Source organism: Paenibacillus sp. J31R122 (assembly GCF_056269185.1).
Genome location: NZ_JBWDNM010000002.1, coordinates 57,672 through 115,342, shown reverse-complemented (window position 1 = coordinate 115,342; position 57,671 = coordinate 57,672). Strand labels below are relative to the sequence as shown.

56 protein-coding genes (2 of these 56 cut by a window edge) are annotated in these 57,671 nt (G+C 43.3%); all 56 read right to left on the bottom strand.

Annotated features, from left to right (window positions below):
- Window positions 1-2,464, bottom strand: partial view of a DNA translocase FtsK gene (locus AC0YN7_RS03625; protein WP_475808595.1) — the 5' portion only. 197 nt of this gene lie to the left of the window's left edge; the window shows 2,464 of its 2,661 coding nt (coding positions 1-2,464); it begins with the start codon at window positions 2,462-2,464; its stop codon lies beyond the left edge, outside the window.
- An 80-nt stretch (window positions 2,465-2,544) separates the two neighbouring features.
- A complete protein-coding gene (locus AC0YN7_RS03620) occupies window positions 2,545-2,757 on the bottom strand; it encodes a YlzJ-like family protein (protein ID WP_475808594.1) in 213 nt (70 codons plus the stop codon).
- Window positions 2,754-3,503, bottom strand: coding sequence for a ClpP family protease (locus tag AC0YN7_RS03615; RefSeq protein ID WP_475808593.1), 750 nt, complete (start codon window positions 3,501-3,503; stop codon window positions 2,754-2,756). The genes AC0YN7_RS03620 and AC0YN7_RS03615 overlap by 4 nt, the downstream gene beginning before the upstream one ends.
- Window positions 3,504-3,705: 202 nt before the next feature.
- On the bottom strand, window positions 3,706-5,385 hold the full coding sequence (locus tag AC0YN7_RS03610; RefSeq protein ID WP_475808592.1) for a ribonuclease J: 1,680 nt from the start codon (window positions 5,383-5,385) through the stop codon (window positions 3,706-3,708).
- Between the two features lie 330 nt (window positions 5,386-5,715).
- Window positions 5,716-6,591 (bottom strand): 4-hydroxy-tetrahydrodipicolinate synthase, encoded by an 876-nt coding sequence (dapA, locus tag AC0YN7_RS03605; RefSeq protein WP_475808591.1) that lies wholly within the window; start codon window positions 6,589-6,591, stop codon window positions 5,716-5,718.
- Between the two features lie 63 nt (window positions 6,592-6,654).
- Window positions 6,655-7,869 carry an aspartate kinase gene (dapG, locus tag AC0YN7_RS03600; RefSeq protein WP_475808590.1) on the bottom strand — a complete coding sequence of 405 codons (1,215 nt, stop codon included), beginning with the start codon at window positions 7,867-7,869 and terminating at the stop codon, window positions 6,655-6,657.
- 61 nt (window positions 7,870-7,930) lie between these two features.
- Window positions 7,931-8,965 (bottom strand): aspartate-semialdehyde dehydrogenase, encoded by a 1,035-nt coding sequence (locus AC0YN7_RS03595; protein WP_475808589.1) that lies wholly within the window; start codon window positions 8,963-8,965, stop codon window positions 7,931-7,933.
- Window positions 8,966-8,993: 28 nt separating this feature from the next.
- Entirely contained in the window at window positions 8,994-9,584 is a 591-nt protein-coding gene (locus AC0YN7_RS03590) for a dipicolinate synthase subunit B (protein ID WP_475808588.1), read from the bottom strand.
- Window positions 9,581-10,480: a dipicolinate synthase subunit DpsA gene (gene dpsA / locus AC0YN7_RS03585; RefSeq protein ID WP_475808587.1), complete on the bottom strand. Its 900-nt coding sequence runs from the start codon at window positions 10,478-10,480 to the stop codon at window positions 9,581-9,583. Before dpsA ends, AC0YN7_RS03590 begins: the two co-directional genes overlap by 4 nt.
- Window positions 10,481-10,611: 131 nt before the next feature.
- Window positions 10,612-11,043, bottom strand: a complete 432-nt coding sequence (dut, locus tag AC0YN7_RS03580; protein WP_475809098.1) for a dUTP diphosphatase — start codon at window positions 11,041-11,043, stop codon at window positions 10,612-10,614.
- The gene (locus AC0YN7_RS03575; protein ID WP_475808586.1) at window positions 11,036-12,304 is read right to left on the bottom strand and encodes a M16 family metallopeptidase; all 1,269 of its coding nucleotides are present in this window, start codon (window positions 12,302-12,304) and stop codon (window positions 11,036-11,038) included. The genes dut and AC0YN7_RS03575 overlap by 8 nt, the downstream gene beginning before the upstream one ends.
- Before the next feature lie 36 nt (window positions 12,305-12,340).
- The gene (locus tag AC0YN7_RS03570; RefSeq protein WP_475808585.1) at window positions 12,341-13,342 is read right to left on the bottom strand and encodes a polysaccharide deacetylase family protein; all 1,002 of its coding nucleotides are present in this window, start codon (window positions 13,340-13,342) and stop codon (window positions 12,341-12,343) included.
- A gap of 179 nt (window positions 13,343-13,521) precedes the next feature.
- Complete coding sequence (pnp, locus tag AC0YN7_RS03565) at window positions 13,522-15,621, bottom strand: polyribonucleotide nucleotidyltransferase (RefSeq protein WP_475808584.1); 2,100 nt, start codon at window positions 15,619-15,621, stop codon at window positions 13,522-13,524.
- A 161-nt stretch (window positions 15,622-15,782) separates the two neighbouring features.
- Window positions 15,783-16,052, bottom strand: coding sequence for a 30S ribosomal protein S15 (rpsO, locus tag AC0YN7_RS03560; protein ID WP_475809097.1), 270 nt, complete (start codon window positions 16,050-16,052; stop codon window positions 15,783-15,785).
- Window positions 16,053-16,266: 214 nt separating this feature from the next.
- Entirely contained in the window at window positions 16,267-17,223 is a 957-nt protein-coding gene (locus AC0YN7_RS03555; protein ID WP_475808583.1) for a bifunctional riboflavin kinase/FAD synthetase, read from the bottom strand.
- 37 nt (window positions 17,224-17,260) lie between these two features.
- Window positions 17,261-18,175, bottom strand: coding sequence for a tRNA pseudouridine(55) synthase TruB (gene truB, locus AC0YN7_RS03550; RefSeq protein ID WP_475808582.1), 915 nt, complete (start codon window positions 18,173-18,175; stop codon window positions 17,261-17,263).
- 3 nt (window positions 18,176-18,178) lie between these two features.
- Window positions 18,179-19,168 (bottom strand): DHH family phosphoesterase, encoded by a 990-nt coding sequence (locus AC0YN7_RS03545; RefSeq protein WP_475808581.1) that lies wholly within the window; start codon window positions 19,166-19,168, stop codon window positions 18,179-18,181.
- Entirely contained in the window at window positions 19,165-19,521 is a 357-nt protein-coding gene (gene rbfA, locus AC0YN7_RS03540; protein ID WP_475808580.1) for a 30S ribosome-binding factor RbfA, read from the bottom strand. Before rbfA ends, AC0YN7_RS03545 begins: the two co-directional genes overlap by 4 nt.
- A 7-nt stretch (window positions 19,522-19,528) precedes the next feature.
- Window positions 19,529-22,162, bottom strand: a complete 2,634-nt coding sequence (infB, locus tag AC0YN7_RS03535) for a translation initiation factor IF-2 (protein ID WP_475808579.1) — start codon at window positions 22,160-22,162, stop codon at window positions 19,529-19,531.
- The gene (locus AC0YN7_RS03530; protein ID WP_475808578.1) at window positions 22,152-22,484 is read right to left on the bottom strand and encodes a L7Ae/L30e/S12e/Gadd45 family ribosomal protein; all 333 of its coding nucleotides are present in this window, start codon (window positions 22,482-22,484) and stop codon (window positions 22,152-22,154) included. The genes infB and AC0YN7_RS03530 overlap by 11 nt, the downstream gene beginning before the upstream one ends.
- Window positions 22,471-22,785: an RNase P modulator RnpM gene (gene rnpM, locus AC0YN7_RS03525; protein WP_475808577.1), complete on the bottom strand. Its 315-nt coding sequence runs from the start codon at window positions 22,783-22,785 to the stop codon at window positions 22,471-22,473. The genes AC0YN7_RS03530 and rnpM overlap by 14 nt, the downstream gene beginning before the upstream one ends.
- Window positions 22,786-22,829: 44 nt before the next feature.
- Window positions 22,830-23,927: a transcription termination factor NusA gene (nusA, locus tag AC0YN7_RS03520; RefSeq protein WP_475808576.1), complete on the bottom strand. Its 1,098-nt coding sequence runs from the start codon at window positions 23,925-23,927 to the stop codon at window positions 22,830-22,832.
- 39 nt (window positions 23,928-23,966) lie between these two features.
- Window positions 23,967-24,428 carry a ribosome maturation factor RimP gene (rimP, locus tag AC0YN7_RS03515; protein WP_475808575.1) on the bottom strand — a complete coding sequence of 154 codons (462 nt, stop codon included), beginning with the start codon at window positions 24,426-24,428 and terminating at the stop codon, window positions 23,967-23,969.
- A gap of 169 nt (window positions 24,429-24,597) precedes the next feature.
- A complete protein-coding gene (locus AC0YN7_RS03510; protein WP_475808574.1) occupies window positions 24,598-28,905 on the bottom strand; it encodes a PolC-type DNA polymerase III in 4,308 nt (1,435 codons plus the stop codon).
- 43 nt (window positions 28,906-28,948) lie between these two features.
- Window positions 28,949-30,397 (bottom strand): proline--tRNA ligase, encoded by a 1,449-nt coding sequence (gene proS, locus AC0YN7_RS03505; RefSeq protein ID WP_475808573.1) that lies wholly within the window; start codon window positions 30,395-30,397, stop codon window positions 28,949-28,951.
- Window positions 30,398-30,407: 10 nt separating this feature from the next.
- Entirely contained in the window at window positions 30,408-31,682 is a 1,275-nt protein-coding gene (gene rseP, locus AC0YN7_RS03500; RefSeq protein ID WP_475808572.1) for an RIP metalloprotease RseP, read from the bottom strand.
- Between the two features lie 87 nt (window positions 31,683-31,769).
- Complete coding sequence (locus AC0YN7_RS03495; RefSeq protein WP_475808571.1) at window positions 31,770-32,909, bottom strand: 1-deoxy-D-xylulose-5-phosphate reductoisomerase; 1,140 nt, start codon at window positions 32,907-32,909, stop codon at window positions 31,770-31,772.
- Between the two features lie 17 nt (window positions 32,910-32,926).
- Window positions 32,927-33,721 (bottom strand): phosphatidate cytidylyltransferase, encoded by a 795-nt coding sequence (locus tag AC0YN7_RS03490; RefSeq protein WP_475808570.1) that lies wholly within the window; start codon window positions 33,719-33,721, stop codon window positions 32,927-32,929.
- A gap of 25 nt (window positions 33,722-33,746) precedes the next feature.
- A complete protein-coding gene (locus tag AC0YN7_RS03485) occupies window positions 33,747-34,511 on the bottom strand; it encodes an isoprenyl transferase (protein ID WP_475808569.1) in 765 nt (254 codons plus the stop codon).
- Window positions 34,512-34,573: 62 nt separating this feature from the next.
- A complete protein-coding gene (gene frr / locus AC0YN7_RS03480) occupies window positions 34,574-35,128 on the bottom strand; it encodes a ribosome recycling factor (protein ID WP_475808568.1) in 555 nt (184 codons plus the stop codon).
- Entirely contained in the window at window positions 35,128-35,856 is a 729-nt protein-coding gene (gene pyrH / locus AC0YN7_RS03475; protein ID WP_475808567.1) for a UMP kinase, read from the bottom strand. Before pyrH ends, frr begins: the two co-directional genes overlap by 1 nt.
- A 104-nt stretch (window positions 35,857-35,960) precedes the next feature.
- A complete protein-coding gene (gene tsf / locus AC0YN7_RS03470) occupies window positions 35,961-36,611 on the bottom strand; it encodes a translation elongation factor Ts (protein WP_475808566.1) in 651 nt (216 codons plus the stop codon).
- Between the two features lie 120 nt (window positions 36,612-36,731).
- A complete protein-coding gene (rpsB, locus tag AC0YN7_RS03465) occupies window positions 36,732-37,433 on the bottom strand; it encodes a 30S ribosomal protein S2 (protein ID WP_475808565.1) in 702 nt (233 codons plus the stop codon).
- Window positions 37,434-37,637: 204 nt separating this feature from the next.
- Window positions 37,638-38,237, bottom strand: a complete 600-nt coding sequence (locus AC0YN7_RS03460) for a hypothetical protein (protein WP_475808564.1) — start codon at window positions 38,235-38,237, stop codon at window positions 37,638-37,640.
- Window positions 38,230-38,796, bottom strand: coding sequence for a hypothetical protein (locus AC0YN7_RS03455; RefSeq protein ID WP_475808563.1), 567 nt, complete (start codon window positions 38,794-38,796; stop codon window positions 38,230-38,232). The genes AC0YN7_RS03460 and AC0YN7_RS03455 overlap by 8 nt, the downstream gene beginning before the upstream one ends.
- 37 nt (window positions 38,797-38,833) lie before the next feature.
- Window positions 38,834-39,160, bottom strand: coding sequence for a hypothetical protein (locus AC0YN7_RS03450; protein ID WP_475808562.1), 327 nt, complete (start codon window positions 39,158-39,160; stop codon window positions 38,834-38,836).
- 37 nt (window positions 39,161-39,197) lie between these two features.
- Window positions 39,198-40,604, bottom strand: a complete 1,407-nt coding sequence (locus AC0YN7_RS03445; protein ID WP_475808561.1) for a DUF342 domain-containing protein — start codon at window positions 40,602-40,604, stop codon at window positions 39,198-39,200.
- A 15-nt stretch (window positions 40,605-40,619) separates the two neighbouring features.
- The gene (locus AC0YN7_RS03440; protein ID WP_475808560.1) at window positions 40,620-41,405 is read right to left on the bottom strand and encodes a FliA/WhiG family RNA polymerase sigma factor; all 786 of its coding nucleotides are present in this window, start codon (window positions 41,403-41,405) and stop codon (window positions 40,620-40,622) included.
- Window positions 41,406-41,409: 4 nt separating this feature from the next.
- A complete protein-coding gene (locus AC0YN7_RS03435; RefSeq protein ID WP_475808559.1) occupies window positions 41,410-41,856 on the bottom strand; it encodes a hypothetical protein in 447 nt (148 codons plus the stop codon).
- A 1-nt stretch (window position 41,857) separates the two neighbouring features.
- Window positions 41,858-42,352: a chemotaxis protein CheD gene (locus tag AC0YN7_RS03430; protein ID WP_475808558.1), complete on the bottom strand. Its 495-nt coding sequence runs from the start codon at window positions 42,350-42,352 to the stop codon at window positions 41,858-41,860.
- Window positions 42,349-42,942, bottom strand: a complete 594-nt coding sequence (locus AC0YN7_RS03425) for a chemotaxis protein CheC (RefSeq protein ID WP_475809096.1) — start codon at window positions 42,940-42,942, stop codon at window positions 42,349-42,351. Before AC0YN7_RS03425 ends, AC0YN7_RS03430 begins: the two co-directional genes overlap by 4 nt.
- Window positions 42,943-42,972: 30 nt before the next feature.
- On the bottom strand, window positions 42,973-43,434 hold the full coding sequence (locus AC0YN7_RS03420; protein WP_475808557.1) for a chemotaxis protein CheW: 462 nt from the start codon (window positions 43,432-43,434) through the stop codon (window positions 42,973-42,975).
- A 13-nt stretch (window positions 43,435-43,447) separates the two neighbouring features.
- Entirely contained in the window at window positions 43,448-45,514 is a 2,067-nt protein-coding gene (locus AC0YN7_RS03415) for a chemotaxis protein CheW (protein ID WP_475808556.1), read from the bottom strand.
- Between the two features lie 43 nt (window positions 45,515-45,557).
- Window positions 45,558-46,907, bottom strand: coding sequence for a protein-glutamate methylesterase/protein-glutamine glutaminase (locus AC0YN7_RS03410; protein ID WP_475808555.1), 1,350 nt, complete (start codon window positions 46,905-46,907; stop codon window positions 45,558-45,560).
- A 26-nt stretch (window positions 46,908-46,933) separates the two neighbouring features.
- Window positions 46,934-47,803 (bottom strand): MinD/ParA family protein, encoded by an 870-nt coding sequence (locus tag AC0YN7_RS03405; RefSeq protein WP_475808554.1) that lies wholly within the window; start codon window positions 47,801-47,803, stop codon window positions 46,934-46,936.
- Window positions 47,796-49,001, bottom strand: a complete 1,206-nt coding sequence (gene flhF, locus AC0YN7_RS03400; RefSeq protein WP_475808553.1) for a flagellar biosynthesis protein FlhF — start codon at window positions 48,999-49,001, stop codon at window positions 47,796-47,798. The genes AC0YN7_RS03405 and flhF overlap by 8 nt, the downstream gene beginning before the upstream one ends.
- Entirely contained in the window at window positions 48,998-51,028 is a 2,031-nt protein-coding gene (gene flhA, locus AC0YN7_RS03395) for a flagellar biosynthesis protein FlhA (protein WP_475808552.1), read from the bottom strand. The genes flhF and flhA overlap by 4 nt, the downstream gene beginning before the upstream one ends.
- Before the next feature lie 22 nt (window positions 51,029-51,050).
- A complete protein-coding gene (gene flhB, locus AC0YN7_RS03390) occupies window positions 51,051-52,148 on the bottom strand; it encodes a flagellar biosynthesis protein FlhB (protein WP_475808551.1) in 1,098 nt (365 codons plus the stop codon).
- 11 nt (window positions 52,149-52,159) lie between these two features.
- On the bottom strand, window positions 52,160-52,954 hold the full coding sequence (gene fliR, locus AC0YN7_RS03385; RefSeq protein ID WP_475808550.1) for a flagellar biosynthetic protein FliR: 795 nt from the start codon (window positions 52,952-52,954) through the stop codon (window positions 52,160-52,162).
- A gap of 11 nt (window positions 52,955-52,965) precedes the next feature.
- Window positions 52,966-53,235 (bottom strand): flagellar biosynthesis protein FliQ, encoded by a 270-nt coding sequence (gene fliQ, locus AC0YN7_RS03380; protein ID WP_475808549.1) that lies wholly within the window; start codon window positions 53,233-53,235, stop codon window positions 52,966-52,968.
- Between the two features lie 22 nt (window positions 53,236-53,257).
- Window positions 53,258-54,013, bottom strand: a complete 756-nt coding sequence (gene fliP / locus AC0YN7_RS03375) for a flagellar type III secretion system pore protein FliP (protein WP_475809095.1) — start codon at window positions 54,011-54,013, stop codon at window positions 53,258-53,260.
- Window positions 54,003-54,644, bottom strand: a complete 642-nt coding sequence (locus AC0YN7_RS03370) for a flagellar biosynthetic protein FliO (protein ID WP_475808548.1) — start codon at window positions 54,642-54,644, stop codon at window positions 54,003-54,005. Before AC0YN7_RS03370 ends, fliP begins: the two co-directional genes overlap by 11 nt.
- An 11-nt stretch (window positions 54,645-54,655) precedes the next feature.
- Window positions 54,656-55,018 (bottom strand): response regulator, encoded by a 363-nt coding sequence (locus AC0YN7_RS03365; protein WP_475808547.1) that lies wholly within the window; start codon window positions 55,016-55,018, stop codon window positions 54,656-54,658.
- Window positions 55,019-55,041: 23 nt separating this feature from the next.
- The gene (gene fliY, locus AC0YN7_RS03360; protein ID WP_475808546.1) at window positions 55,042-56,268 is read right to left on the bottom strand and encodes a flagellar motor switch phosphatase FliY; all 1,227 of its coding nucleotides are present in this window, start codon (window positions 56,266-56,268) and stop codon (window positions 55,042-55,044) included.
- Window positions 56,258-57,259 (bottom strand): flagellar motor switch protein FliM, encoded by a 1,002-nt coding sequence (gene fliM, locus AC0YN7_RS03355; RefSeq protein ID WP_475808545.1) that lies wholly within the window; start codon window positions 57,257-57,259, stop codon window positions 56,258-56,260. Before fliM ends, fliY begins: the two co-directional genes overlap by 11 nt.
- 37 nt (window positions 57,260-57,296) lie before the next feature.
- Window positions 57,297-57,671, bottom strand: the 3' portion of a protein-coding gene (locus AC0YN7_RS03350) for a flagellar basal body-associated FliL family protein (RefSeq protein ID WP_475808544.1). Its footprint extends 93 nt past the window's final position; 375 of the gene's 468 nt are visible here — the last part of the coding sequence; its start codon lies beyond the right edge, outside the window — the gene reads right to left on this strand; its stop codon occupies window positions 57,297-57,299.

The following is a 57,671-nucleotide window of genomic DNA, read 5'->3' as shown; positions in this document are numbered from 1 at the left end:
CTTGATCATATAATTCATCAAGCATGACTTCTCCATCAGCCGATTCTTCCTCTATTTCAGGAACAAGATCCTCCTTGTACTCCGCCTCCGCTTGATCGCGAGCATACGCCACAAGTGATTCAACCTCTTGATCCGATAGAAAAGCTCCCTGCACCCTGATCGGCTTAGACATACCGACAGGCAGAAATAACATATCTCCTCGACCCAGCAGCTTCTCGGCTCCAACCATATCCAATATAGTTCTTGAATCGACTTGAGACGAAACGCCAAATGCAATACGTGATGGTATATTGGCTTTAATGACCCCTGTAATGACATCGACAGATGGCCGCTGTGTTGCAATGATGAGATGTATTCCGGCTGCCCGAGCCATTTGCGCCAGTCTTGCGATCGAATCCTCTACATCGTTAGCCGCGACCATCATTAAATCTGCAAGCTCATCGACGATTACCACGATATAAGGCAGCACCGCAGCGGGATTGTCTGCCATCAACGTATTGTAACCTTCGATGTTGCGAGTCGCCGATTTGGAGAACATCTCGTACCGTTTCTCCATCTCAACCACAATTTTCTTAAGTGCCAGCGATGCGCGACGCGGATCTGTTACGACGGGAGCGAGTAAATGCGGGATACCATTGTATACATTTAGCTCAACCATCTTCGGGTCAATCATCAGAAATTTCACTTCGTCCGGTGCTGCTTTGTACAAAATGCTCGTAATGATGCCGTTAATACAAACCGATTTCCCTGAGCCTGTTGCTCCTGCTACGAGCAAATGGGGCATTCTCGCTAAATTTCCGATAATAGGCTGTCCTGAAATATCTCTTCCGAAAGCAATTGAAACCTTTGATGCGGCATTTTGGAAAGCCGCTGTTTCCATAACCTCACGCATTGTAACAACTGATACTTCACTATTTGGAACCTCAATACCGATTGCCGACTTACCTGGAATTGGCGCTTCCATCCTAATATCCTTTGCTGCAAGCGCCAGAGCGATATCATCGGTCAAGCTTACGATACGACTCACCTTCACACCTGAAGCAGGCTGTACCTCATAGCGAGTAACCGCTGGTCCGCGTACGACATCAAGAACTGTTGCTTTGACACCGAAGCTTTCAAGCGTTGCCTCGAGCTTTCTCCGAGAATCATACATATCTGTAGCATCTGCGCCTCTTCCTAGAAGACTCGGCTTCGTCAATAAAGAAAATGGCGGAAGTAAATAGGGCTTCTCGGTTGTGGCCAGCTCTTCAGTAATCGGTCTTCTTGGCACAGCAATTGATTCGCTAATCAAAGCCTCTGAAGAAATCACGGAAACCTCATGGTCGTCATTCAATTCAGAGTCGCTTTCTTCATCAACGGTTTCCAAGTCTTGCACTTCATTACTTTCAACGGATTGTTCAGTGATTGGCCAATCGCCCGCCCTGTCCTCCGCTTCTTCACCTAGTGGAAGCTCAGAATCAGTATGTATAAGCGATTCTGCTCCTTCCCAAGGAGCATGAGGAGCTTGTGCATCTAATTCTGCAACAGGCTGAAGCTCTTCGCCTGACTTTTCCCACGGCTGGTCGAAATCAGCCTGCCAAGCTGGCGTAGCTCCCGTCATACTATCATTATCCTGCTGTTCAAATACCCATTCATCGTGGGCATCATCCTGAGCGTTTTGATGTTCAATCGTATTGTCTTGACGCCATGAGAAAAATAGCGATTTTCGCTTTCTTGGCGGCGAGACGACATAGTCTTCGTGTTCATCATCAATCGTATCATCGTCATCATCTATATCTGTCTGTATCGTTCTACTATTTGCAGCGGAGGAGGCTGCTGTCTGAACAGCCGCGCGCTTCGCCCATTTGGCACTAATCAATTTGAACATCCTAGTCGCTCTTGTACTAATTATTCTAATCAATTCAACATAAGACTTTCCGGTTAATAACATAATGGAGATAGCATACATGACCAGCATAATAAGAAATGCTCCATAGTAGCCAAACAACGAATAGAACAACGAATATTGAATAGCTCCGATATATCCACCGCTTATATCTTTATCCTGTATTCGATCACTTTGTCCATCCCATGAGGTTAGAAGGCTTCCTCTTAAATCACTGCTTAGCTGATCAAAAATGATACCACCTGATAATTCCGCTACAGGTCTGAGCTTCTGGTTGATTTCTGTAACAGATAACATTAAGGTCAATGCCAGCACCAGGACAAGCAAACCAGTCCGCCTGCTTGTCCAGCCGCGCGGCCATGCTCGCTTGACCATAACGCTTAGTCCTATAAAAACACCGATTAACGCCAGCACAAAATAAAATTTTCCAAGCACAAGTCCGAACAACTTAGCTAAAGAACGTCCGACTGTCGCTTCACCTGAGAGTGCTATAATGGAAATCGTAATTATCAATATACCATAAACTTCATATTTCAGGCTTTTTCCAATCGATTTTTTCCTTCTCTTTTTCTTCGCCAAATCAGTCACCTCTAGTATAACATTATACCATAGGTGGGCAAATGTTCCTATGAGACGATAGTATGGTCGTCTGATTTTATTTAACTATATTTAACAATTGTTCCAGGCGTAAGACTCGGATTCAAATAGTCATCCAGGCTGCACTCCAACAACCGAACAATTTTCCCTATACCCGGTGCAATAGGCATCACCTGCATCTTAACACCTTGAAATGAAATTTCTTGAAGCGGCTCCGTTTTATCATTCATTCCTTCCAAAACAACTTCTAACGGCATATTCGTATATAAAGTCATTGGATTATCACCTCATTTGTATCTCCTTTCTTCTCTTCAATTCTGCGGTTTAACTCACGCAGAGCGTGACCCAAGCCGCCGATTGCGTCGATCAAACCATGCTTGACAGCATCAGTACCGATAACCGACGTTCCAATATCGCGTGTCAGCTCCCCCATCTTGAACATTAGTTCCTTAAAAGTATTTTCAGATACATTGGAATGTGTCGTTACAAAACGTACGACACGCTCCTGCATTTTTTCCAAGTATTCGAATGTTTGTGGTACACCAATTACTAGCCCATTCATTCGTATCGGATGAATGGTCATCGTTGCTGTTTCCGTTATAAACGACATATCTCCCGCAACTGCAATCGGTACTCCAATAGAATGTCCTCCTCCTAAAACAAGCGTTACGGTCGGTTTTGACAAGGAAGCAATCATTTCAGCAATCGCGAGACCCGCCTCAACATCTCCGCCAACTGTATTTAATACAATGAGTATGCCTTCAATTTTACTATTTTGTTCTGCTGCCACTAGCTGTGGAATAAGATGCTCATATTTCGTCGTTTTATTTTGCGGAGGCAGTACGAGATGCCCCTCCACCTGACCAATAATCGTCATACAGAAGATATTAGACTCTGTAGGAGCCGGAGTTGATACTTGTCCAAGCTGTTGGATAGTTTCAACGACAGGGTTCCCTTTTCTTTTTTCATCTTGGCTCGGATCAGGCTGCTCTGATTTTATGTCCATGCTCGATTGCATCATGATGCACATCCCCCTCATATTGAATATTGCTTGTCATAGTATGGGGTGTAATAAGGAATTTATACCAAGCTTATCGACATTTGGAACCAAAAAAAGAGGAACGCTTGCGTCCGCCGCGGCAATGCGGTACGGACAAGCGTTCCTCTAAAGCGTTAACGAATGCTGCCGTCCATGCGGCAACATCCGTTTCGAGTGCTAAACCTTATACTTCCATAATAATCGGCAAAATCATTGGGCGACGGCGCGTTTGCTCGTATAGAAACCGACCAAGTGCATCCTTAACATTCGTTTTGAGTGAAGCCCACTCATTTACTTTATCGTTCATTAAACGATTCAACGTCGATGTTACGATACGGTTAGCCTCATCAAGCAGGCCTTCTGATTCACGTACATAAACGAAACCTCTAGAAATGATATCCGGTCCTGACAAGATAGCACCGTCTTGCTTACTTAAAGTTACAACAACGACCAAGATGCCGTCTTGTGACAATAGCTTGCGATCACGCAGTACGATATTACCAACATCACCTACACCTAGACCGTCAATCAGTACATTACCTGCTTGTACTTTTGAACCCTTACGGCCTTTGCCGTTTTGGAACTCAACCGTATCTCCGTTATCGATAACGAAAATATTTTCACGTTCGATGCCAATAGCTTCACCTAGTTTCGCATGTTGACGAAGCATACGGTATTCACCGTGGATAGGAATAAAATATTTAGGCTTGATCAAATTGAGCATAAGCTTCAATTCTTCTTGACTACCGTGACCAGAAACGTGAACGCCCGATACAGAGCCATTACCATAAATAACGTTTGCACCTAAACGGAACAACTCATCTACAGTACGTCCAACGTAACGCTCGTTACCAGGGATAGGCGTTGCGGCAATAATTACCGTATCTCCAGGTAAAATATCAACTTTACGATGTGTGGAGCGTGCCATGCGTGTAAGCGCCGACATCGGTTCCCCTTGACTGCCTGTACATAAAATAACGACACGATCAGCCGCTAATTTATTTACTTCTTCAGGTTCAATGATCATCCCTTCTGGAATGTTCAAGTAACCAAGATCTGAAGCGATACCTACAACGTTAACCATACTGCGGCCAACTACAGCAATCTTGCGGCGTGTTGCAATTGCTGCGTTAATAATTTGTTGAATTCTGTGCACGTTCGAAGCAAACGTTGCTACTACTACACGTTGTGCGGATTTACGGAAAATATCTTCTAGATTATCCCCAACGTTGGCTTCTGAAGGCGTATAGCCTGGACGTTCTGCGTTCGTGCTGTCAGACAGCAGTGCCAAAACTCCGTTTTTCCCGATTTCAGCGATACGCTGCAGATCAGCAAACTGTTCATTAACAGGAGTGTGATCGAATTTAAAGTCACCTGTATGAACAACAGTTCCTTCTGGCGTATCAAGAGACACACCAACGGAATCCGGTATACTATGGTTCGTTTTGAAAAACGAAGCACGAATGGTTCCCAATTGAATTTCGGAATCCGCGTTGATAAGGATACGTTTCGTTTCCCCTAGCAAGCTGGCTTCTTTTAATTTACCTTCAATAAGGCCAAGTGTTAGCTTTGTAGCGTAAAGTGGCACATTTAGACTTTTCAATACATATGGAAGTCCGCCAATGTGATCCTCATGTCCATGGGTAATAATAATTCCTCGTACTTTATCACGATTTTCCGTTAAATACGAAATATCTGGAATAACGATATCAATACCGAGCATGTCTTCTTCTGGAAACTTTAATCCTGAGTCTACAACAACAATGTCGTTATTATACTGTATAACATACATGTTTTTTCCGATCTCGCCTACTCCGCCTAGAGCAAATATGAGCAGTTTATCCTGGTTGTTCTTCTTAGACAAGTGTATCTATACCTCCTAAAATTTTTGCGAAGCAACAATCTGCTCCGTAATCATTATCTTTTTTTGTCGACGCAAATTTTGCATCATAAACGAATTCCGATTTAAGTACAACGCTGTCATATTCATAATTATGTGCTTTTATCGTCAGATGCCGCTCTGACGTTTTATTCATTTCCAAATATTTGCCGCACTTAGTCACTTGAGATCATTATACATGATGAAAAAGTAGGAATACAAGTGAAACTGATTAAAGCTTATTATCAAATATCATTTCCAAAAAAATAAAACCGATGCTGGATGCACCGGCTGCAAGCAACGAATAACATTTATTTACAGAATTAGTTTTTGCAAAAATTCACTTTCCGCCTCAGTTACTGTAACTAGAGGGAGTCTGACTCCACCGACAGGAAAGCCTTTTAAACCCATTGCATATTTAACAGCAACAGGATTCGGCACAGGATGCGGACAACCGAACAATCCTTTGAAAATAGGATGACATTCCCCATTCAATCGTGCCGCTTCTTGCACGTTGCCTTCGACGAATGCTGTAATCATCTGCTTCATCTCTGCTCCAATGATATGACTGGACACACTAACAATCCCATATGCACCTACTGATAGCGCTGGTAGTGTCGCGCTGTCATCTCCGCTGTAAACTTTAAACCCCGCTGGAGCAGCACTAATAATTTGAGTTAATTGATCAGTGGATGCGCAGTCCTTAGTAGCAACGATATTAGAAATCTCCGCTAAGCGAAGTGTTGTCTCCACAGCAAGATTTACTCCCGTACGACCTTCCACATTATAAAGGAAGACTGGCAAGGCAGTAGCTTCTGCGATCGCCTTGAAGTGCTGATATAGCCCTTCTTGGCTTGGGCGATTATAGTAAGGAACAACGAGCAATATACCGTCTACACCAGCTGCTTCAGCATCTTTTGTCAAATGGATGGAATGGGCCGTATTATTGCTGCCCGTACCAGCAATAATCTTGCAACGACCATCCGCATGCTTCACAGCATAGCGAAACAGCTCGACCTTCTCTTCATCCGACAGCGTAGGTGACTCGCCTGTTGTGCCGGAAACGACGATACTGTCACTTTTCTGCTCCTCAATTAAATAATCAATCAAACGGCCTGTTGTTGGCCAATCGATATGACCATCCGCATCGAATGGGGTTACCATTGCGGTAATCAATCTTCCAAATTCCATTTAGACTCCTCCTAAAAGTTTTGCAAGACACAAATTACATGATTGCATTATTATATTGCTAATTTATCGATGAAGCTCGAATTTCGCGTGCAGAGCGCGCAACGCTTCTGCCATTACCGTTTCACTCACGAGCACCCAAATTGTAGTATTTGAATCCGCGGACTGCATAATCGAGATTCCTTGCTCGGTCAACGCTTCCACAATACGCGCCATTACACCTGGCTCACCATTCATGCCTCCGCCGATGACCGATACCTTCGCGCATCCATTTATCGCTACGTGTGAATATCCACCCTCACTCAATACTTGTACTGCTCGATCTGCATCTCGATCAAATACGGTATAAACTGCACCACTCGGTGTCACATTTATAAAGTCAACGCTAATACGATGCTTCGCCATAGCTTGAAAAACCTGCAATTGAACGTCATTTCGTCCTTCGATTGCTTTAACCGATATTTGAGTTAATCCAGACACATGCGCAATGCCTGTTACATGACGATCCTTAACAGAAAGATCAGCCCTTAATTCATGCGAATCCGTCACTAGCGTACCTGTGTCCGTTGTAAAGGTTGAACGTACCCGCAGCGGTATACGTGCTTGCTGAGCAATTTCAACTGCGCGAGGATGAATGACCTTTGCTCCCTGCCTAGCCAAATTGCATATTTCAGCATAACTGACAACAAGCAATGGCTTCGCTTCTTCAACAATTCGAGGATCTGCTGTTAATATTCCATTTACATCCGTGTATATATCGACCATTTCCGCGCGAAGCGCCGCACCTAAAGCTGTAGCGGAAGTATCGCTTCCACCACGGCCAAGTGTAGTGGTATCACCGTGCCCCGTACTACCTTGAAAGCCCGTTACGATGACCACATCGCCAGAATGCAATCGATTCATAATTTTGTCAGGGCGTATCTCTTTAATGCGTGCATGCCCGTATTGTTCATCCGTAAGCATACCCGCCTGTCCTCCAGTTAACACTGTAGCAGGGATACCGTTTGCATGAAGTAAACTGCATAAAGCGGCTGCAGAAATAATTTCTCCGCAGCCTAGCAGCATATCTTGCTCACGAGCCGGCAGCCGATTTCCATTGTCACGGATCAACTGCAGCAGCGTATCTGTTGCATACGGATCTCCTTTGCGTCCCATAGCGGAAACAACTACAACGACTGCAAAACCGTTGTTGCGTTCTCTGCTTATATGCTGGATTACATGTTCTTTCGCATAGTCGGTTGATAGTGAGGTGCCCCCGAATTTTTGGATCAGGATGCGCATATAGTTATCCTCCGTAATCGACCATAGGAAGACGCTGCTTATTCCCCTTCACTTAATACGTTTAACCTTTTGCGATGTATTCTGCGATTTGAACGGCATTCCATGCTGCGCCTTTGAGCAGGTTATCAGAGACGATCCACATATTAAGTCCGCGCTCGTGTCCTAAATCGCGTCTCAAGCGACCAACAAAAACATCCGGCTTACCGGCTGCTTCAGTCGCTAGCGGGTACTGCTGATTAACAGGATCATCAACGAGTGTAATACCCGGAGCATCTGCTAACAGCTGCTTAACATCTTCCAAATCGTAGTTGTTTTTAAGTTCAACGTACACAGATTCTGAATGTCCATAAACAACAGGAATACGCACACAAGTTGCCGTAACCTGAATGGACTCATCATCCATAATTTTCTTTGTTTCGAGAACCATTTTCATTTCTTCTAGTGTGTAGCCATTATCTTGAAACTTATCGATTTGAGGAATCGCGTTAAAAGCAATTTGATGCTTAACAGGCAAACCGCCCACCGGTAAAATATCAGGATTAAGTGGTTCACCATCTAAAGCTGCTTTTGTCTGTCGCAGCATTTCATCAATAGCACGGCTGCCTGCACCGGATACCGCTTGATAAGTAGAAACAATAATACGTGATATGCCATACTTATCCTTCAAAGGCTTGAGCGCCGCAACCATTTGTATAGTCGAACAGTTAGGATTCGCAATAAGACCTTTATGTTCCTTAACCTTCTCGATGTTCACCTCTGGTACAACAAGCGGTGTATTCACATCCATCCGGTATGCATTCGTATTATCGATACACACGGTTCCATGTTTGATCGCATGTGGAGCAAGTGCTTTAGTAACATCTCCACCTGCGCTAAATAAAGCGATTTCCACACCAATAAAGCTGTCTGGAGTAGCTTCCTCAACCGTTAGTTCTTGCCCTTTAAAAATAATCTTTGTGCCTGCTGAACGTGCAGATGATAACAGCTTAAGATTTTGAATCGGGAAGTTTCTTGAATCGAGTAATTTTAGTATTTGTTCTCCTACTGCTCCTGTTGCTCCAACAACTGCAACATTGAACAATTTCTGATTCGACATTTGCTGTCGTCTCCCCCTCTATTGCATGTCAGTTATGACGTTCGACAAGCAGAGGCTGTAGCTGTTGCCCTCTTAGAGCTGCTTCGCATGCTTCCAAGACCAAATCCATTCTGGCAACAAGTGAATTAGGCTTCTGCACAGGGTTATCTTGGCCGAACGGTACGAAATAAATATGTTTAGCTACTAGAAGCTTCGCTATATTAGCAGCATTTAAACCAAGTCCATCATTTGTTGATATGGCAAGCACCAAAGGACGACCGTTGCGCATTTGCGCCTTGGCAGCCATCAGTACGGCGCTATCGGTTATTGCATTCGCTAGTCTGCTTGTTGTATTTCCAGTGCATGGAGCGATTACTAGAACATCAAGCAGCTTAGATGGCCCTAGCGGTTCCGCCTGCACGATCGTTGAAATAAGCTCATTTCCCGTAATAGCCTTTAACTGTGTCTGCCAATCCTCGGATTTTCCAAACCTGGTATCCGTAGTCATAAGCGTATTCGAAACGATCGGCACTACGTTCGCACCCGCATCGACGAACCGCTTAATTTCAGGCATGACTTCCGCAAACGTACAATGAGAGCCAGACAAAGCGTAACCTACTGTAATTCCAGACCAATTCATATCCCATTCCCCCGCTTAATCGTATCGTCCAAAATCAACTGTGATAAGCAATCCGCTATGATACGTCCAGCTGTTTTCGGTGCAACGATACCGGGTAGTCCGGGTGCAAGCATCGCTTTAATTCCCCGCTTCTCTGCAAAGCGGAAATCTGTTCCGCCAGGCTTAGATGCGAGGTCGATTATTACGGCCCGCGAAGGTAAATTTGCGATAATTTGTGCTGTGACTATCATAGTCGGAATTGTATTAAAAAGCAAGTCAATATTGCTTACATGCTGCAACAAACCGCTGATGTAGAAAGGCTCGAACCCCATTTCAGTAGCACGCGCAAAGTGCTCTGAACGTCGTACGCCAACCTTCACCTTTGACCCTAATCCTTGAAGCGTTCGTGCCATCGTAAACCCAGTTCGACCTAATCCGAGCACCATCGAGGACGATCCGTGAATCGTAATATCCGTATTTTGTATGGCCATCATAAGCGCACCTTCCGCTGTTGGAATGGAGTTGTATATGGCCACATCATCGCGCTCAAACAGCTCGACTAACGACAATCCATTTTGTTCGCAAAGCTGTTTCAAATAAGGCTTCGCCATACCGGTATAAACTGTGCAGTGCTTTGGCAGCTTTGCAAAATGTACATCAGTCACTTGCATTTGACGATCGCTAAAAACAGCATGAATAATCCCCTGATCATCTGTTCCTACAACAGGCAACAGCAGCGCATCCACGTTTTCAAACAGCTGCTCTTCAAATTCCGCTTGTACAGCGCCGTCCAACGACGAATGTAAGCCGTCAAAACCAGATACCGTGACCGAAGCGTCCAGTTCTGTCAGCTTTCGTATGACCTCCAATTGTCTTGCGTCCCCACCCAGCAATAGCACTTGAACACCTGTAAGCATCAGGCTTCACTCCTTTCTTGCTACTAGCTCTAGATCATCTTATGCTTGCGCCCAGAGCGGGGTGAAAAAATAAAAAAAAGATCGAGGAAAATCCCCGATCTTTACATTAATAACGAATATATTCAGTTCACTTAAACACCTGTATGGCCAAATCCACCCGCACCGCGTACCGTTTCCGGCAATTCATCCGCTTCCACAATGGATACCGCGGGAATCTGCTGGAATACCATCTGTGCAATTCTTTCACCGCGTGTAATCGTAAAAGGCTCCTGTCCTAAATTAACGAGCAGCACTTTTACCTCGCCGCGGTAATCAGCATCAATCGTACCCGGTGTATTCAGGCAAGTAATTCCATGCTTGTAGGCAAGACCGCTGCGCGGTCTTATTTGCGCCTCCAGTTGCCCTGGCATCGCCATAGCAAAGCCAGTCGGAATGAGCATACGCTCACCTGGTTGAAGCACTACCGGCTCGTTAACTGCTGCTTGCAAATCAAAGCCTGCAGCCCATTCAGACATTTTACGCGGAATAGCGATATCTTCATTTCCTTCTAAACGTTTAAACATTACTTGATACAAGTTGGTTCCTCCTTAATTGCGCTGCTGCTTTGTCGTTCGAGCCTACCATCGCAACCGCGAAAGGAACAGAAAGCATCCGCCCAGTCACTTCATGCACATCCGACATTTTTACGGAATCAATACGCTTGAGCAGCTCATCTAATGTCTGATGCTTCCCAAGCATCAGCTCGTTTTTACCAAGACGATTCATTCTGCTGCTTGTGCTTTCAAGACTCAAAATCAAACTGCCCTTCAATTGCTCCTTGCCGCGGTGCAGCTCATCTTCACCAAGTCCTTTGACAGACAGCTCATGCAGCATCTCCATCGTCAAATCGAGAACATCTTTTGTTTGTTTCGGAGCCGTGCCTGCATAGATCGTGAATAAGCCTGAGTCCGCGTAAGACGTATGGTAAGAATACACGGAATAAGCTAAGCCGCGTTTTTCTCTAATTTCTTGGAACAGCCTCGAACTCATTCCTCCGCCAAGCGCGTTGTTTAACAATATCATGGCATACAGCTTAGAATCTGTTATAGAGCAGCCTGGGAACGAAATACACAAATGGTTTTGTTCCGTTTTCTTTTTGAAAAATAAGTAGTCACTGTGGAACGAAGGAACCTCTCCTACCGCGATCTCTGGTTTATTATTTGAAAATCCACCGAGGTGCTTCTCTAGCAGTGCGATCAAGCTGGTTTCCTCCACATTGCCGGCTACACTAATAACGGTATTCTCAATCGTATAACAATCATCCATATATTGACGAAGTGTATCCGAGCCCATTCCTGTCAAAATATCTTCAAGACCTAAAATCGAATATGCCAGCGGATGGTCACCATAAGCAGCTCGTGAAGCCTCATCATGAACCTTGTCATCAGGCGTATCTTCATACATCGATATTTCTTCTAAAATAACATTTTTCTCTTTAGCGAGCTCTTCGCTATCGAGCTGAGAATTGAAAAACATATCTGACAGCGCATCAACCGCAATTGGCAAATGCTCATCCAGCACCTTTGCGAAATAACAAGTATATTCCTTAGAGGTAAAAGCGTTCACGTTACCCCCGATTCCATCAAATAAATCTGCAATATCCTTTGCAGTACGTTTCTCCGTACCTTTAAACAGCATATGTTCAATGAAATGTGAAATTCCGTTATTTTGCGGCGTTTCATAACGCGAGCCTGTTTTGACCCAAATGCCGAATGAAACGGACCTTACTGTCGGAATATATTCAACGACGACGCGTAAACCATTGCTAAGTGTGTATTTGTTCACTAAGTATCCTCCTACGACATGAATGCTTTCACTATATCAGAATAAGTTCGCTCCCTCAACAGCGACTGGTACTCGCGCTGATGAAAGAGTATCGCTTACCGTTCCTATCACATAACCCTTTGCTTTCGCTGACTTAATCATACCTGCAAGCGCATCCCGTGAGGAAGCGGTTGGATGCATTAGAATTAATGCTCCAGGCTCCAGCCTGGATGATATTTTTCTTACGATGGAATCTGCTGAAGGCTTCATCCAGTCAACCGTATCTATCGTCCATAATACTGTTTTTAACCCTTGCTCCGCTGCTATGTGAACAGTAGCTTGATTATATGATCCCGAAGGTGGGGCAAACCATTTATTATCCACGTTCAAAATTGATTTCAATAACGCTTCGGTTTTAGCTATTTGCTCATATGCGGCTTGTCGGCCTAGCTGTTTCATATCCGGATGAGAATAAGCATGATTGGACATTTCATGACCTGCAGCTTGTATTTGCTTAGCAACATCAGGGTATTTCTTGAGCCAGCTTCCATCCAAGAAAAAGGTTGCCTTCACATGCTCACTCTCAAGCGTCTTTAAAATTGGTTCTATGTATTCATTTCCCCATGCTACATTTATCATGAACGAAATCATCTTCTTATTCGGATTACCGCGAAAAATCTCATGAGGTCCTACGTCATCCAGAGTGATTTTAGGTTCAACTTCTTTATAGACATAATGTATATCCCTTGTTGGTGATCTTAAAGTAGCTGCAAGTGTTTTTTCTACATCGACTTCTAAGCCGTTATAGCCAGGAACCGCTTTCCAAATACGGTCTAGACTAGCGTTAATAGGTTCAATTCTTCGTTTCTCAGCTTCCTCGGAAATCAAGATCAACATCTTTTTCTTCTCGGGCTCTGAATAGTTAATTGCAGCAGAAGCTTGCTGAGTTACATTGAATTTTAGAGCTGTAATAAAACCTAACACATCTTCATTCATGCGTACGAAAACGAGCAACATTAGCATGGTCACTGCAATCGTCGCAGCTTTTCGCATGTTCATAATCTCCACTCCCACTGAGGCCGTTCGCATTCCCTTATTCAGGGATCGCGTTTATCCATACATATGAGAAATGGGACGAGATTATGCAAGCGGAAACTATATTGAAAAACAAAAAGAGACAGATCAGATCTGACTCTTTCTACATGGCTTGCTATTGTTGCCTGTCAAATCCCCGCCTATTACTGCGGAGATGCTTCAGGGGTCATAAGAACTTTAGCAGATAAATTTATTCTGCCCTGCTGATCGATCTCGGTTACTTTAACCTTGATTTGGTCACCGATATTAACTACGTCCTCTGTCTTAGCAACACGTTCGTTTGAAAGCTGCGAAATATGAACAAGACCATCCTTGTTTGGTAATATTTCAACAAAAGCACCAAACTTCTCTACACGTTTAACCGTACCGAGATAGATTTCGCCAATAACTACTTCCTTCACGATGCCTTCGATAATTGACTTAGCCTTTTGGTTCATCTCTTCGTTTGAAGAAGCAATGAATACCATGCCATCTTGCTCAATATCGATCTTAACGCCAGTTTCTTCGATAATTTTGTTGATGATTTTGCCGCCCGCGCCAATAACGTCACGGATCTTATCCGGATTAATCCGAAGTGTCAAAATCTTCGGTGCATATTTAGAAAGGTTTGTCCGTGATACCGGCAAGCTTTCAAGCATTTTTCCTAAAATGTGGATTCGGCCTTGGCGAGCTTGTTCAAGCGCTTGTTTCAAAATATCACGGTTAATTCCGGCAATTTTGATATCCATTTGAATAGCTGTAACACCTTCAGCAGTACCCGCTACCTTGAAATCCATATCCCCAAGATGATCTTCCATCCCTTGGATATCAGACAAGATCGCAAAATGGTCACCATCTTTAATTAGACCCATTGCAATGCCTGCAACCGGTGCTTTAATCGGAACTCCAGCATCCATCATTGCAAGTGTACTCGCACAAATACTAGCTTGTGAAGAAGAACCATTTGATTCTAACACTTCAGACACAAGACGAATCGTATAAGGGAATTCTGCTTCAGAAGGAATTACTTTAGATAATGCGCGTTCACCTAGAGCACCATGACCAATTTCGCGGCGGCCTGGAGGACGAAGCGGACGAGCTTCACCAACGCTGAAAGGCGGGAAGTTGTAATGATGCATGAAACGCTTCGTTTCTTCTAATGAAATACCGTCCAAAATTTGAACGTCACCCATAGCGCCAAGCGTACAAATACTTAGTGTTTGAGTTTGACCGCGTGTGAATAAGCCAGATCCGTGTGTGCGCGGTAGAAGCGCGACATCACAATCAATTGGACGGATTTCTTCCAATGAACGACCATCAGGACGGATTTTATCATGTGAAATAAGTCGACGGACTTCTTCTTTGACTATATCATATAGTGCATCTTTCACATCGGAAAGCAATTCAGGCGTATCCGCGTATTGCAATTCGAAGTGAGCTGCAGCTTCACTGTTTACCGCGTCAATTGCATCTTGACGGGCATGCTTTTCTTCGACTTTAATAGCTTGGACTAGTTTCTCTGAAGCAAATGCGCGAACGTCCGCATTTACTTGCTCGTTTATCATTTGAAGCTTAACTTCCATTTTCGGTTTACCCGCAATGGCTTGCAGCTCTTCAATCTTAACGATAATCTTTTTAATTTCTTCATGTCCGAACATGATCGCTTCAAGCATAACCTCTTCAGACACTTCATTTGCTTCCGCTTCTACCATCATAATGGCATCTTTAGTTCCGGCAACCACGACGAATATATCCGTTTGCTGCTCTTGATCAACTGTTGGGTTAATAATAAATTGACCGTCAACACGACCGACGCTAACACCGCCAATTGGTCCATCAAAAGGAACATCTGAAATCGTGAGCGCAGCTGATGTACCGATCATAGCCGCAATTTCAGGAGGACAGTCTTGATCAACACTCATTACAATGTTCATAACTTGTACATCGTTCCGGAAGCCTTCCGGGAACAACGGACGAATAGGCCTGTCCGTAAGTCGGCTAGACAAAATCGCCTTTTCACTTGGACGGCCTTCACGTTTAATAAATCCTCCCGGGATTTTACCAACGGCGTATAAACGTTCCTCATAGTTTACTGTCAACGGGAAAAAGTCCAAATCCTTCGGTCCCGCAGATGCTGTAACTGTACACAATACAACTGTATCGCCGTACTGAACCTTTACCGCAGCGTTGGCTTGCTTCGCAAGACGACCTGTTTCAATCGACAGCGGTCTTCCGCCTACTGTCATCTCAATTCGTTGCACCATTATATCCCTCCTATATGTAGCTTCAATATCTCCAAAATATATCGCACTGCAGATTTAGCAGTTTTTTCTGAGTCTTTTCATATTACAAAAAGCAACCCGAATCCGCGTATCCGTTATTCCCGGACGGCAGGACAGCCAGGTTGCTTTTCATTTCGCAAGTTCTATCGGCGAAGGCCGAGTCTTTCGATCAATGCGCTGTAACGTCTAATATCGTTGTTTTTCAGGTATGCAAGCAGCTTACGACGCTGACCTACCATCTTGAGCAAACCACGACGGGAATGGTGATCTTTCTTGTGCTCCCGCAAATGCTGTGTCAAGTTAACGATGTTTTCAGTCAGGATAGCGACTTGAACTTCCGGAGAACCTGTATCAGTTGCATGAGTCTTATGCGTCTCAATCAGTTCTTGTTTACGTTCTTGTGTAATTGCCATCCTCATTCACCTCCTTCTAAATAATCGCCATTAGCCTCGCCGCCGCCGGTGAGATCGGACAACCAAGCTAAGGTTCAGTATGCGGCTAGTACACACAATATGTATGTCTAATCACAACGTTGTAAAGTATAACACATAGGCTAGGTGGTTGTCGAGTCTAACCGTATATTAGATATTCTCGTTCACCTATATCATACAACTAGTTCAGAACAACTCACACACGTTCGGATACCTGTCTGGCCTGTATGGAATCTAATTCTATTTGTTTGACAAGCTCATCTATAGAGTTGAACTTCTTCTCCGTACGAATAAATGAACGGAATTGAATGAGCAGCTCTTCTCCGTAGATATCACTGTTAAAGTCAAATAAGTGAGCTTCCATAACTGGCTTGACATCAAGCTTGTTGAAAGTAGGCTTCATGCCATGATTCAATACCCCTGCGTATGCCTTGTCTCCCAGCCAAGCTGTAATCGCGTAAACGCCAAGTTTAGGAGCTACATAGGGATGTTTAAATTCAAGATTAGCGGTAGGGAAACCGATGGTTCTACCCCTACCGTCTCCGTGAATTACAGTACCTATTACTTCATAGGGTCTGCCCAGCAAGCGCTCAGCCATTTCTAAGTCTCCTTGCACGAGTGACTCCCGTATATAGGTACTGCTCACCTTCTTATTATTTTCATACAAAGGCTCAATAACATGAACTTTAATATCCGGAGCACCGAGCTCCGTAAGTTGCACAGTGTTTCCTAAGCCACGGTATCCGAAGGTGAAATCAAAGCCTACAACAACCTGCTCTGCATGAAGAGTACGCAGCACATCGTTTACAAAGCCTTCCGGCGAAACAGCGGATATAGAAGAATCAAAGCGCATAACGAATACGAGATCTACGCCAAGCTCTTCGAAAAGTTTGACCTTCACGTCCAAAGGGGTCAAGCAGCAATAATATTGATCGCCTTGACCAAGTACTTCCTTCGGATGAGGATCAAACGTCATAACCGCTGCCAGCATATTAGTCTCTCTCGCCGCTTCAACAGCGCGACGAATGACGTTTTGATGTCCGCGATGAACACCGTCAAAATGACCAATAGCTATAGAAAGCGGCTTGTCTAGCGTTAAGGTAGACAAACCGTTTAATGGGTAACTTAAAGGTATAATTTCCACCGCTGACACACCTGCATTTCCTCTTTAACTACATTGCTAAGCTCGCTTAATCTGTAAAAACCTTTATTGGCTTGAAAACAGACAATCTTGTGTCAATTTGATAGATACCAAGAAAAGTATTATCGTCATTATAAAACCGAACAAGTTGTCCATCCGCGCTTTTCGGAAAATTCTGAACCGCATGTGACAAACTAACTCTTTGACCCTGCAGTGCCAGCTTTCCGATAGCCATAGGCACAACAGCTTTATCAAAATGCGCTATCGCATCGTCAGCTGCGATAAGATGCTCATGTAATTGTCCGGATTGCTGTAGTTGCTCGATTTGCTCGAGTGTCAAGCAGCTTTCCTTCGTAATTCCGGCTGACATCGTACGCGTTAACGTAGCCATTGCAGCTGGTACACCGAGCGCCTTCCCTATATCTACACATAGTGTGCGAATATAAGTTCCTTTCGAGCAAACAACCGAAAATGAGATTGTAGGCTGTTCAAGATCTAGCTGTGTTTCGATTAAATTTAATTCATAAATCGTAACCGTTCTAGACTTGCGTTCAACCGTTATTCCTTCTCTAGCAAGATCATATAGACGCTTGCCATCGATTTTGATTGCAGAATACATTGGAGGAACTTGGTCGATTTGACCTATAAAACGTTGTAGGACTTCTTGAATCTCTGCTTCTGTAACTTTTACAGCAGCTTGACTCTCGATTACTTTCCCAGTCAAATCTTCTGTATCTGTTGCAATACCAAGCTGTAATACCGCTTCGTATGCTTTCGGGCGTTCTTGCAAGTATTCTACCACTCTTGTGGCGCGTCCAAGACATAACGGTAATACGCCCGTTACCATTGGATCAAGCGTACCGGTATGTCCAATTCGCTTCATCTTCAGCAGTCGTCGAGCTTTCGCAACCACATCGTGGGAAGTCCAGCCTTCCGGCTTCCAAACTGCCAAAATGCCGTCCATCGTCTAAACCAACGCCTTTCTTACTGCTTCCACTAATTGTTGAATAGCATCCTCTAATGGCCCTTCTAAACGGCATCCTGCTGCTCTAACATGACCACCACCGCCAAAAGATTGTGCGATAGCCGCTACATCCGCTTTGCCCGCAGATCGTAAGCTTGCCTTCACAGCGCCATCGTCGGCTTCTTTGAATAAAATGCCGACCTCAACACCATCAACATTCAAAGCGTAATTGACTATGCCCTCCAGATCTTCAGACACGGCTCCAGTGTCACGCAAGTCATCCTTTCCAATAAACACCCAGCCTATCTCTAGGTTGGATGAAAAAGTAAGGCGATTTAAAGCGGTTTGAAGCAGCTTGAGCTTTGCCATTGTCATTTTCTCAAGCAAGTGGTCAGCCAATTCATTACCCGAAACGCCTATTGCAAGCAATCGAGAAGCTATCTCCATTACTCGCGGACTTGTATTCGAATAACGGAAGCCGCCTGTATCGGTTAGAAGCCCTGTATATATAGCTGTCCCGCAATTCAAGTCAAGTGGAAGGCCTGCTCTCTCGATCAAATCAAAAAGGATTTCAACCGTTGCGGCTGCTTCCGATCGAATAACATTTACAGTGCCAAACCCATTGTTTGTCGGGTGGTGATCGATATTAAGCAGCTTTGCTCCAGGAGCAAAGCTGCTTGATACTTCTCCAATCCGACGAAAATCTGCGCAATCTACTGCGATAATTGCATCATATTTCCGATCTGAAGACGTTTGTTTATAGTTAACAATCGTATCGAACTGATGAATATAGCTCAGTCTAGAAGGCAAATCACCCTCGTTGATAAGCACAGCTGATTTCCCAAGCTGCTGAAGCAGCCAACCTACAGCTACAGTAGAGCTGATTGCATCGCCGTCCGGTTGTACATGAGATACGACAAGAAAATTATCCGTGCTTTTCACAAAGGCTAACGCATCATCTAACTGCTTCAAATAGCTGAAGTCAGCGATCATCGAGCTTCATTCCCGTTGTTAATTCGTTCAAGCAACGCTTCTATTCTGCTGCCATACTCGATGCTGCTATCAAATTTAAATAACAACACTGGCGTGTGACGAAGTCGCATTCTTTTGCCAAGCTCAGTACGGATAAAACCAGTACCGCTAGCTAGTGCTTTAAGTGTCGCTTCCTTCTGCTCTTCACTTCCGAGCACGCTCAAATATACTTTTGCTTGAGACAGATCACTTGTTGTTTCAACACCAGTGACGGTAATGAAACCAATTCGCGGATCTTTTAATTCGGTTTGAATAATTTGGCTCAGCTCTTTTTTAATTTGTTCGCCGACCCGTCCTACTCGAATTTTTGCCATACTACATTCACCTCTCTACCGTTTCCATGACAAACGCTTCGATTATGTCGCCTTCTTTCAAATCGTTGAAGCGGTCAAGCGTAATACCGCACTCATAGCCTTGCGCGACTTCTTTGGCGTCATCTTTGAAGCGTTTGAGGGATTCAATCTTACCAGTGAATACTACAACACCGCCACGAATTAGACGAGCTTCAGCTGAGCGCGTAATTTTACCGGAAGTTACCATTGAACCGGCGATTGCGCCAACCTTAGTTACTTTAAATACGTTACGTACTTCAGCTTGACCAATAACAACCTCTTTGTAAATCGGATCAAGCATACCCTTCATTGCTTGCTCAATTTCATCGATGACGTTGTAAATGATGCGGTGCATCCGTACGTCAACTTTCTCTTGAGCGATCGTTGCTTCAGCTTGTGGATCAGGACGAACGTTAAAGCCGATTACGATAGCATTTGAAGCGGAAGCAAGAATAATATCCGATTCTGTAATCGCGCCTGCGCCGCTGTGAATAATTTTAACTCTGACACCTTCAATGTCAATTTTAGCAAGTGAGCCTTTAAGTGCTTCTGCTGAACCTTGAACGTCTGATTTAATAATTACGTTCAAGTCTTTAATTTCACCATCTTTGATGTGGCTATACAAATCTTCAAGTGTTACTCGAGTATTGGCACCCATTTCCGATTCGCGGTGTTTAATGGCACGACGGTCAGCAATTGCACGCGCTTTACGCTCATCCTCGAATACCATGAACGGATCGCCTGCTTGAGGAACTTCTGTTAAACCAGTAATTTCTACAGGAGTAGAAGGACCTGCTTCTTTTAAACGACGTCCCTTATCGTTAACCATTGCTCTAATACGACCGAAGCAATTACCAGCAACGAAAGCATCGCCAATTTTGAGAGTACCGTGTTGGACAAGGATACGAGCAACTGGGCCTTTTCCTTTATCTAGTTCTGCTTCAATAACTGTTGCGCGCGCCCGTTTGTTCGGGTTAGCTTTGTAGTCATTCATTTCAGCAACTAGCAAGATCATTTCCAACAAGCCTTCTAGTCCAATCCGCTGCTTCGCAGATACTTCTACGAATATCGTATCGCCGCCCCATTCTTCTGGAACCAGCTCATATTCGGTCATTTCTTGCTTAATTTTATCTACATTTGCTTCCGGTTTATCGATTTTGTTAACTGCTACGATAATCGGAACGCCTGCAGCTTTAGCATGGCTAATCGCTTCAACTGTTTGCGGCATGATGCCGTCATCAGCAGCTACGACTATAATTGTAATATCAGTAACCTGAGCTCCCCGAGCACGCATTAGAGTAAACGCTTCGTGACCAGGAGTATCTAAGAAAGTGATTTTTTTATGGTTAATTTCTACTTGATACGCACCAATATGCTGCGTGATGCCTCCAGCTTCGCCACCTGTAACATTCGTTTGACGAATTGCATCAAGCAAAGTCGTCTTACCGTGATCGACGTGACCCATAATAGTTACAACTGGTGGACGAGTTAGCAAGTCTGCATCTTCATCTGATTCTTCAACCGTTTCGAATGAATCCTCTTCGACTGGAATCTTCACTTCAACCTCAACGCCATAGTCTGACGCGATCAAATGGATAGCATCCATATCGATTTCTTGGTTGATTGTAGCCATTACACCTAAGAAGATCAGTTTTTTGATAACTTCTGATGCATCCTTATGCAATAATTTAGCCATTTCACCGACTGTCATTGTTCCGCGAACGATGATTTTCTTCGGCGTATTATCAATTTTCTCACGAGCAGGCTGCTGTTGGAATCTTCCGCCGCGGCCTTTAGGACCACGATTGTTGTTGCCTTTGTAGCCGCCGCCCTTACCATCTTCAAACCGTTTTTGGTTCGATCTTGGTTTATTCGCATCGTCTGTTCTACGCGCTTGGCCGCCTTGAGCCGGCTTAGAATCAAATGAACGGTTTGGTCCTTGTTGTGCTGGACGGTTAGCTCCATCTTGACGAGGAGCGCTTGGACGGGTGCTCGTTGAGCTTCCTTGTCCGCTTGGTCCGTTTTGACTATTGCGATTTTGTCCAGATGAAGCTGGACGGTTGCCTTGCCCGCCTTGTCCTTGTCCAGGACGACTCGAATTGCTATTGGTGGATTGCGGACGATTGCTTTGTCCTTGTGCCGGACGATTCGAGTTTGAACTGGATTGTGCTGGACGATTACTTGATTGTTGAGCAGGTCTTACGTCAGTTTGCTGTTGAGTCGATTGTGGTTTTGTATTATTCGTATTAATAGAATTCATTGGCCCCTGTCTGTCTTGAGTTAAGTTTTTATTTGCTTGCACTTGTTGTGGTTTCGAATTTCGATCCTGTTCACTTTGCTGAGTCGGTTGCGGCCGATTAACAGCAGATTGAGCGGAAGATACCGTTACGTTAGTTGTTTCCTGCGCACGTTTTGCAGCGGCATTTGCTTTAATATTGCGAAAAAAACCTTCAACCTTATTTACCATTTCATTTTCCATTACGCTCATATGGTTATTGACTGGCAAATCAAGTCGTTTAAGAATCGTAATAATTTCTTTGCTGCTCATATTGAGTGATTTAGCGTACTCATACACGCGCAACTTTTCCTTATTATTTTCCTTGCCGTCTGGTTTATTGTTCAATATTATCCACCTCCGTATTTTGGCTCAGATGACTCGCAATCATTTTTCCGAATTGCGCATCGGTAACCGCTAGTACAACCCGTTCTGGCTTACCAATCGCCTTTCCTAGTTGATCACGGTCGAATGCTTCGGCGAGTCGTATTCCGTAGGTGTTGCATTTATCTCGAAATTTCTTCTTCGTATTAGGCGAAGCGTCAGCAGCTACTACTACTAGATATGCTTGCTTGCTTCTTACCGCCTTTAGAACAATTTCATCGCCTGTAATAAGTTTCCCGGCCCTCATAGCCATTCCAAGCTGTGAAAGGGTTTTATTCTGCTTCATCGCTTATCAACTCCTTACCAGCGATGAATTGCTCCTCTACCGATACGAAGTCTTGCTCGAGCTGATCATAGATATGCTCTCCGACCTGCTGCTTTAACGCTCGATCAAGTGCTTTTGTTTTCTTCGCTAATTTGAAGCAACTTACTTTGCCGCATAAATAAGCGCCGCGACCCGCTTTCTTGCCTGTCAGGTCAATCTGAACTTCTCCGGACGGTGTCCGAACAATCCGAATGAGCTCCTTCTTCGGCATCATTTCTTGACAAGCGACGCATTTGCGAAGTGGTACTTTTCTCGGTTTCACCGTACACCCCTCCTTTGCCAGTTGAATGACATTACTCCAATTTGTTAATCGATAGAAACCGAGTCCTGATGCATAACCGTCGTTAACGATTTAGGACGGCCATATTCCTGCTCAGCCTGTGTCTCGCTCTTAATATCGATTTTCCAGCCAGTCAGTTTTGCAGCAAGCCGCGCATTTTGACCTTTAATGCCGATCGCGAGTGATAGCTGGTAATCAGGTACGATTACTCTTGCCATCTTCTCCTGCTCGAACACGATTACTTCCAACACTTTAGACGGGCTAAGCGCGTTCGCCACATATTCATCTACGCTTTCAGACCAACGTACGATATCGATCTTCTCGCCCTTTAGCTCGTTTACGATCGTCTGAACGCGCATTCCCTTTTGACCGACACAAGATCCAACAGGATCGACCTCAGAGTTGCGTGAATGAACAGCAATTTTAGACCGGAAACCTGCTTCGCGTGCTACCGAACGAATTTCTACAACACCGTCATAAATTTCTGGAACCTCTAGCTCGAATAAACGTTTTAATAGACCGGGATGTGTGCGGGATAAAATAATCTGCGGTCCTTTAGTCGTGTTTTCAACTTTTGTGATATACGACTTCACTCGATCGCCATGCTTAAATTTATCCGTAGGCATCAGCTCAGTTAGCGGCAATACAGCCTCTACCTTACCTAAATCCACAAACAGATTGCGAACATCCTGACGTTGAACAATCCCGTTTACAATATCTTCTTCTTTATCAATAAAGGCATTGTAAATGAGACCGCGCTCTGCTTCGCGAATTCGCTGCGTAACGACCTGCTTAGCAGTTTGAGCTGCGATACGACCGAAATCGCGAGGCGTTACTTCAATTTCTGCTATATCGTCCAGTTGATAGTGCGGGTTTACTTCACGTGATGCTTCGACTGTAATTTCGAGCCTTGGATCAAGCACCTCATCGACTACCGTTTTGCGGGCGTATACTTTGATGACGCCTGTATGACGATTAATATCAACTCTTACATTTTGTGCTGTATTAAAATTACGTTTATAGCTTGAGATAAGCGCGGCCTCTATAGCTTCTAGGAGTACGTCTTTGGTGATTCCCTTATCTCTTTCGATTTCCAATAACGCTTCAATGAAGTCCATGCTCATCGGAACGAAATTCCCCCTTTCAATAATAAAAAACAAGTATTAGAACACGATTGCCATTCGAGCGCCAGCTATTTTAGCGTAAGGAATCGTATGCTCTTTTTTGCCTACGCGAACAACTACGTTCTCCCCGTCAAATGAAAGTAGCAGCCCTTCAAAGTCTTTAGCGCCGCTGATCGGTTCATATGTCGTTATGTAAACGTGTTTGCCGATCGCTTTATGCACATCTTCGGGCTTCTTCAGCGGTCTTTCCGCGCCTGGTGAAGATACCTCTAAAAAGTAAGCATCTGTAATCGGATCGTTCTCATCCAATTGCTCGCTCATAAATTCGCTGATACGGCCGCAATCATCAATATCGATGCCGCCTTCTTTATCTACGAAAACTCTTAGGAAATAATTGCTTCCCTCTTTGACGTACTCAATATCAACCAGTTCAAATCCATTATTGCTGAGAAATGGCTGTACCATTTGCTCAACGACGGTTTTGATGTTGGATGTACTCAAATTTAATTGACCTCCTGTTTATACGCACTATGCCATTTTGCCATTTACAAAACGTAAAGAGTGGGTTTCCCCACTCTTCTGCATCAAAGTCTTTATCATCATCATTGCCAGAAAAATTATAACATAACCGCCTTAGAGTGACAAGAAATGTTTTCTATTCGATTACAGTTTAGAACAAGGAAAGCTGATTTGATTCAGGCAATCCACGGAAGCAGCCCATATTATTCAGCACCTCTATGATCGTCTTTGTCGCCTTAGATTTCATCTGGAAATCCTCGATAGAAAGAAATTCTCCATCATTTCTAGAGGCTGCAATATTTCGCGCTGCATTATCACCAATGCCGCCGACAGCAGCAAAAGGAGGAATAAGGGAATCGCCGTCTACTAAAAATTTAGTTGCATCGGATCGATACAAATCAATCGGTTTGAAAGAAAAGCCGCGTGCTGTCATCTCTAAAGACATCTCTAGCTGTGACACCATCCCCTTCTCTTTCGGGAGCGCATTAAAACCTTTCGCTTCAATTTCTATCAGCTTGCGCAAGATCGCATCGTATCCTTGACATAACAGCTCTAGATCAAAATCATCGGATCGAACGGTAAAATAAGTCGCATAATATTCAATCGGATAGTAAAGCTTGAAGTAAGCGGTGCGAACTGCTGATATAACATACGCTGCCGCATGCGCTTTAGGAAACATATATTCAATACGCAAGCATGAATCAATGTACCATTGAGGCACCTTGCAGCGCTTCATCTCTTCAATCCATTCCGGCGTCAAGCCTTTACCTTTACGAACGCTCTCCGTAATTTTAAATGCCAGACTCGCATCCATACCGGCTTTGTATATTAAGAAAAGCATGATATCATCACGACAACCGATAACCGTTTTGATATTGCAAGTACCATTTTTAATAAGTTCTTGTGCATTTCCCAGCCAAACTCCCGTTCCATGAGAAAGTCCGGAAATTTGCAGTAAATCCGCAAAGGATGATGGCTGTGTTTCCTGCAACATCTGGCGTACAAACTTGGTCCCCATCTCTGGTACACCGTAAGTTGCAACCGAAGAGCGAATTTGTTCACCTGGCACATTGAGAGCCGTCGTGGAGTTAAACATACTCATGACCTTCGCGTCATTCATCGGAATGGTTAACGGATCAACTCCTGTTAAGTCCTGAAGCATTCGCATCATCGTCGGATCATCGTGACCGAGTATATCAAGCTTAAGCAAGTTTTCGTCAAAAGCATGATAATCGAAGTGGGTCGTCTTCCATTCCGCATTTACGTCATCCGCTGGATACTGAACGGGCGTAATATCCTCGATATCCATATATTCTGGCACAACGACAATTCCTCCTGGATGCTGACCAGTACTTCGCTTTACCCCCGTACATCCGCTTGCTAGTCTCAAGATTTCAGCGCCGCGCCATTTCTTGTTCGTTTCCTCTTCATATTTCTTTGTGTACCCGTAAGCCGTTTTGTCAGCAACCGTACCAATAGTTCCTGCTCTAAATACATTTTTCTCTCCAAATATATCCTTGGTGAAATTATGCGCAATCGGCTGATATTCGCCTGAGAAGTTAAGATCGATATCGGGAACCTTATCACCTTTAAAGCCGAGGAACGTCTCAAATGGAATATCCTGCCCTTCACCCCTCATCATCTCACCGCAATGTGGACACAATTTATCGACTAAATCAAATCCACTCGGCACACTGCCATCCAAAAACCATTCGCTATGAAGACAATCTGAATTTTTGCACATATAATGAGCAGGCAGTGGATTTACTTCAGAAATACCAAGGAACATAGCAACAACCGATGATCCAACAGATCCCCGTGAACCAACTAGATAACCATCGGCATTTGACTTTTTCACAAGTTTCTCTGAAATCAAATAGTTGGCGGAAAATTTAAATTTTATGATAGGAACTAGTTCTTTCTCTAGACGATCGATGACTACCTGCGGCAGCTCTTCTCCGTACATCGACTTAGCTGTATCGTAGCAAGTATTACGAATTTCTTCGTCAGCCCCCTCAATATCCGGAGCGAAGAGTCCTTTCGGAAACATTTCGTACGACTCGAACCGATCAGCAAGCTCAGACGTGTTCGTTACGACGACCTCAAGTGCTCTCGCCTCACCTAAGAATGAGAACTCTTCCAACATCTCATCTGTCGTACGGAAATGCGCATCCGGCTTTCGAATACTCTTTAATGGGCTAAAACCCGTAATGCCATGAATAGTAATATCACGGTACATTTTGTCTCGCGGATTCAAATAATGAACATTGCCGGTCGCGATGATCGGCTTTCCAAGCTCGTCGCCGATTTGACATACACGCCTGATAGCTTGCTCTAGCTCTGCCCGGCTGCCAACTAAACCTTTTTCCACCAAATGCATATAAAAATCAATCGGTTGAATTTCCAACACATCATAAAAACGAGCAACCTCCAGCGCTTCCTCATACGATTTATTCAGAACCGTTTCGAAAAATTCACCCTTTTCACAGCCAGAAATAATAAGCAGACCCTCGCGCAAAGCAACAAGCTTGCTCTTAGGCATCGTCGGAACACGCTTAAAATGTTCGGTGTGCGACATGGAAATCAGTTTGAATAAATTTTTCTTGCCTGCCGCATTTAATGCATATACACCGCAATGGAACGGACGTGAATTCGATAAATCTATTCCGACATAATCGTTTAACTGATGCAGATCCGTAATATTACGTTCTGCCGCATCAGTGATTAGACCATAAAGAACACCGCCAAGCGCAAGGGAGTCATCGACAGCTCTATGATGATTTTCAAGGCCGATCTTATATTTGTCCGCCAGCGTATTCAACCGATGATTTTTGAGAGTCGGGAAAATAAACCTCGCTAATTCCAGCGTGTCAAGAACTGGATTTTTAACTTCAGGCATGCCGAAAGCTTTGCAATTCGCTTGAATAAAGCCGATATCGAATCTCGCATTATGCGCAACAAGAACATCGTCACCGATAAATTCGATAAACTCACGCAGCTTTGGCTCGAGCTCTGGTTGCCCGCGTACCATATCATCGTTGATGTTTGTCAATTGCTGGATATGATAAGGAATTTTTTCATGAGGATCAATCAAGGTTGAGAAGCGATCGATTTCTTTTCCATCACGCATTTTTACGCCAGCAAGCTCTATTATTTTATTATTAATAACTGATAAACCGGTTGTCTCTATATCAAACACAACGTATTGTGCAGTAGCAAGTGGCTCAGGCCTTGATTCTAATACCATAGGCACCGCATCATTGACCACATTCGCTTCTACACCAAACAAAACCTTTATATCGTTTTTCTTGCCTGCCTTGAAAGCGTCAGGATAACATTGCACATTACTATGATCCGTGACTGCAATTGCTTTATGCCCCCACTTTGCTGCTGTCTTGATATATACATCGACGGGTGTAACGGCATCCATAGCACTCATCGTCGTGTGCAAATGAAATTCAACCCGCTTATTTTCTGCTTTATCCTTACGATCAGGAGGTGATTTCACCTCATGCAAATCATTCGGCATCATCACAAGCTCAGGCTCTTGCATAAAGCGGTCATATTCGACCCGTCCCCGTGCCTTCACCCATTTTCCATTAGCAAGCTGACTTAAAATTTTAACATCGTCTTTTGTCTTAGCGAACATCTTCATAGCGATTGAATCCGAGAAATCAGTAACATTGAATGTGAACAAGGTGCTTCCGTTACGAAGCTCCTTCATATCCAGACCAAATACGGCACCTTGGACCGTAATTTTTTTCTCTTCCTCTTGAATGTTCATCAGTGGAACAGGCTCTTCTCGTATATCGTAACCGACAGCTAGACGAATTTCTCCCTCGTCAACCAAATCTGATTCAGACTGCGAGCTTGCCATAAGCTCTTGAACATATTCACGTTCTTCCTGAACGATCTTCATCGCGTATTCTTCCATAATTTCTTGTCTAGCTTCGTTAATAATCATTTTAACTTTACAATTTCGATGAAAATAAGTGCTATAAAAACGGATAATATACTCATCCAAACGTTTCTTGCGAGCTAAATCTAAACCGGTATTATCTAGCAAAGATAATGTTAGCGCATCATCTTCTACTGCAATTGACGCTTTCTGCAGCCATCCATTTACGGATGCTACCTCGTGCTGCGCCCATTCCATAAATAAGCCCCAATATTGCAGTAAAATAGATTCTGTTTCCACTACAGGATCATAAATAAAATGAAAGGTTATACCTGCAATATGCTCGAACTTCATTCTAACAGCCTGACATAGCCCATTATAGGCCTGTAAGGGCACTAAGGACGTTTTGCGGATGCAAAACGTCCATTCCCGGTTGCTTTTGCCTACAACAACCTGCTCAATATAACCATCTTGAAAATAACTATGAATAAGCTCTTGCGGCAACTCCGCCTGCTGCAATAGCAGTTCAAAGCGCTGACGCTTGTCTGCAGTTTGGCTCAAACGATTCCACTCCTGACAATTCGAACCGAACCAACTTCAGTTCTTAATAAGCGCGTGCAAATACGACAGTATGCTTAGCGGCATCGCCGCATACGAGACAACTTTTCTTTTCTTGAGAGGGTGCAAAAGGTATGTTACGGCTTGTTGCGCCCGTTTCTTCCTTTACTTGCTTCTCACAAGCGGCTGAACCGCACCATCCAGCTTCTACGAAGCCGCGTTGTTCTTGAAGGAAGTCTTTCATCTCATCAAGAGTATCAACGGAACAAGTATTATCCGCTCTGAATTGCTTAGCCTTCTCAAACATCTCATCATGAGTTTCAGCCAGCATCTTTTCCACTTCATCAATCAAATTAACTTGTAAAACAACTCTCTTCTCCCCGGTAACACGGGACACAAGTACAACTTGTCCGTTCTCCATATCACGAGGACCAAGCTCAAGTCGCAATGGAACGCCGCGCATCTCGTACTCATTGAATTTCCAACCAGGACTAACATCAGCACGATCGTCTACACGAACACGTACGCCTGCTTTTTTAAGCTCAGCATAAAGCTCGTCCACTCGTCCAACGACCTGCTCCCGCATTTTCGCCGGTCCAATAGGGATCATTATTACCTGTGTCGGTGCAACCTTCGGAGGTAGGACAAGACCGCGATCATCACCATGAACCATAATAAGCGCGCCAATAAGACGAGTACTTACGCCCCATGACGTCGTATGTGCGAATTGCAGAGTATTTTCACGGTCAAGAAACTTGATGTCGAAAGCTACGGCAAACTTCGTTCCAAGATAATGCGAGGTTCCTGCTTGTACAGCTTTCCCATCTTTCATCATCGCTTCGATCGAATAAGTATCCACTGCCCCTGCAAATCTCTCGGAAGGTGTTTTCTCACCTTTAATAACTGGAATAGCAAGAAACTCTTCTACAAATTGCGTATATACATCAAGCATCTGCATCGTTTCTTGTCGTGCTTCCTCTTCCGTTTCGTGAGCTGTATGACCTTCCTGCCATAAAAACTCACTCGTCCGCAGAAACGGCATCGTCCGCTTCTCCCAACGAACTACATTAGCCCATTGATTAATAAGCAAGGGAAGATCACGATAAGATTGAATCCATTTCGAATACATATGCCCAAACATCGTTTCGGAGGTAGGACGAATAGCTAGCCTTTCCTCCAGCTTCTCTCCTGCCGCTTCTGTTACCCATGGCAATTCCGGATTGAAGCCTTCCACATGCTCCTTCTCCTTCTGGAAGAAGCTCTCAGGTATAAACAATGGGAAATAAGCATTGCGATGTCCTGTTTCCTTAAAACGACGATCCAGATCGCGTTGAATATTTTCCCATAATTCATAACCCTCCGGCCGAAATACGATACATCCTCGTACCGGAGAATAATCCATAAGCTCAGCTTTCTTAATAACGTCAATATACCATCTAGAGAAATCCTCGCCTTGCGGCGTTATTTCAGTAACAAACTGTTTATCTTTAGACATGACCGACAAACTACTCCCCTCTTACCAACCGTAAAATATCATTATAGGTTACTACAAGCATCAGCAGCATGATTAATGCGAATCCGACAAAATGGACCATACTCTCACGATTAGGATCTATTGGACGTTTTCTCACGGCTTCTAATCCTAGGAATATTAGTCGGCTTCCATCAAGCGCTGGAATAGGAAGCAGGTTGAATATACCTAAATATAAGCTGAGCAAAGCTGTCCAAGAGGTAAGCTCAGCAATGCCTTGCTGTGCAATTTGACTTGTATACTCAGCCGTCCTTACAGGCCCGCCCAAATCATCAAGTTTAAATTGACCCATTATTAACTTCTTGAATCCGTCAAAAATACTAATGGTCATATTTTTCATTAACTTAGAAGCGCCTGTAATAGTCTCAGAGAAGCTTGCCGAACGTGTCGGTAAAGAAGCTGAAATTCCTACTTTCCCAACCCCTTCTTTATTTGGCGTCGGCGTCAATACAACCTGTTGTGCTATTCCGTCACGGATAATATCCATTTTCACTGGAACATTCGGTGATTTTCCGATAATATCGATCATTTTATCAAAATCCGCACCGATTTTCACCCCGTTTACCGCATCAATGACGTCACCTTTTTTCAGGTTAGCTTTTTCCGCAGGCATATCGGGAGACACTTCGTTAACAAATAATCTGTCTGGATTTTCTACTGGTATGCCAGCCATTTGAATATAAGCTGCAAACAGTACAAACGCGAGCACGAAGTTCATCATCGGGCCGGCAAATATAGCAAGCGCGCGTTGCCCTACCGTCTTGCTGCCGAACTGTCTATCGATAGGTGCAATTTGCGTTTCCTTGCCTTTTGAAATCATTAACGCCTCAGGGTGTACGAAGTAACTCTCGTTTTCTCCTTCGACATCTAACGTTATAGAAAGCTTCCGCTCCAGATCAATAGCGACGACCTCTCCGCGTATAACACCGCTTCGTTCATCCAGACGATCCAAATACAACCTCGAAACTAAGTTATCCTTCAAACGGACCGCTATCGTCTGACCGGGCTGAACATCGACAATCTCCGGATCCTCACCGGCCATGCGTACAAAACCGCCTGCTGGAATAAGTCTAAGCGTATATCGCGTTTCCCCACGCTTAACGGATAAAAGCTTCGGTCCAAAACCGATTGCAAATTCGCGAACCAAAATTCCTGCGCGTTTTGCGAAGTAATAATGACCCCATTCATGTATCGTCACGATGACGAAAAATACGAGTACGGTCAGAAAGACGACCTGTATCATCTGCATTAAGTTGCAGCCTCCTGTTCGTTACGGCTTGTACATAGATTATCATTATTCTCCCGTCCGATACAAGAGAACCGGTTTTTGAACCTGTTACATCTTTTCTGCAACCCGCCGAGCCCACGTGTCTACTTCTTCAATCATTTGAAGGTCATTTATATCCGAAGCATGATGACGACTAATAACCGATTCTAGAATCCGTTCGATATCTAGAAACGTTATATCACCCTTTAGGAATCGCTCAACAGCTACCTCATTAGCCGCGTTAAAAACCGTTGGCGCGGATTGGCCTTGACGGCCGCATTCAAACGCCATACGTAAGCACGGATATCTAGTGAAATCCATTTCACGGAAATGGAGCTTGCCAAGCTCCGCTAAGTTAAGACGATTAGTCGGTGTAGGAATACGCTCTGGGTAAGATAACGCGTATTGTATAGGCACACGCATATCCGGCATTCCAAGCTGCGCAATTATGCTGTTATCGGAAAACTCCACGTATGAGTGAATGATGCTCTCTGGATGAATAATGACATCTATCTGATCATATGGAACGTCAAAAAGCCATCTAGCTTCAATAACCTCTAACCCCTTATTCACCATAGTTGCAGAATCGATGGTAACTTTTGCTCCCATAGACCAATTCGGATGATTAAGTGCTTCAGCTACCGTTACACCTTCAAGTTGCTCTCTGGTCCGATCTCGAAAAGATCCTCCAGAAGCCGTTAATGTAATTTTCTGAACAGATTGTCGAGATTCCCCATTCAAGCATTGAAAAATTGCGGAATGTTCGCTATCGATCGGAAAAATCGAGACGTTACGTCGTTTTGCGGACTCCATTACAATATGACCAGCTGTAACCAGCGTTTCTTTATTAGCTAAACCAATATTTTTACCTGCGTTAATAGCAGCCAAGGTTGCCGGCAAGCCGCGGCTTCCGACAATAGCTGTTATAACGACCTCAGCATCCGTTCCAGCAGCTGCTTCAACCAAACCCTCATCACCATATACAACTCGCGTACCAGGCGGCAAATAAGGCTTAGCGGCGTCTGCAAGCGCCTTGGAACCTAAACTAACGATTGATGGCTTAAATATTTTGGCTTGTTCAACGAGAAGATTAACATTTGCACCAGCCGCTAGAGCGACAACTTTATATCGTTCTGGATGATGTGCAACAATATCTAAAGTTTGAGTACCTATAGAACCAGTTGAACCTAAAATACTAATTTTTTTCATGCGAATATCCTCCTTTATTATACGGGAAGCAGCTCCGCTAGCAATAACAGTGGAAATACAATCAGCCAGCTATCGCAGCGATCAAGAACGCCGCCATGACCCGGTAATAATGTACCTGTATCCTTGATATTTCGCACTCGCTTATAAGCCGATTGAATCAAATCGCCGAACTGACCAGCTACAGCTGCAAGTAAGCCAATAAGCATAGCCTTTGGCAGCTCTATTAAATCAGGTGCCGACAAAGCAAATAAAACGGCTACAACCAACGATAATACAACGCCGCCAAGAGCACCTTCGATTGTTTTGTTAGGACTTATGGACGGCCAAAGCTTGTTTTTGCCAATAGCCCGTCCAGCGAAATAGGCCCCAATATCAGAAGCCCATATACAACAGAACGATAAAAAAGTCCAAAACAAACCATTCTGATCCATTTGACGAACTTCAATCATTGCGGCAAACCCATAACCAACATATAAAGCGCCTAGCAACATAAGTGCGGCGCCATCAATTGTCGTTTTATTTTTCGTTATAACGGTCACAGCAAGCAATAAGAATGCAAGCATCCATATAATCGTCAATGCTGAAGGCATTACGACTCCCCATTTAGACCAAGGCAATACAAAATAAAGGACTCCTGCATACCCTAGCAGCGCGGCGGGGTGCGACCATGAAACACCGTTCATACGAATATATTCAGAGAAACCAATTAAGGCGAGCAATACTAGCAACGCTGTAAAGAGCCAGCCGCCTAACACCATTAAACCAAGAAAAAAAACAGCAGCTATAACTCCGGTAATCATTCGTTGTCTCAAAAAATTCACACTCCGTTACTTGAAGCTACAATCCACCGTATCGACGCGCGCGACGCTGATATTCCGCTATGGCTTCATGAAAGTGCTTTTCCGAAAATTCCGGCCAATACACATCAGTAAACCACAACTCACTATACGCCAACTGCCACAACATAAAGTTGCTGAGACGCAATTCACCGCTCGTACGAATAAGTAGATCAGGGTCCGGGATACCACTAGTAAGCAAGTGATTAGACATCACTTTATCATCTATGTCCTGGATTGCCAAACGGCCTTGCTGGACATCATCTGCTATTACCTTAACAGCATCAATCATTTCATTACGGCTGCCGTAATTTAAAGCAAAATTTAAAACTAGACCCGTGTTGTTAGCTGTTTTGACCACTGCTTCTTCCACTGCGCTAATTGTAAATTCCGGCAAATCCTCTTTGTGCCCCATCATTCGAACCTGTACATTATTTCTAATTAACTCATCTAATTCTATTTCAAGAAATTGTTGAGGAAGCTTCATCAGAAAATCCACTTCTGCCTTTGGTCTTTTCCAATTTTCCGTAGAAAACGCATATAACGTCAAATATTTGACGCCAATGCGTTCAGCCGCTATCGTAATTCGCTTAACTGCTTTCATACCGGAATGGTGCCCCGCCATTCGTGGCAAACCACGATCTTTTGCCCAGCGACCATTCCCATCCATTATGATAGCAACATGCTCAGGCACATTATCAAAGGCCTCAGGATTAATCGGCTTTTGTGACGATTTGCCTAATTTGGCCAAAAGTCGCTCGATCATCTTGCATCCTCCCAACCGGAATCAAAACCAAACCCCACCTGACGGAGGGGCCTAGAGTATTATTAGACGTCCATAATTTCTTTTTCTTTCATTACAAGAACCTTATCAACCTCTGCGATGAACTTGTCGGTCGCCTTTTGGATATCCTCTTGGTGTCCATGCGATTCATCTTCAGAAATTATTGTTTTCTCCAGCTTTTTCACAGAGTCGTTAGCATCACGACGAATATTGCGGATTGCAACCTTTGCATCTTCTCCGAATTTTTTCGCCGTTTTAACTAATTCACCGCGACGCTCTTCTGTAAGAGGAGGGATTGAAATACGAATCGCCACACCATCATTTGATGGATTCAAACCAAGATCGGATTTCATAATCGCCTTTTCAATAGCAGACATGGAAGACTTATCCCATGGCTGAATGAACAGTGTACGAGAATCTGGGGTATTGATATTAGCTAGCTGATTAAGAGGCGTCATTGCCCCGTAGTATTCTACTTGAATGCGATCAAGTAACGATGGACTAGCTTTACCTGCGCGTAACGATGACAAATCCCGTTTTAGCGCTAGAATTGCTTTATCCATACGTTCTTCTGCGTTTTTCTTCACTTCTTGTGGCACTACTTAGCACTTCCTTTCACAATCGTTCCGATTTTCTCGCCCAGGACGACCCGTTTTATATTCCCTTTCTCAGTGATCGAGAATACGATGAGTGGAATATTGTTATCCATACAGAGCGAAGATGCTGTTGAATCCATAACGCCTAAATTGCGATTAAGCATATCGAGATACGTGAGCTCCTCGAATTTTTCTGCTGAGCTATCTTTAAATGGATCTGCGGAGTATACTCCGTCTACTTTATTTTTCGCCATCAAAATTACTTCAGCTTCAATTTCAGCTGCGCGCAAAGCTGCTGTCGTATCTGTAGAGAAAAACGGATTACCCGTTCCAGCTGCAAATATGACGACACGGCCCTTCTCAAGATGTCTAATCGCACGACGTCTTATGTACGGTTCAGCAATTTGCTGCATCGCAATCGACGTTTGTACACGCGTTGGCACATCAATTTGTTCCAGAGCATCTTGCAGTGCAAGTGAGTTCATGAGTGTAGCCAGCATACCCATATAATCAGCAGTAGCGCGATCAATACCTTTAGCACTACCCGCAATTCCGCGCCATATGTTGCCTCCGCCAACAACAATCGCTACCTCTACACCAAGAGCGATAACTTCTTTAACCTGATCAGCAATGGAAGCAATAACGGTCGCTTCAATACCGTATCCTTCCTGTCCAGACAATGATTCACCGCTTACCTTCAAAACGATCCGTTTAAAAACAGGCTGTTCCAACGATTATACCTCCATCATGCACCTCAAGTGATGAGGTCCTTCATTTATGTTCTATTTATACAGGCAGGGCGGGGCGCACGCCCCGCCCCACTTGTGCGATCGGATTACTGTTTAACTTGTGCCATTACTTCTTCTACGAAGTTGTCGACTTTTTTCTCAAGACCTTCGCCTAGTTCGTAACGAACAAAACGACGGATTGAAATGTTCTCACCGATTTTATTAATTTTTTCGTTAAGTATTTCAGCTATAGTTTTGTCTGGATCTTTAATGAACGATTGTTCAAGCAGACAGAACTCTTCGTAATATTTCGAAATACGTCCATCAACCATTTTCTCAACGATATGAGCTGGTTTACCTTCGTTAAGCGCTTGATTTTTCAAAATTTCACGCTCTTTTTCAAGCTCTTCTGCCGCAACTTCTTCACGACGTACAAACTTTGGATTTGCAGCAGCGATTTGCATAGCAACGTCTCTAGCAAATTCACGGAATTGATCTGTTTTAGCAACAAAATCAGTTTCACAGTTAACTTCAACAATTACACCGATACGGCCGCCAGCATGGATATACGATTCAACTACGCCTTCTGTAGCAATACGTCCTGCTTTGTTTGCTGCAGCAGCCAAACCTTTTTCGCGCAGTACCGCGATCGCTTTTTCTACGTCGTTATTCGTTTCGTCCAAAGCTTTTTTACAATCGAGCATTCCTGCTCCAGTTCTTTCCCGAAGTTCTTTCACTGCGCTAGCACTAACCGCCATGTTAAACCCTCCTGAATGGTACAATCACCATTATCTATTATTGTTTTGAGTTCCAAAAAAAGGGCGGTGAGAGGTTTTACACCGTCTGACCACCCTTTGTTGAATAGTATTTCTTTAAATTTAAGCTGTTGGTTGCTCGTTGTTTGCAGTAGCTTCAACGATTGCATCAGCCATTTTAGCCGTAAGCAATTTAACAGCACGAATTGCATCATCATTACCAGGAATGACATAATCGATTTCGTCCGGATCACAGTTAGTATCAACGATACCAACGATAGGAATACCAAGTTTACGAGCTTCCGCAACTGCGATACGCTCTTTACGCGGGTCAATAATGAACAACGCGCTTGGCAAACCTTTCATTCCTTTAATACCGCCAAGGAATTTTTCCAAACGGTCTTTTTCTTTGTTAAGAATAATAACTTCTTTCTTAGGAAGAACTTCGAATGTGCCGTCCTCTGACCATTTCTCAAGCTGTTTCAAACGCTCAATACGTTTTTGAATAGTTTGGAAGTTAGTTAGAGTACCGCCGAGCCAACGTTGGTTGATGTAAAAATTGCCGCAACGTTCTGCTTCTTCTTTAACGGAATCTTGAGCTTGCTTTTTCGTACCTACGAACAGCATTGTGCCGCCTTCAGCAGCGATCGAGCGAACAAAGTTGTATGCTTCGTCAACTTTTTTAACCGTTTTTTGCAAATCAATAATGTAAATTCCGTTTCTTTCAGTGAAGATATAACGATCCATCTTCGGGTTCCAACGACGAGTCTGATGACCGAAGTGTACCCCAGCTTCTAGTAGCTGTTTCATGGAAATAACCGCCATGTCCTCAACACCTCCTGTAATGGTTTTTTGTGTGCTCCTCCGCTAGTCGCATCTTTCACCAAAACTTTCGTCGGACGAAAGCACCGTTGGCAAAATTGACCTGCGTGCGTTTTTAACACCGTGAATTAATATACCATAAATAGATAACTCATGCAACATTCGTTTGTATATTCGTTTATAGTTTACTATTTATAAAAAAAATAGTTATTGTTTTTTCACTTTCGATAACATATCTTTCGCCTGTTCTTTGGGTATAGGCTGACTTGTGACAACCGTTATCGCTTCATTTGTAGTTAAACCTTCATTAAACAAAAAATAACCGGCGCGAACCAGCTTTTTCGACTTTTTCATTTGATTGATAAATGCTGTTTTATCTTGAATAATGTTTTTACCAGCCAGTAACTCGGCCGTCTTAGCTAATCCGGACCCTGCGTCGATTTTTATTATATGCTGAATTGGATCAGCTGTGACTGGCGGTTTTTCTTCCTTACTTGTATCATTAACTGGTTGATCCTCTTTAGTTGGATCTACAGCGTCTGAAGTGGGTTTATTATCGTCAACACTACTTTGCTTGTCCTGCACTACAGCACTTTGATTAAGTTCTTTATTGACGGAGGCGGAATCTTTGACAGCAGAAAGCAATGCATCTACTTCTATTTGCGTATATAGCTTCTCATCATTATTATCGCCCATGTTTTCAAGCTTTTCTTGATTCTGGTCACCCTGAAACATAAGCTGCAATAGCAATGCACCTATAATCATCCCTGTGCCTAAACCCATTAAAAAAGGGCGATTTTTAAGCATGAACGGCCTCTTCCTGCTTCGATAGCTGAATAATGAGCAGCACTTCGCCTTTATTCAACCCGAGCTTTTTCGAGATTGCCTCAATAGATTTCCCTTGTTCGTACAATGCGAATAATTCTGAATAACGGGTATGAATTGAAGAAGGCTGTACCGTCTCAGGTACTGCCGCATCCGTCCCAATGACAACATCTGCCACTGGAGCTGGCGAAATGTCTTTTGTCAGTGAAATAGAATCGATTTCCTGATCCGCAGCAAGAGCAGTTCGCTCAGGTGCACGCTGAAGCTGTTCTGTTAACAGCTCACATTTGTGCTCAAGTGCTACAATTCGTTGTTCCTTCTGCTCCGCTTCGGACTTGGATTCCTGCTGTGCTTTAGTCACCAGTTCTACAAGTTCCTGATTATCCTTCTCCATGTTTTCCATAAACTGCTCTAACGCAATCTCCATGTTTTGCATAGTTTGTGTTGGAACTGCTGCACTCTGCTGCTTTCGAGGCCATACAAAGGCGCAGACAATGACAACCGCTCCGAGAAGTACAACATATTGCCAGTATGACTGCATCGTCTATATCCTGCCTTTCCAGTTCGAACTTGTTAGCTCATAGCTTTATATCGACGGAATGTCCTTTGAATGGATGTGTCGGCGGCGTTACGTGATCTTGTTCAGCCACCTCATCCAACTTCCGTTTTCCATTAGCATTAGGGTGAGCATGCCCTTGCTGCTCACCCTGATCACTGCGTACATGAAGTCCAGCAGTATGCTCAATCCCTGTATTTTTTCTGCGAAGCTCTTCTGTATTTTTTGCCGCCTGGTTGGCGAGCGTATTTTGATCAGCTACTGATTTATGCGTAATCTGGCTCTGCTTACCGCTAAATTCCTGCGTACGTGGAACAGACATCTGCAAATCAATTGATTTGAAGGTCATATCGATCCTCTCCCTTCACGCTATGAAATGTAACTGCTTACGTAACATAAGGGATAAGCGCGATATCCCCCTCCATGCAGCGGAAAGTAACTCGTTGCGAAGCATCCTTAATAAATTTAGTGGATCTTCCAATAACTATTTTTGTACCTCCAAAAATGGTATTGGATACATCTATTCTCGAACGATCTGTATCATCAAGTGTCTTTTCTAGTTCAAGAATTCGCAATTTATACTCAGCATTCTCCGATAGGGATTGTCGCTTAGTCGAATTCAGCTTTACACGAAGCGCTAGCTTTTCAGGTGTTAAACGTCCTGCTGCCGCTAATTGATCCAATATGACAAGTGCTTTATCGGTTTTATCTAAGCTTTCCAAAGCAAGTTTAAGCCTCGCGCGCAACTCAAGCAACTCTGTGCGATATTGTGGATTAACTCCCACTTCGATAGATGTTGCCGTTGACATTGCATTTCCAATATTACGCGCTCTAACAAGCTCTCCTGCTTGGATTTGTCCACCTACAATCAAACCCTTCGCCCCCGAACAGATGACGCTCTTGCCAGCTTTTACATTGGAATGCATTATGCTTTGTGATACTAGCACATCCTCGCCTGCAATAACAATTCCATCTTGTATAAAAGAACTGCGTATGTTGCGAGCTGCTTTCACAAACCCTTTATTACCAGCCAAAATACCGCCGGTAATATCAATTGAACCTTCTGATTCAACCTCTGCGCCCTCAACACCGCCAATGATGCGAATATCTCCTGACGCCTTAATTCGAAAGCCGCTTAGTACATTGCCGCGAATGACAACCGTCCCTACAAAATCAATATTTCCGACGCTGTAATCCACATCGCCATTCACTTCATATACAGGAAATACATTAATCTTCTCTTTGTCAGTCATCGTAATAAGACCATCAATTGCTGCATACATCGCAGTTTGATCACCATTCACAACAACATTTTTACCTATCTTAAACCGAGCCTGCTTACCAAGTTTAGCCGGAATTTCCTCACCGGTGACAGTCTTGCCTCTTGGGCCTGCTTGCGCCTCAAAACGTTCGGCAATCAGCTGTCCTCGCTTCACATTTTTCAGCTTCACAACCTCTTTGAAGTCAACCTTCCCATCCTCAAGCTCAGTTGGCTGTTGATTATTAGTCTCCATATCGTATGCAAGTTTGAGGTAGCCGTCTTTTCCTGGAACTGGTGCTTGTCCAATGGCGATTAGCGTTTGCTCCTTGCAATAAGCAAGAGAATTAGTAGCGATTTGATCCAGCACATCAGATTGGAGTCCATGGACAATACCCTTGCTTCGGACAAAACGCTCGAGTTCCTCGCCGTTGCAATTAAATTCTTCCGTTATTCGGTTAAATGTTAAATAAGCAGATAGCTTATCGACTGATGTCTGAATTTTCAAGAATGAATCTAATTGTTGATTATCCATTTTACCTCCCCTTCTTTACTGCTGCATGAGTTGATCTTTATGCTTAGCCAATGCTCCCCGAAGTCTTAAAATAGCTTTCGAATGAAGCTGGGAAATTCTCGAAGGTGATAATGACATGACTTCAGCGATTTCACTTAGTGATAATTCTTCATAATAAAAGAGAGAGACAACTGTGCGTTCTTTCTCCGTTAATCGTTCAATACCTTTTATTAAAGATTCCTTCAAATAAAACTCATGAACCTTGTGCTCCGGGTTTTTTGCTTTGTCATCAACTAGCAGGGACATTCTGGTTTCGGATTCCTCTTCACGTATCGGATCTTCCAACGAACATACCGTCGTCACAGCAATGTCTTGAAGCATATTAATAAAATCCTTCTCTGTAACTTGCAAATAACTGCTTATTTCACTATCGGTTACCGATCGTAAATATTGCTGCTCCAGATGCTGATAAGCTTCTTCAACTCTCTTAGCCTTCTCACGAACAGAACGCGGGACCCAATCTCCTTGCCTTAATCCATCAATAATCGAACCTCGAATTCGCCATGAAGCGTAGGTTTCAAACTGCAAGCCACGCATATAGTCAAACTTCTCAATGGCATCTATTAAACCCATAACCCCATTACTAGCCAAATCGTCTTTTATTACATTTTTGGGAAGTCCGATTGCCATACGATTTGTTACGTAATCTACAAGCGGCAAATACTGTTCGATAAGCTTCTTCTTAGCATCCAGATCGCCTTGTTCTCTCCAAGCTTGCCACATCTGGATGTTTGTCAAATGAGCAGTCTTCAACTCAGCCATTGACTCACTCTCCTGTCATATGACGAATTGCTTGAACCAATTCCTCAGGTTGTTTTTTTTGGGTAGAAACTAATTGAGGCGGACTTAGTGGCTTAAATGTGTTAGCCTCACTACTATGTACTTGAGCTGATGAAGTTGAAGCAGCAGATGCCCCATCCTGCAGCTGAGACTTTAATAGTTCATTTAAATCTTTTGTTTCATCCGGTGTTTGTACATCAAACTGCAAACCTATACCTTCATCCTGCTCCGTCTGTTCGCCTACTAGAGTTGGAGGCTGAAGGATGTATGCTAATACCGCACGTACTACAAAAGCAAGAACAAAAAAAGCGATGAAAGCATACATACTTCTAAGCAGCATCACAGAAATCGGGTTATTTCCGATTGAAAAAGTTACCGTAAGCACGGTTCCTACAATCCCGAGTCCGACATTCCATCGCCATGTTCCTAGCATATCAAATCTCCCTTATTCCGTGCTGTACACTTCTAATTGATAACATGCCGCTATTACTGTCAAATTCAATAGTTCGTCCGAAATTGCCTCCAGTATCATGGGACAAAATAGGGATGTTAAGTTTTTTCAACAATTCTGTGCATGACTCTACATTCCGAGGCCCAATACGCAATGAATCCGATTGACTTGTCATGGCAAACATTTGCGCGCCACCAGCCATTTTTGCTTTCAAGCGTTGAATCGAAGCCCCTGCCTCAAGCATTCTTCTGATGAGCTCAGGTATGGCAGTGTCAGCATATTTAGCTATATTAATGTTAGTATCGCGAGCAATTTCTGAGGAAGGAAGCATCACATGTGCCATTCCTGCTACTTTGCACATAGGATCAAACAAAGTTAGACCTACACATGATCCTAAACCAGTCGTTTTTAGAATGACACCCTCTGTCGCGATATTTAAATCTGCCATGCCGACCTTAACCACATTTTGTTGTATCATTCGCTGACGACTCCCAAAGCCCTGAAAATTTTCTCGAACGATTCTGGATCAGGTATAAGGAAGAAATGTCCCTCTAGTGATTGATGATCCTCTAAGAAGGTCGTTTCGATCAATAAGGCAGAATCGCCCATCTCGCCATATTGCATCAGACCGTAGCTCAGAATAGCACCCGCCATATCAACCGCAATTGATGGTACGGACGGTGCCATAGATAATTGCGTGAAATCAGCTAATGATGATAAATAGGAACCAGCTAAAATGTTTCCGATCTCGCATAAAGTAGAAAGATCCATCTCAGAATAGCCTTCCTGCTCATCCTGATTTCCCGGCAGCAGCTGCTGCAAAATACGCTTTGCAGCAGGCTCCTCCATTATAAAAAACATGTTGCCAGGAGCTTCTCCTTCAACCCGGAGAAATACGGCAATGACAACTTGCTCTGAACCGCCAACAATTTCAGCTACTTCTTCAAAAGGGAGCAAACTGACTTTAGGTACAGCCATATCAACAGGTCTGTCCAGCAATTGCGATAACGCGGTTGCCGCATGACCTGCTCCAATATTACCGACTTCTTTCAATACATCCCATTCCATTGCTTCAAAACGTCCGAAAATACTCACGTGTTATACCTCTAGCTGCTCTAATTGAATGATTTCATTCTTATTCAAAACCTCGGTTAGATTAAGCATGATTAGTAGTCGGCCTTCACCAAGCTTAGCAATTCCACGTAAATATTTCGCTTTAATTCCGCCAACGATTTCAGGCGGTAATTCAATTTCATCAGTATCGATATCGATTACATCATTCGCGGAATCAACGATAAAGCCTACCTCAATATCAGCAACAGCCACAACGATGATCCGTGAATTTTCAGTTGGAGTTGTTTCCGATAAACTAAATCGGCCGCGCAAGTCGATTACTGGGACCACGACACCGCGTAGATTAATAACCCCTTTAATAAATGTCGCCGTTTTGGGAACGCGTGTAATTGGAGACAATCTTTCAATCGTGCGGACCTTATCCACTTCAATCCCATACTCTTCGTTGCCTAACGCGAACACGATAACCTTTAATTCTTCTCCCATCGTAAAAACCTCCCTATTTGATTAGTGCATTCGGATCAATGATCAAAGCGACATATCCATCACCGAGTATGGTTGCACCCGAGATAGCATCGATGTTCGTCAAATATTTGCCTAATGATTTGAGCACAATCTCGCTTTGGCCAATAAACTCATCGACCATAACTGCAGCCCATTTCTCACCCTTACGAACAACAACAATTTCTGTCTCTTGCTCGTCGTTTTCATCAAAATCAGGAGAATCAAGCACACTGCTTAGAGAAACTAGCGGAATAATGGCATTTCGGAACTCTATCATCTTATTGCCATGAACATTTAATATTTGTTCCTTGCGGATAATTCCAGTTTCTACAATAGATGATAATGGAATCGCATAATTCTCAGATCCTAGCTTGATAAGCATAGCTGAAATAATGGATAGCGTAAGCGGCAGTTGTACCGAAAATTTAGTTCCTCTTCCATAAACCGAATCTATCGTTACATTACCGCCCAGTGATGTGATCTTGGTTCTTACCACATCAAGACCAACTCCGCGCCCCGAGATGTCTGAAATTTTATCAGCAGTACTGAATCCCGCTGCGAAGATCAGCATGTTAATTTCATCCGGTGAAAGCTGCTTGGCTTCCTCCGCCGTGACTACACCATTCTTTATGGCTGTCTTAATTACTTTCTCATGATGAATACCGCGTCCATCTTCCTCTACTTCAATGAAAACATGATTTCCGCTATGATAGGCTCTTAAATTAATGACGCCTGTTTCAGGCTTTCCAGCCGCTATGCGCTCCTCAACCGTTTCGATACCATGATCGACCGAATTACGAAGCAAATGCACAAGCGGGTCGCCTATCTCATCAATAACAGTACGGTCAAGCTCTGTGTCAGCACCTGTGATAACTAGATCAATTTTTTTGTCCAATGATTTCGCTAAATCTCTAATCATCCGCGGGAATCTATTGAACACAGAATCTACTGGAACCATCCGCAGCTTCAAAACAATGCTTTGTAGGTCTGAGCTCACACGCGTCATATGCTCAACCGTCTCTGTCAAATCTGTACGCTTTATCTCACTTGAAAGCTGCTCAAGCCTTACGCGGTCGATTAGCAGCTCACTGAACAAATTCATTAAAGCATCTAATCTCTCAATGTCGACACGAATAGTTCGTGAAGCGGCAGCTGGCGCGGACGCTACGGCCGCTTGTTCTTTGCCGGAATTCACTTCACGAGCTGCAACTTCCTTAATAACAGACGCCGTCTCTTCTTTCGGACTCTGAGACGATGAAGCTTGTGTACTTCCCAGCACTGACAGCGACTCTGCATCTAGTAAAGTAACCGCGACAGATTCTATTTCTGAAATATTGGAAATCTGTTGATTTAGCTCTTGCTCTGTCAAGCTTGAAATTGTAAATACAGAAAAAGTAAAACCAAATTTATCTTGCTCGATATCCTGGACAGAAGGATCAGATTTTATAACTTCCCCGTTACGCTCTAGAAGATCAAAAACCATATATGCACGAACTGCCTTGAGCAAACAGTTGTCTCGAATAACAACCTGTATATGATATACGCTATGTCCTGACTCGATGGATTGCAGTAAAATCGAAGCTTGATACTCGTCAAGCAGCATCATTGCTGAACCAGTTTTTGGCGTTCCGGCTATTTTAATGTCATTGCCTTCAGCCTGTGTGCTGCTACTCGAGCTATAATCGCTCTTTAAAATGACCTTCAGTGATTCAACGATTGACGTTACATCAGCCTTCCCTGTACCGCCATTCACTATATCCTGAACCATTGCTTCAAGAGCATCCAAACCTTTGAACAAAGTGTCAAAAATAAAGCTGTCCATTTTCAGCTTGCTATTGCGGACTAGATCGAGTACATTTTCCATCTCATGAGTTAGAGAAGCCAAATCTTCATAACCCATCGTAGCAGACATCCCTTTCAGCGTGTGAGCTGAACGAAAAATGGTTTGAACGATACTAAGCTCCTCAGGTTCGCTTTCGAGTCGCAGCAGGTTTTCGTTCAATGATTGCAGATGATCATTTGATTCGTCGATAAACATTGATAAATAGGCATTCATATCCATTTCCTAGCACCCCCTGTTAGTACTTATGAGTGAATCAAACCTATTATTTTAACACTGCGTGCACTAGATGCGGTGCAATGTGTTGCAACGGTAAAATAGTTTGAACCAATCCCGCTTCAATTGCAGAACGTGGCATACCATAAACGACGCATGTTTCTTCAGCTTCTGCAACGGTAGACTCCACACCGTTTTCCAATAGAAGCTTCATCCCTTTTGCGCCATCACTGCCCATTCCCGTCATAATTACCGCATGCCGCTTAAGCTCTCGATACGTTGTCAGCGATGCAAATAGTACGTCCACAGCTGGACGATGACCATTCTGCGGCGGTTGATCTGTGAGCAAAATTTTGTAACCCACGGCATCCTTTGCCAGCTCCATGTGAAACCCGCCTGGTGCGATATATACGACCCCTGCCGATACTCTTTCACCTTGCTCAGCTTCAACTACTTGAAGCTCACTAAAAGTGTCCAATCGTTGTGCCAACGATTTCGTAAATTTGGGAGGCATATGCTGCACGATAAGCACCGGTGCCGGAAAATCGGCCGGCAATGAACAAATTACCTCATGTAGTGCTCTCGGTCCACCAGTAGAGGTTCCAATCGCAACAATATGCTGGAATGAAGCATGTCCATTTTTCTTCTGTGATGTGACAGAAGTCGGCTTTATCTGCGTGTGAGCTTGTACCGCTGGCAATTCCGGTAAAATGGGTTTACGTGGCGCCACAGTTGGTTTTTTCTTACTTTCAGATAATGTTTCTTGATTAATTCCTTTAAGCTTTGTATGTAAAGGGGATGCCAGCTGCTGCTTCGGTTGTTTACCCTCAGCAGAGGGAAGGATCGGCTTCTTACGATCCTTCAGATGTACCGGTAAAGGTACACTTGGCTTTACCTCATGTTTTAGCTGCTCATTATTTAAACTTGGTTTTCTCAGCTCTACATCTGAGGTATATCCTGCTAAAGATTCTTTTATCGAAATGACGGGCTGCTGACGTTTCGTTAGAACAGCAATTCGAAGTTTTTCTAATAAAAGCTCTCCAACCTGACGAATATCATTGGAAAACGCGCTTGATGGCTTTCGTATAAAATCAAATGCTCCATACTGCAACGCCTTAATCGTTTCTCTCGTATTATCCTCGCTAATTCCCGACAGCATTATAATTGGGATCGGGCTACTCTTCATAATGAGCTTAAGCGCTTCTAATCCGTTCATCACTGGCATTTCCAGATCGATTGTAACGACGTCTGGCTTCCATACTGTGACGGCCTCAATCGCTTCTTGACCATTGCTGGCCGTTGCCGCGATAGTGAATTGTGGATCTTGCATAATGAGATCACTTATAATTTTTCGCATAAATGCAGAATCATCAACAACAAGCACGCGATAAGGAGCCATTTTTTTCCCTCCTTAATTCCAAAGGATTATCTTGAAAGTCTGAACATTTTGTGTAAAAACCCTTTGACACCAGTGTTAACCGCATCATTATGAGGTATCTCCAGAAAATGCTTAGCAATTCGTTCGATAGCCGAACTAGCTTCGCTCCCGGGATAGGCTAATGTAAAAGGAACTTGTCGCTTAACTGCTTTCGGAACATTGGGATCATCTGGCACAATACCAAGTGATAGCAGTTCAAAATGTAAAAACTGTTTGGCGACTAAAGCAATCTTATCTGCCGTTTGCTTCCCTTCCTTCATATCAGATGCACGGTTAACGATTAATTTGAATTGGATATCGACATCCATTCCTTTGACCATCTTAATTAAAGCGTAAGCATCCGTTATGGACGTAGGCTCGGGTGTAGTTACGACAATCGTTTCCTGGGCCGCTGTAATAAATTTTACCGTTTCTTTAGATAATCCAGCTCCCGTATCAAACAATATGATGTCGTATACGCCATGAAGCTTTTGAATTTCTTCTGCGAATCGATTTAGTTGCTCAGAGGTCAATTCCATCAAATCTCTAAAGCCTGAACCCCCAGCAATAAAATGTATCCCCTCAGGCCCTTCCTGTACAATTTCCCAAATAGTCTTTTCTTGCTTCAGTAAATGGTACAAATTATAAGTCGACGATATCCCCATCAGTACGTCTATATTAGCCATACCAATATCTGCATCGAATATGAGTACCTTTTTACCTAAGCGACTAAGTGATAATGCAAAGTTTAAACTGAAATTGGATTTTCCAACACCGCCTTTGCCACTGGTTACTGTGACAACACGTGTCGTTCGACCTTCTTCCTGAAGCTCCTGTTGTTTAACCAAGTTGCGTAATGCTTCAGCTTGATCAATCATAGGTGATATCTCCTAACAGTTTCTTAATGTAGGAGTGTGATTGGAATCTTTCAATATCATCAGGTACCGTCTGACCACTCGCCATATACGTCGGATACAACTCATAGGTCATTATAAGATTGAAAATCGCACCGTATACTGATGTTTCATCCAGCTTTGTAAACAACACTTTGCGAACGCCATACTTGCTAAATTGTTCCGCCACAGCAGACATATCTTTGGTCTTCCCTGTCAAGCTAAGCACGAGGATCGTCTCGTTAGGCTCATTTGATTGCAGCAGACTGTTTACCTCAGATACATGCAGCTCACTGCGGAAGTTCCGGCCTGCGGTATCCATATAAATTAACTCACGACTTTCAAGCTGCTTATAAGCCTTCGGCAAATCCATCGGTGAGAACACGACCTCAATCGGCACATTCAATATGTTCGCATAGGTTCTAAGCTGATCGACAGCAGCTATTCGGTACGTATCAGAAGTAATAAAACCAACCGCACGCCCCTGCTTGATTGTCTGCTCTGCCGCAAGCTTTGCAATCGTTGTCGTCTTCCCCACACCTGTAGGTCCAACAAAATGAACAACTCGTGCTAAACTGCTTATTCCCGTCTTACTGTAAGGCTTGATCCATTCTTCAAGCTGTTCCTCTGCGAGCTCCCATACTTGCTCCTTGCTAAATTCGACTGCCGCCTCATCTTGCTTAGCAGTTATTGCCTCAATTAATCGCTCAATCCATACTGCATCCATTTCTTGCTCTATTAATCGCTGCTGGAGCTCATACAAAAACTCAGGTAAAACTTTACGATCATTTTGTTGCTTAGACAGCTTGACCATGTACTGCCTCAGATCCCGGATCTCGTCTATTATGAATTGTTCCTTATCCACTTTGATATTCGCCTTCTCCGCAGCTGCTGGTGGTTCCAGCACTGCGGTCGAAGACGAATTTCGCTGAACATTTTGCAAAATTTGTTCTACGGCGGCACTTAATTGAGGAGAATCTTTACGCTTTGGCTGCTCCGGAGCGTTTGATGGATTGGATTCAATGGCCGCAATGACCTCCATCTTCTTCTTGCGAAACATGCCCATGAATCCGCCAACCTTTATTTCTTTCGTGTTCAAAATAACAGCGTCTTTCCCTAGTTCGCTTCTGATCATGGAAACAGCTTCAGGCAATTCGTTAACAACGTAACGCTTTACTCTCATAAGTTCACCACCCCAACACTTTGAACCTCAATGTTCGGCTCGAGCTCACTATAAGATAGCACGGGAACATCCTGCATTGTTCTCTCAACAATTTGTCGCAAATACATTCGAATCGTCGGTGAAGCAAGAACAATTGGCTGTTGCCCGGATTGAATTTGACGATTTACATGCTCATTCAACTTTTGATAGATTTGCTGAGTAGAAACCGGATCTAATGCGATATAGCTTCCTTGATCGGATTGCTGTACCGACTCCGCGATTTTTTTCTCAAGCTGAGGACCTACCGTAATAACACGTAGCGTATCACCTGACGGCGAAAATTGCTGCGTAATTTGTCTGGATAACGCTTGACGAACATACTCGGTTAAAACGTCAGGGTCTTTCGTATAATTCCCGTGATCAGCCAGTGATTCGAATATCGTAACAAGATCACGTATGGACACCTTTTCACGCAGAAGCTTTGCCAGCACCTTTTGCACATCACCTACTGTAAGGATCGAAGGAATTAGCTCGTCAATAAGTGCAGGATACGAATCTTTGACATTTTCCACGAGCATTTTCGCTTCTTGACGGCCAATAAGCTCATGAGCGTGACGTTTAATAATTTCAGTCAAATGAGTAGCTACAACGGATGGGGGATCAACTACGGTGTACCCTGAGAGCTCCGCGCGTTCCTTCATCTGCTCATCAATCCAAATTGCCGGAAGTCCAAAAGCTGGCTCAGTCGTCTCAATCCCAATGACTGAATCGTCTTCAAAGCCTGGGCTCATTGCTAAATAATGATTGAGTAACAAGTCACCTCGAGCAACCATATTTCCTTTAATTTTGATCACATATTCATTCGGTTTCAATTGTATATTGTCTCTTATCCGAATAACGGGAACGACAAGACCTAGCTCAAGTGCGCATTGTCGGCGAATCATAATGATTCTATCGAGCAAATCACCGCCTTGCTGCGTATCCGCTAATGGAATAAGCCCATAACCAAACTCGAATTCAATTGGATCAATTTGCAATAGACTGATCACGCTCTCTGGACTGCGTACTTCTTCAATCTGCTGCTCCTCAACAAGCATTTCCTCTTGCTCCTGCTGCTTCGTAAGTGATTTTTGCATTTTCCAGCCCCCAAATGCTAGTAATAAACCAAATGGGAGAGTTCGTAGAAAACCGATCGGCGTGAAGCCCAACAGTGTAATAGTAGCCGCTGCTACATACAACAGCTTAGGATATTTGAATAGCTGAGCTGTAACATCCTCTGCAAGACTTCCGTCAGAAGCCGCTCTTGTTACAATTAAGCCTGCTGCTGTAGAAATAAGCAATGCAGGAATTTGACTAACGAGTCCGTCACCGATAGTCAGAATGGAATATGTTTCAAGAGCTTCACCGAAACTGAATTTATGTATTGCCATACCAATAATAAAGCCGCCAACTAAGTTAATTAATAAAATGATAATCGACGCGATTGCATCGCCCTTTACAAATTTACTCGCACCATCCATTGAACCGTAAAAATCAGCTTCACGTTCAATTTTGGAACGACGCTCTCGAGCTTGCACCTCATTTATGAGACCAGCATTCAAATCAGCATCTATACTCATCTGCTTACCTGGCATCGCATCGAGTGTGAACCTAGCGGCAACCTCTGCTACCCGTTCAGAACCTTTTGTTATAACGATAAACTGTACAACAACAAGAATTAGGAATACGACAAACCCAATCGCAATTTGCCCACCGCCTACCCAACTGCCAAACGTAGCCACTACTTCTCCAGCTTCAGCGTGCTGCAGTATGTTACGTGTTGTAGACACGTTCAGTGCTAGACGGAATAATGTCGTTATCAATAGAATAGCTGGGAAGATTGAGAAATCTAAAGCTTCCTTCGTATTCATAGCAATAAGTAAAATCATTAGCGCCACTGAAATATTTAGTATAAGCAGTACATCTAGTAGTAACACTGGGATCGGGATAATCATCATAAGTACAATGCCGATCATTCCGAACAATATGACAATATCCTTCAACTTCATGACGCTGCCTCCTCCCAATGAATTATAATGATTTCACTCGGCCCTTCATTTTATATACATATGCCAACACTTCCGCCACCGCTTGGAACAAGTCTGCTGGAATAACGTCTCCGATTTCGGCTCGTTCGTAAAGCGCTCTAGCTAGCGGCTTATTTTCCATCATTACAACACCATTTTCTTTCGCTATTTCCCTAATACGCAGTGCCACATGATCCATCCCTTTAGCAATAATCGTCGGGGCTTCCATTTTGGTAGCATCATATTTTAGAGCAATTGCAAAGTGAGTTGGATTTGTAATAATGACGTCAGCATTTGGAATTTCTTGCATCATGCGCTGCATCGCCATTCTGCGCTGACGCTCACGAATGCGTCCTTTTATTATTGGGTCCCCTTCCGATTTTTTATATTCATCCTTGATATCCTGCTTTGACATTTTTAAGCTTTTATTGTGCTCGTAGCGTTGATAGAAATAGTCGGCAAATGCCAAAACAATAAGGACAGCACCGATTTTAACTCCTAAATTAAGAGTAAGTCCTGCTGCAAAGCTGAAAATTTGTTGAATCGGCAAGCTTGACAGCAGCAAAATACGCTCCCATTGTCCCCAAATGGTTGTAAATACAAATATACCGATAATTAGAATCTTCAATATACTCTTCAAAAACTCCACAATACTTTTCATGGAGAAAATTTGTTTAAATCCGTTAATAGGGTTTAATTTGCTTAGCTTCATTTTTAATGGCTCGCCTGTTAATAAAAAACCAAACTGCACGATATTACCGAGTATCGCAGTCATAATAACGATCACAAAAATGGGAGCTAAGATGAGAAGCAGCTCTTTAGCTACATCATTAAAAAGTGACATCACGTTACCAGGCGTTATTTCAAGTACCAGCCAATTTTCAAAGAGACTACCAAACAGATTCATAATATGCTGTTTGTAATACGAGCCTAGCATCATGAAGCTAAGGAAAGTGAACAATAATATTAAGGATCCTGGCAGATCCGGAGATTTGGCAATTTGCCCTTTCTTCCTAGATTCACTTTTCTTTTTTGGCGTAGCTTCTTCAGTCTTCTCACCACTGAACAATTGCAAATTAAGCTTAAGACGGTAAGTCCGCACGTTGAGGCCTCCTATTGCCTGTCAGGCGGCCCTTGCACGATGCCGAAAAACTGTTCCAACGATTGAAACATGATGGAAAATAGTCGTTCGAATATTGCTGCAAGACCAGGCATTAACAAGATAAGCAAGAACAGCCCAATAATAAGCTTCAAAGGGAGACCTATTACAAAGACGTTAAATTGAGGCGCCGTCTTAGCCAGGAAACCAAGACCAACATCTGTTAAAAACATTGCAACTACCAAAGGTGCTGCTATTTGAATGGCCAGAAGAAAAGTAGTGCCCACCAATCGGCTCAAGTAATCTGTTATGCTCCCGCTCATAAGTCTACTAAACATCTCATTGGACAACGGCATCCATTGGTAGCTGTCCATTAACCCAGTAAGTAAATAGTGGTGACCGTTCATCATAAGAAAAATGACCATCATCAGCATATATTTAAAATTACCTAACAGAGGTGCAGATGTTCCAGTATGTGGATCTATGACATTGGCCATTGCAAATCCGATCTGTAAGTCCATGAACGCACCTGCGGTTTGTACTACCGAGAAAAACAAATAGACGATGAATCCCAACATTAAACCTATTAATATTTCTCGTATAACAATAAGCAAATATTGAGCGTCCGGTACAATCGACTGTTTCATTCCATAAGTTAGAAACACAATAAATGAAATGAAAAAGCCTAGACCGATTTTGAATGTATTCGGTACACCACGTGACGAAAAAACAGGAGCAACGACGAAAAACGCAGTTATTCGACAAAAAATAAGCAAAAAAATAGGAAAACCTTGGATAACCGCACTCATTCACACACAACCTATCCGATGTATTTATGAAGATTATTCAGCAGATTGTAAGTGAAGTCGACGATCGTATTAAGAATCCATGGACCAAACACGATTATCGACAAAAAAACGGCTACTATTTTGGGGACGAAAGCCAATGTCTGCTCCTGAATCTGAGTTGTAGCTTGAAATATACTAACCATTAAGCCAACTACCAGAGCAAGAACGAGCATCGGCGCACTGGCTTTCAAAACCACAAAGACGGCTTCGCCAGCCAATCCGATAATGAAATCAGTACTCATTAAATGTTCCTCCTTGCTTTTGTCACGTGCTGAAACTGAGCAATAATGATTTGACAATTAAGTACCAGCCATCGACTAGTACAAAAAGCAATAATTTGAAAGGCAATGAAATCATTATTGGGGGCAACATCATCATCCCCATTGCCATCAGAGTACTTGCTACGATCATATCGATTACTAAAAACGGGATAAAAATCATAAAACCCATTTGAAAGGCTGTTTTTAATTCACTGATTGCATAAGCTGGAATCAACACCGTAATCGGAATATCTTCAAATGTCTTAGGCTTTTCTGTTTTCGTATAGTTCATGAATAGCATTAAGTCTTTTTCTCTCGTGTGTGAGAACATGAACTTCTTCATCGGTACAGCAGCTTTCTCGAAAGCCGCTGTTTGTGTTATCTCACCTTTCAAATATGGCTGCAACGCCACATCATTCACTTGTGAGAAGGTTGGAGCCATAATAAAGAAGGTTAAAAACATCGCCAGACCGATCAGTACTTGGTTAGGCGGCATTTGCTGCGTTCCAAGTGATGTCCTAACAAACCCCAAAACGATTACAATGCGTGTAAAACTTGTCATCAATACCATTATGGCAGGAGCAACACTTAGTACTGTTATTAATAGCAAAATGGATAAGGCACTCGTATCAGGCTTTTCAGAGCTCCCGTTACCAATATTGATGGAAATGTCGGGTAGAGGCTCCGCATAGACTTGATTATTAGAAAGAAAAGCGAGCAGCTGTACGGCAACGATTGCGATCCACCACTTATTTTTCATCATCCATCAACCGTTCATTTGATTTAGGGTCATGAAGCAACGCTTCCATCTGCTGCTTCCGGTCAGCTTGTTGTGAGAGCTTGCTTTGCAGCATATTCGCAAAGGATGAAGACGAATTCCATTGCTCGTTCGACGGCTCTGCTACAGCCTGCTTATCACGGTTGCGTACTTTGTCCAGCAACTGTGATAGTGCGTTCTGAGACCAAGCGTTATTCGGTTTGCGTTCAAGTGCATCCAACACGGAACGTACCTGCTCAGGATCATCAAACTTGTCAAGTAACGTAATGTTCTCGCCTACTCCTACGATATAAATGCGCCCAGCAATTTCGACCACTTGAAGTGAATTGTTTTGACCAAGAGCAAGCCCGCCGAGGGAACGAAGCGAACGATTCGCTCCCCACGATTGGTTTCGCTGGGCCAACCACTTTATTACTAAAATTATTAAGACAATTACAATGGCAAGTGCAATAATGACCCATACTAAGCTGCTTGCAAGATTATCCGTTCCGGAGAAGACCATTTGCTCCTCCGTATTTGCGTTGCTTTCATTCGCAGCAGCGATTGCAAATCCAGGCCAAAGCATTACCCCAAAAGCTGATACGATTGAAATGCGAGATTGTAAGTTAAACATAATATATTACCTTATCCGAGTGTTTTCTTGATCGCTTCAATTACACGGTCAGCTTGAAAAGGCTTGACAATAAAGTCTTTCGCACCTGCTTGTATCGCATCAATTACCATTGCTTGTTGACCCATCGCAGAGCACATGATTACTTTCGCATTACCATCGAGCTTCTTAATTTCTTTTAAAGCGGAGATGCCATCCATTTCAGGCATCGTAATATCCATAGTGGTGAGATCAGGTCTTAGTTCCTTATATTTTTCGACCGCTTGTGCGCCATCCTGCGCTTCACCTACAACTTCGTAGCCGTTCTTGGATAAAATGTCTCTAATCATCATGCGCATGAATGCTGCGTCGTCTACAATAAGAATGCGGTTTGCCATCTTTTTTTGTTCCTCCCAGGAAGTTATTGTAATTTTTGAATGCGGTCCCATTGGCTTACAATATCGGTTACACGAACACCAAAGTTTTCATCGATGACAACAACTTCACCTTTTGCAATTAACTTATTGTTCACCAAAATATCTACAGGTTCACCAGCAAGCTTGTCCAGCTCAATAATGGAACCTTGTGATAATTCTAAAATATCCTTTATTTGCTTTTGGGTCCTTCCTAATTCTACTGTGACCTTAAGCGGAATGTCGAGCAGTAAATTAAGATTCGTTTCATCTTGTTGAACGAATGGCGCAGCATTAAAATTTGCAAACTGAACAGGTTGAACATTAACATTACGATTTGCTGCTTGACCATATGTATGCGGACCAGGCGGCTGCATCGGAATATCAAATCCAGCCGCAGGTGATGGATATGGATTAGGAGACGCTTGCTGCACTGGAGCAGCATACATCTGACTCGCTGCAGCAGTTTGCTGCATAGCCGATTCTACTTGAGCCACTGGTTGTTGATTTGCCGGTTGAACAGGTGGAGCAACTTCCTCCTCCACATTACCCATTAATATATCAACCATTTGTTTTGCAAAATCTATCGGGAGCAATTGCATAATAGTAGAATCGATAAGATCACCAATCGTTAAGCGGAAGGAAATCTTAATAAATATATCTACAGGTGGCAGATGTCCCATTCCATCGCCGTTGTTAACGTCAAGAATGTCAATTCCTGGCGGTGAAATATTAACAAATCGATTAAAAATCGTAGACATCGATGTCGCAGACGAACCCATCATTTGGTTCATCGCTTCCTGTACAGCACTAATATGAATCTCATTTAATTCTTCTACTACAACATCGCCTTCTCCACCAAGCATCAGATCTGCAATGACTTGAGCATCCTTCGTCTTAATGACAAGAGAATTTATGCCTTGAAAGCCATCTACATATTGCACACTTACTGCAACATGAGGCTTAGGAAAAATATCTCCAAGCTCATCCTTACGTACTAGAGTTACCTGTGGAGTTGTAATATCTACCTTTTTACCTAGCAATGTAGAAAGCGCAGTTGCCGCACTTCCAAACGTAATATTCCCAATCTCACCCAATGCCGATTCTTCCATGTCGGATAAGACGTCTGATAGCTGCATTACGGTATCAGACGATTGCTCCGCGTCCGAGTCATTGGAGGATTGACGAAGCAATGCATCAATTTCCTCTTGTGACAAATAGTCTTTACTCGTCATAGTCTTCTTCCGCTCCTTCGCTAACAATTTCATCCACCTGTATTGCGATTCGATCTTTAACCGAACCAGGACTGCCTATGAATTTAAGCTTTTCTCCAACTTTAATTTTTAACCCATCATTCACTGATTTGTTTAGTGAAATGACATCGCCCACATTTAAACCAAGAAACTCCTTAATCGTCAGAGACGACTCGCCAAGCTCCGCAACAATTGGAAGTTTTGCTTTATTTACCCGTTGTTCTAATATTTCCACCTCTTCAGGCGCACGGGCTTTCTTCTGAGAAACAAACCAGTGATGTACAGACAATTTTGGCATTAATGGCTCAATGACAACATGCGGTATACATAAATTAATCATACCGGTTGTTTCTCCGATTTTAGTGCTAAAAGAAATAAGAGCAATCGTCTCGTTCGGTGATACAATCTGCATAAACTGCGGATTCGTTTCGAGCGCTTCAAGTCTTGGTGAAATATCGATTACGCTTTTCCACGCTTCCTGCAGACTTTCGAACGTCCGGCTGAAAATCTTTTCCATAATAATTGTTTCAATTTCAGTCAAATTGTTTATTTTCGAAGGAGCAGTTCCTTGACCGCCCAGCAGTCTATCCAGCATGGCATACGCCACATTGGGATGAACCTCCAGCACCATCCGACCTTCCAATGGCTCAGCTTCGAAAATATTCAAAATAGTCATCTTCGGAATTGATCGAATAAATTCGTCGTACGGTAATTGCTCTACCTGCACAACATTAATCTGAACAAATGTGCGAAGTTGCGCTGAGAAATAAGTTGTTAAATATCGCGCGAAGTTTTCATGAATTCGAGTCAAGCTCCGAATATGGTCCTTCGAAAAACGAACGGCGCGTTTGAAATCATAAACACTTACTTTACGGATCATTTCTTCCTTCTTTAGATCATCTGCATTCATTTCTCCTGAATCTAACGCAGCTAGTATTGCATCAATTTCGTTTTGCGATAAAACATCAACCAATTATCTCACCTCCTTCGAGGAATGTTGGCATTCAAAGTTATAGTTCAGTAATAATAATATCGGTAATTTCAACTTTAACTAACTTTCCTTTTGGCATGATCGGGTTAATCAAGTTCAATAGCTTAGATTCAAGTGCATCTTCGCCTTGGGATCCATGAAGCTCCTCTGCAGACATATCAGCAAGTGTGCGATTAATAATCGGCTTCACTTCGATATCAATCAGCTTGTCAAATTCTTCTTTTGTTTTCTTGTTGTCTAATTGGAACGCGAAGCTTAGTACGACGAGAAATTCAGTGTCCTTCAAGTTTCGTTTGAATTCCTTCAGCTCAGAAGTTACTTTCAAACGATCATCTGCTGAGAGCACTTTTACTGCAACTGGCTTGTTTTCCGCTGTTTGGTTGCCTGTTTCTTC

Bases quoted from the DNA above. Each gene is read 5' to 3' on its own strand.
- AC0YN7_RS03485 (WP_475808569.1), bottom strand. From the start codon at position 34,511: ATGATCGAGCGACTTTTGGCCAAATTAGGCAAATCGTCACAAAAGCCG.
- rseP (WP_475808572.1), bottom strand. From the start codon at position 31,682: ATGCAGATGATACAGGTCGTCTTTCTGACCGTACTCGTATTTTTCGTC.
- AC0YN7_RS03415 (WP_475808556.1), bottom strand. From the start codon at position 45,514: ATGGATATGAATGCCTATTTATCAATGTTTATCGACGAATCAAATGAT.
- nusA (WP_475808576.1), bottom strand. From the start codon at position 23,927: ATGAGCATGGACTTCATTGAAGCGTTATTGGAAATCGAAAGAGATAAG.
- AC0YN7_RS03445 (WP_475808561.1), bottom strand. From the start codon at position 40,604: ATGGATAATCAACAATTAGATTCATTCTTGAAAATTCAGACATCAGTC.
- AC0YN7_RS03420 (WP_475808557.1), bottom strand. From the start codon at position 43,434: ATGGGAGAAGAATTAAAGGTTATCGTGTTCGCGTTAGGCAACGAAGAG.
- dut (WP_475809098.1), bottom strand. From the start codon at position 11,043: ATGTTTAAACGTTTAGAAGGAAATGAAGATATCGCTATTCCGCGTAAA.
- AC0YN7_RS03460 (WP_475808564.1), bottom strand. From the start codon at position 38,237: ATGCTTAAAAATCGCCCTTTTTTAATGGGTTTAGGCACAGGGATGATT.
- rpsB (WP_475808565.1), bottom strand. From the start codon at position 37,433: ATGGCGGTTATTTCCATGAAACAGCTACTAGAAGCTGGGGTACACTTC.
- AC0YN7_RS03545 (WP_475808581.1), bottom strand. From the start codon at position 19,168: ATGATCGCTGACTTCAGCTATTTGAAGCAGTTAGATGATGCGTTAGCC.
- AC0YN7_RS03405 (WP_475808554.1), bottom strand. From the start codon at position 47,803: ATGATTGATCAAGCTGAAGCATTACGCAACTTGGTTAAACAACAGGAG.
- proS (WP_475808573.1), bottom strand. From the start codon at position 30,397: ATGTCTAAAGATAAACAGTTTGTTACTGAAATAACGCCGCAAGGCGAG.
- flhA (WP_475808552.1), bottom strand. From the start codon at position 51,028: ATGAAGTTGAAGGATATTGTCATATTGTTCGGAATGATCGGCATTGTA.
- fliQ (WP_475808549.1), bottom strand. From the start codon at position 53,235: ATGAGTACTGATTTCATTATCGGATTGGCTGGCGAAGCCGTCTTTGTG.
- AC0YN7_RS03410 (WP_475808555.1), bottom strand. From the start codon at position 46,907: ATGGCTCCTTATCGCGTGCTTGTTGTTGATGATTCTGCATTTATGCGA.
- AC0YN7_RS03455 (WP_475808563.1), bottom strand. From the start codon at position 38,796: ATGCAGTCATACTGGCAATATGTTGTACTTCTCGGAGCGGTTGTCATT.
- fliY (WP_475808546.1), bottom strand. From the start codon at position 56,268: ATGACGAGTAAAGACTATTTGTCACAAGAGGAAATTGATGCATTGCTT.
- fliR (WP_475808550.1), bottom strand. From the start codon at position 52,954: ATGAGTGCGGTTATCCAAGGTTTTCCTATTTTTTTGCTTATTTTTTGT.
- dpsA (WP_475808587.1), bottom strand. From the start codon at position 10,480: ATGCTTACAGGTGTTCAAGTGCTATTGCTGGGTGGGGACGCAAGACAA.
- AC0YN7_RS03440 (WP_475808560.1), bottom strand. From the start codon at position 41,405: ATGGCTGAGTTGAAGACTGCTCATTTGACAAACATCCAGATGTGGCAA.
- AC0YN7_RS03620 (WP_475808594.1), bottom strand. From the start codon at position 2,757: ATGACTTTATATACGAATATGCCGTTAGAAGTTGTTTTGGAAGGAATG.
- flhF (WP_475808553.1), bottom strand. From the start codon at position 49,001: ATGAGAGTAAAGCGTTACGTTGTTAACGAATTGCCTGAAGCTGTTTCC.
- dapG (WP_475808590.1), bottom strand. From the start codon at position 7,869: ATGCGCATCCTGATCCAAAAATTCGGGGGCACCTCACTATCAACCGAC.
- AC0YN7_RS03365 (WP_475808547.1), bottom strand. From the start codon at position 55,018: ATGGCAAACCGCATTCTTATTGTAGACGACGCAGCATTCATGCGCATG.
- tsf (WP_475808566.1), bottom strand. From the start codon at position 36,611: ATGGCGGTTAGTGCTAGCGCAGTGAAAGAACTTCGGGAAAGAACTGGA.
- AC0YN7_RS03595 (WP_475808589.1), bottom strand. From the start codon at position 8,965: ATGTCGAATCAGAAATTGTTCAATGTTGCAGTTGTTGGAGCAACAGGA.
- AC0YN7_RS03615 (WP_475808593.1), bottom strand. From the start codon at position 3,503: ATGATGCAATCGAGCATGGACATAAAATCAGAGCAGCCTGATCCGAGC.
- AC0YN7_RS03435 (WP_475808559.1), bottom strand. From the start codon at position 41,856: ATGCTAGGAACATGGCGATGGAATGTCGGACTCGGGATTGTAGGAACC.
- AC0YN7_RS03590 (WP_475808588.1), bottom strand. From the start codon at position 9,584: ATGAATTGGTCTGGAATTACAGTAGGTTACGCTTTGTCTGGCTCTCAT.
- dapA (WP_475808591.1), bottom strand. From the start codon at position 6,591: ATGGAATTTGGAAGATTGATTACCGCAATGGTAACCCCATTCGATGCG.
- AC0YN7_RS03430 (WP_475808558.1), bottom strand. From the start codon at position 42,352: ATGATACAACAAAATGTGGTTAAGGTCGGCATGGCAGATTTAAATATC.
- AC0YN7_RS03370 (WP_475808548.1), bottom strand. From the start codon at position 54,644: ATGTTTAACTTACAATCTCGCATTTCAATCGTATCAGCTTTTGGGGTA.
- AC0YN7_RS03425 (WP_475809096.1), bottom strand. From the start codon at position 42,942: ATGGAATGGGATGTATTGAAAGAAGTCGGTAATATTGGAGCAGGTCAT.
- pnp (WP_475808584.1), bottom strand. From the start codon at position 15,621: ATGGTGCAACGAATTGAGATGACAGTAGGCGGAAGACCGCTGTCGATT.
- AC0YN7_RS03530 (WP_475808578.1), bottom strand. From the start codon at position 22,484: ATGAAGCAGAATAAAACCCTTTCACAGCTTGGAATGGCTATGAGGGCC.
- rbfA (WP_475808580.1), bottom strand. From the start codon at position 19,521: ATGGCAAAAATTCGAGTAGGACGGGTCGGCGAACAAATTAAAAAAGAG.
- AC0YN7_RS03450 (WP_475808562.1), bottom strand. From the start codon at position 39,160: ATGACCTTCAAATCAATTGATTTGCAGATGTCTGTTCCACGTACGCAG.
- AC0YN7_RS03570 (WP_475808585.1), bottom strand. From the start codon at position 13,342: ATGAACATGCGAAAAGCTGCGACGATTGCAGTGACCATGCTAATGTTG.
- fliP (WP_475809095.1), bottom strand. From the start codon at position 54,013: ATGAAAAATAAGTGGTGGATCGCAATCGTTGCCGTACAGCTGCTCGCT.
- truB (WP_475808582.1), bottom strand. From the start codon at position 18,175: ATGGACGGCATTTTGGCAGTTTGGAAGCCGGAAGGCTGGACTTCCCAC.
- AC0YN7_RS03495 (WP_475808571.1), bottom strand. From the start codon at position 32,909: ATGAAAAAAATTAGTATTTTAGGTTCAACTGGTTCTATAGGTACTCAA.
- rpsO (WP_475809097.1), bottom strand. From the start codon at position 16,052: ATGGCAATTACACAAGAACGTAAACAAGAACTGATTGAGACGCATAAG.